39 protein-coding genes and 3 tRNA genes are annotated in these 55,049 nt (G+C 61.2%); 26 read left to right on the top strand and 16 right to left on the bottom strand.

From position 1 onward, the window contains the following. Window positions 1-221: 221 nt before the first annotated feature. Together NPS29_RS21855 and NPS29_RS21850 are read left to right on the top strand one after the other, a co-directional pair. Window positions 222-1,196, top strand: coding sequence for a hypothetical protein (locus NPS29_RS21855; protein ID WP_274135054.1), 975 nt, complete (start codon window positions 222-224; stop codon window positions 1,194-1,196). After that, entirely contained in the window at window positions 1,186-1,560 is a 375-nt protein-coding gene (locus NPS29_RS21850) for a hypothetical protein (RefSeq protein ID WP_274135052.1), read from the top strand. Before NPS29_RS21855 ends, NPS29_RS21850 begins: the two co-directional genes overlap by 11 nt. A 42-nt stretch (window positions 1,561-1,602) precedes the next feature. On the opposite strand, the gene NPS29_RS21845 is transcribed toward NPS29_RS21850, so the two are convergent. From NPS29_RS21845 to NPS29_RS21800, 10 genes are all read right to left on the bottom strand, one after another. Further along, window positions 1,603-2,214 (bottom strand): glutathione S-transferase, encoded by a 612-nt coding sequence (locus NPS29_RS21845; RefSeq protein ID WP_274135050.1) that lies wholly within the window; start codon window positions 2,212-2,214, stop codon window positions 1,603-1,605. Beyond that, window positions 2,214-5,855: an AAA family ATPase gene (locus NPS29_RS21840; RefSeq protein WP_274135048.1), complete on the bottom strand. Its 3,642-nt coding sequence runs from the start codon at window positions 5,853-5,855 to the stop codon at window positions 2,214-2,216. Before NPS29_RS21840 ends, NPS29_RS21845 begins: the two co-directional genes overlap by 1 nt. Further along, window positions 5,852-7,093: an exonuclease SbcCD subunit D C-terminal domain-containing protein gene (locus NPS29_RS21835; RefSeq protein ID WP_274135046.1), complete on the bottom strand. Its 1,242-nt coding sequence runs from the start codon at window positions 7,091-7,093 to the stop codon at window positions 5,852-5,854. Before NPS29_RS21835 ends, NPS29_RS21840 begins: the two co-directional genes overlap by 4 nt. 160 nt (window positions 7,094-7,253) lie before the next feature. Continuing rightward, window positions 7,254-8,933, bottom strand: a complete 1,680-nt coding sequence (locus NPS29_RS21830) for a BatD family protein (protein WP_274135045.1) — start codon at window positions 8,931-8,933, stop codon at window positions 7,254-7,256. Continuing rightward, entirely contained in the window at window positions 8,930-10,660 is a 1,731-nt protein-coding gene (locus NPS29_RS21825) for a vWA domain-containing protein (RefSeq protein ID WP_274135044.1), read from the bottom strand. The genes NPS29_RS21830 and NPS29_RS21825 overlap by 4 nt, the downstream gene beginning before the upstream one ends. Next, entirely contained in the window at window positions 10,657-11,724 is a 1,068-nt protein-coding gene (locus NPS29_RS21820) for a vWA domain-containing protein (RefSeq protein WP_274135043.1), read from the bottom strand. Before NPS29_RS21820 ends, NPS29_RS21825 begins: the two co-directional genes overlap by 4 nt. Continuing rightward, the gene (locus NPS29_RS21815) at window positions 11,717-12,211 is read right to left on the bottom strand and encodes a DUF4381 domain-containing protein (protein WP_274135041.1); all 495 of its coding nucleotides are present in this window, start codon (window positions 12,209-12,211) and stop codon (window positions 11,717-11,719) included. Before NPS29_RS21815 ends, NPS29_RS21820 begins: the two co-directional genes overlap by 8 nt. Then, window positions 12,208-13,152: a DUF58 domain-containing protein gene (locus tag NPS29_RS21810; protein ID WP_274135039.1), complete on the bottom strand. Its 945-nt coding sequence runs from the start codon at window positions 13,150-13,152 to the stop codon at window positions 12,208-12,210. Before NPS29_RS21810 ends, NPS29_RS21815 begins: the two co-directional genes overlap by 4 nt. 4 nt (window positions 13,153-13,156) lie before the next feature. Continuing rightward, window positions 13,157-14,116 carry an AAA family ATPase gene (locus NPS29_RS21805; RefSeq protein WP_037013687.1) on the bottom strand — a complete coding sequence of 320 codons (960 nt, stop codon included), beginning with the start codon at window positions 14,114-14,116 and terminating at the stop codon, window positions 13,157-13,159. A 211-nt stretch (window positions 14,117-14,327) separates the two neighbouring features. Beyond that, window positions 14,328-14,687 (bottom strand): hypothetical protein, encoded by a 360-nt coding sequence (locus NPS29_RS21800; RefSeq protein WP_274135037.1) that lies wholly within the window; start codon window positions 14,685-14,687, stop codon window positions 14,328-14,330. Between the two features lie 406 nt (window positions 14,688-15,093). On the opposite strand from NPS29_RS21800, the gene NPS29_RS21795 reads away from it, so the two are divergent. Then, window positions 15,094-19,950, top strand: a complete 4,857-nt coding sequence (locus NPS29_RS21795) for an NAD-glutamate dehydrogenase (protein WP_274135035.1) — start codon at window positions 15,094-15,096, stop codon at window positions 19,948-19,950. Window positions 19,951-20,314: 364 nt separating this feature from the next. Here NPS29_RS21795 and acnB read toward each other — a convergent pair whose 3' ends face one another. Next, a complete protein-coding gene (acnB, locus tag NPS29_RS21790) occupies window positions 20,315-22,915 on the bottom strand; it encodes a bifunctional aconitate hydratase 2/2-methylisocitrate dehydratase (RefSeq protein ID WP_274135033.1) in 2,601 nt (866 codons plus the stop codon). Window positions 22,916-23,307: 392 nt separating this feature from the next. Here acnB and NPS29_RS21785 point away from each other — a divergent pair, with 392 nt between their 5' ends. Beyond that, a complete protein-coding gene (locus NPS29_RS21785; protein WP_274135031.1) occupies window positions 23,308-23,781 on the top strand; it encodes a DUF1289 domain-containing protein in 474 nt (157 codons plus the stop codon). Window positions 23,782-23,908: 127 nt separating this feature from the next. Here the strand turns inward: NPS29_RS21785 and NPS29_RS21780 are convergent, their stop codons facing one another. Beyond that, a complete protein-coding gene (locus NPS29_RS21780; protein ID WP_274135030.1) occupies window positions 23,909-24,784 on the bottom strand; it encodes a universal stress protein in 876 nt (291 codons plus the stop codon). 184 nt (window positions 24,785-24,968) lie between these two features. On the opposite strand from NPS29_RS21780, the gene NPS29_RS21775 reads away from it, so the two are divergent. The 5 genes from NPS29_RS21775 (at window position 24,969) to NPS29_RS21755 (ending at window position 30,628) form a co-directional block, all read left to right on the top strand. After that, a complete protein-coding gene (locus NPS29_RS21775; protein WP_274135029.1) occupies window positions 24,969-25,574 on the top strand; it encodes a tRNA-(ms[2]io[6]A)-hydroxylase in 606 nt (201 codons plus the stop codon). 248 nt (window positions 25,575-25,822) lie between these two features. Continuing rightward, the gene (locus tag NPS29_RS21770) at window positions 25,823-26,296 is read left to right on the top strand and encodes a MarR family winged helix-turn-helix transcriptional regulator (RefSeq protein WP_274135028.1); all 474 of its coding nucleotides are present in this window, start codon (window positions 25,823-25,825) and stop codon (window positions 26,294-26,296) included. Next, window positions 26,293-27,789, top strand: coding sequence for an efflux transporter outer membrane subunit (locus NPS29_RS21765; protein WP_274135027.1), 1,497 nt, complete (start codon window positions 26,293-26,295; stop codon window positions 27,787-27,789). Before NPS29_RS21770 ends, NPS29_RS21765 begins: the two co-directional genes overlap by 4 nt. 10 nt (window positions 27,790-27,799) lie before the next feature. Further along, the gene (locus NPS29_RS21760; RefSeq protein WP_274135026.1) at window positions 27,800-29,032 is read left to right on the top strand and encodes an efflux RND transporter periplasmic adaptor subunit; all 1,233 of its coding nucleotides are present in this window, start codon (window positions 27,800-27,802) and stop codon (window positions 29,030-29,032) included. 63 nt (window positions 29,033-29,095) lie between these two features. After that, window positions 29,096-30,628, top strand: a complete 1,533-nt coding sequence (locus NPS29_RS21755) for a DHA2 family efflux MFS transporter permease subunit (RefSeq protein ID WP_274135025.1) — start codon at window positions 29,096-29,098, stop codon at window positions 30,626-30,628. Between the two features lie 286 nt (window positions 30,629-30,914). Here NPS29_RS21755 and lpxH read toward each other — a convergent pair whose 3' ends face one another. Both lpxH and NPS29_RS21745 read right to left on the bottom strand, forming a co-directional pair. After that, window positions 30,915-31,673 (bottom strand): UDP-2,3-diacylglucosamine diphosphatase, encoded by a 759-nt coding sequence (lpxH, locus tag NPS29_RS21750; RefSeq protein ID WP_274135024.1) that lies wholly within the window; start codon window positions 31,671-31,673, stop codon window positions 30,915-30,917. Continuing rightward, window positions 31,670-32,173, bottom strand: a complete 504-nt coding sequence (locus tag NPS29_RS21745) for a peptidylprolyl isomerase (protein ID WP_274135023.1) — start codon at window positions 32,171-32,173, stop codon at window positions 31,670-31,672. The genes lpxH and NPS29_RS21745 overlap by 4 nt, the downstream gene beginning before the upstream one ends. 273 nt (window positions 32,174-32,446) lie before the next feature. Between NPS29_RS21745 and NPS29_RS21740 the strand changes: the two genes are divergently transcribed. Together NPS29_RS21740 and cysS are read left to right on the top strand one after the other, a co-directional pair. Beyond that, complete coding sequence (locus NPS29_RS21740; RefSeq protein WP_274135022.1) at window positions 32,447-34,144, top strand: glutamine--tRNA ligase/YqeY domain fusion protein; 1,698 nt, start codon at window positions 32,447-32,449, stop codon at window positions 34,142-34,144. A 10-nt stretch (window positions 34,145-34,154) separates the two neighbouring features. After that, window positions 34,155-35,537, top strand: coding sequence for a cysteine--tRNA ligase (cysS, locus tag NPS29_RS21735; protein ID WP_274135021.1), 1,383 nt, complete (start codon window positions 34,155-34,157; stop codon window positions 35,535-35,537). 263 nt (window positions 35,538-35,800) lie between these two features. Here the strand turns inward: cysS and NPS29_RS21730 are convergent, their stop codons facing one another. Beyond that, entirely contained in the window at window positions 35,801-37,666 is a 1,866-nt protein-coding gene (locus tag NPS29_RS21730) for a sigma-54-dependent Fis family transcriptional regulator (RefSeq protein ID WP_274135019.1), read from the bottom strand. Window positions 37,667-37,992: 326 nt separating this feature from the next. On the opposite strand from NPS29_RS21730, the gene NPS29_RS21725 reads away from it, so the two are divergent. The 6 genes from NPS29_RS21725 (at window position 37,993) to NPS29_RS21700 (ending at window position 44,131) form a co-directional block, all read left to right on the top strand. Further along, the gene (locus NPS29_RS21725; RefSeq protein WP_274135018.1) at window positions 37,993-39,087 is read left to right on the top strand and encodes an ABC transporter ATP-binding protein; all 1,095 of its coding nucleotides are present in this window, start codon (window positions 37,993-37,995) and stop codon (window positions 39,085-39,087) included. Beyond that, window positions 39,087-40,214 carry an ABC transporter ATP-binding protein gene (locus NPS29_RS21720; protein ID WP_274135017.1) on the top strand — a complete coding sequence of 376 codons (1,128 nt, stop codon included), beginning with the start codon at window positions 39,087-39,089 and terminating at the stop codon, window positions 40,212-40,214. The genes NPS29_RS21725 and NPS29_RS21720 overlap by 1 nt, the downstream gene beginning before the upstream one ends. Further along, complete coding sequence (locus tag NPS29_RS21715) at window positions 40,207-41,073, top strand: carbohydrate ABC transporter permease (RefSeq protein ID WP_274135016.1); 867 nt, start codon at window positions 40,207-40,209, stop codon at window positions 41,071-41,073. The genes NPS29_RS21720 and NPS29_RS21715 overlap by 8 nt, the downstream gene beginning before the upstream one ends. A 10-nt stretch (window positions 41,074-41,083) precedes the next feature. Continuing rightward, complete coding sequence (locus tag NPS29_RS21710; protein WP_274135015.1) at window positions 41,084-41,884, top strand: carbohydrate ABC transporter permease; 801 nt, start codon at window positions 41,084-41,086, stop codon at window positions 41,882-41,884. Between the two features lie 12 nt (window positions 41,885-41,896). Continuing rightward, window positions 41,897-42,169 carry a DUF2160 domain-containing protein gene (locus NPS29_RS21705; protein WP_274135013.1) on the top strand — a complete coding sequence of 91 codons (273 nt, stop codon included), beginning with the start codon at window positions 41,897-41,899 and terminating at the stop codon, window positions 42,167-42,169. Window positions 42,170-42,325: 156 nt separating this feature from the next. Continuing rightward, window positions 42,326-44,131, top strand: a complete 1,806-nt coding sequence (locus NPS29_RS21700; RefSeq protein ID WP_274135012.1) for an ABC transporter substrate-binding protein — start codon at window positions 42,326-42,328, stop codon at window positions 44,129-44,131. Window positions 44,132-44,492: 361 nt separating this feature from the next. Here NPS29_RS21700 and folD read toward each other — a convergent pair whose 3' ends face one another. Then, window positions 44,493-45,347 (bottom strand): bifunctional methylenetetrahydrofolate dehydrogenase/methenyltetrahydrofolate cyclohydrolase FolD, encoded by an 855-nt coding sequence (gene folD / locus NPS29_RS21695; protein ID WP_274135010.1) that lies wholly within the window; start codon window positions 45,345-45,347, stop codon window positions 44,493-44,495. 309 nt (window positions 45,348-45,656) lie between these two features. Here folD and NPS29_RS21690 point away from each other — a divergent pair. The 9 genes from NPS29_RS21690 to NPS29_RS21650 all read left to right on the top strand — a co-directional run bounded on the left by NPS29_RS21690 (window position 45,657) and on the right by NPS29_RS21650 (window position 54,931). Beyond that, a tRNA-Arg gene (locus NPS29_RS21690) sits at window positions 45,657-45,733 on the top strand. A 40-nt stretch (window positions 45,734-45,773) separates the two neighbouring features. After that, window positions 45,774-45,849: transfer RNA gene (locus tag NPS29_RS21685), tRNA-His, on the top strand. A 57-nt stretch (window positions 45,850-45,906) separates the two neighbouring features. Further along, window positions 45,907-45,991: transfer RNA gene (locus NPS29_RS21680), tRNA-Leu, on the top strand. Between the two features lie 376 nt (window positions 45,992-46,367). Beyond that, window positions 46,368-47,678, top strand: a complete 1,311-nt coding sequence (gene tig / locus NPS29_RS21675; RefSeq protein WP_274135008.1) for a trigger factor — start codon at window positions 46,368-46,370, stop codon at window positions 47,676-47,678. 90 nt (window positions 47,679-47,768) lie between these two features. Continuing rightward, entirely contained in the window at window positions 47,769-48,410 is a 642-nt protein-coding gene (gene clpP, locus NPS29_RS21670; protein WP_274135006.1) for an ATP-dependent Clp endopeptidase proteolytic subunit ClpP, read from the top strand. Between the two features lie 116 nt (window positions 48,411-48,526). Then, the gene (gene clpX / locus NPS29_RS21665) at window positions 48,527-49,810 is read left to right on the top strand and encodes an ATP-dependent Clp protease ATP-binding subunit ClpX (RefSeq protein WP_081568662.1); all 1,284 of its coding nucleotides are present in this window, start codon (window positions 48,527-48,529) and stop codon (window positions 49,808-49,810) included. Between the two features lie 183 nt (window positions 49,811-49,993). Further along, window positions 49,994-52,390, top strand: coding sequence for an endopeptidase La (gene lon, locus NPS29_RS21660; protein WP_274135004.1), 2,397 nt, complete (start codon window positions 49,994-49,996; stop codon window positions 52,388-52,390). Window positions 52,391-52,543: 153 nt separating this feature from the next. Next, on the top strand, window positions 52,544-52,816 hold the full coding sequence (locus NPS29_RS21655; RefSeq protein WP_003183171.1) for an HU family DNA-binding protein: 273 nt from the start codon (window positions 52,544-52,546) through the stop codon (window positions 52,814-52,816). 240 nt (window positions 52,817-53,056) lie between these two features. Then, window positions 53,057-54,931, top strand: coding sequence for a SurA N-terminal domain-containing protein (locus NPS29_RS21650; protein WP_274135003.1), 1,875 nt, complete (start codon window positions 53,057-53,059; stop codon window positions 54,929-54,931). Window positions 54,932-55,049 lie beyond the last annotated feature (118 nt).

Here is a 55,049-nt window from a genome sequence, read left to right as displayed (position 1 = left end):
TTCCGATCTCGATCTCAAGGCCGCCCCCGCCGGCAAGCCGTGCTGCTACGGGTGTAGGTCATCCAGAAGCTCTGCGTAGGGAGTTTCCGAAAACTTCGTAGTCAGGTCGTTTTTAACAACTTGTTGAGTGACATCGCCAAACCCTGAAATTACTGTCCGGCTTCCAATGGCCCGGAAAGGACACCGCGCCGCGGCAATCCTTTCAAAGCAGGGAGCTCGAGATGTCACAACCCTACGCATTCGTGAACGACCAACTCCGGCACTACATCCACCTTCGAGATCATCATCTCGCCCTCTCCATGAGCGCTCGCTCGAAACTCGATCAGCTCAATCCCTTCCTTCGTAATGGCATGGTGAGGCCCGGAGACGTCGTGGTCGTCGGTGACGGTTCGACCAGCATGTGCACACCCGAAGAGACCCGGTTGATGGAACTGGCCTCGCAGGTTCGCGGGGCAATGATCGGCATGTCCGCACGGGAAAGTTCTGTGATGACGCATAACTTCGACCTGCTGCAAAGTTTCATGTCGTACGGCTCGATCGGTATTGGAGCCAGCACGGCGGCGTGGAGCAGGCATCTCAAGGATCTGGAAGACCTGCTCAAGCAGACCGAGGCACTGCATCAGCGCTGGCGTGCGGGCGCAATGACAAACGATCAGTTCTTTGCCCAGCGGCGTGCGCTGTTTACCCGGATGGAGACGAGCCTTAAAGGCATCGGTCGTTATGGGTCGGGTTTGAGTAATCAGGGCAAGATGAAGCAGATCCTGGGGATCTCCAGCAAAAGCTACCTGCATACAGGCGACATCAGGGGCTATGCCGGCAAGGTCAGGGGCGTGTCGAAAATGGCGAGTGCGATGAGTAAGGGTGCTTACGTCGGGATTGCGCTGGATGTTGGTGTGGGTGCGCTGGAGATCCAGAAGGCTTGTTCAACTGGGCGGGAAGAGGAATGTACCAGGGCGAAGTATGTGGAAACCGGTAAAGCGGCGGGTGGGATAGTGGGATCTTCGGCTGGCGGCGTAGTTGCAACGGCAGCCGGTCCGGCGATCTGCGTCGGAGTTGGAGTAGCCACTGGAGGGGTAGCTTTGGCGGGCTGCGTACTTGTAGCGGGGGCAGTTATGGCGTTGGGTGGGGGAACCCTGGGGTCAGTGATTGGAGAGGATTTGACCATTCTGCTATATGAGGCAGGCCATGGACGTTAACCTGATTCTGGATTGGAGCATGGCTTGTGGCATGCTTCTGTTGACTGTCGATTTGGCAGTGCTTTTGTGGGTCGTGTTCTTCAGAGTTGAGGAAATTGAAGACGCCCTCGGGAACAGCCAACTCAACATCGACGCTAAACGACTTGGGAGTAACACCGGTTTATTGGGCCGTCAATACAGGCTGGGGCTAGCAACAAGCGCGTTGCTTTTCAGCAACTTGTATATCCGCAAGGGGCTGGTGGATCCCGATGATGTGAAGAACATGCCAGCCCACCTTAAACGCTGGGCCGTGATCCCCCATGTAATGGCGGCGTTGTTGCTCCTGCTTCTGTTTGTGCTGGCGCTTGTGGCTGGGAAGATATAGCGAGGGCGATCTCCAGTCCGCCCCCGCCGGCAAGCCGTGCTGCTACAGGTTTGGGTGTTTCACCATGGCCTGTTTGAACAGCTCTGAATCCAGAAACCGTTGCAGCCACGCCTGCAAACGTGGATAGGGCGCCTGCCAGAACCACTCGGGGTCGACACCGCAAAACTGCCGCACGAACGGCGCCAGGGCGGTGTCGGCCAGGGTCAGGTGGTCGATGACCAGGTAATCCCGCGTGGCCAGCAAGCCTTCGAGCCTTGCGAGAAATACCTCGCCCTGTGCGCGGTAGTGTTCCTGGCTGAACTCGGGGTAGCGCACGGCGTATTTGTAGCGGTCCAGATCGGTCTTGAACGGGCCGTCGTTGAGTTCGATCAGTTCGGCTATCTGCCGCTGTCCGTCGATGTCGCCGGCTAAGGACCAATCCTGCGGGTCGTTCTGGGCCAAGGCCCAGCGCATGATGTCCAGGCTCTGTTCCAGCACTTGGTCGTCCAGCACCAGGACCGGCACCGTGCCCTTGGGCGAGCGCGCCAGCATCTCGGCCGGTTTGGCTTTGAGGCTGACTTCCACTGTTTCCACCGCCACGCCCGAGTAGGCCACGGCCATGCGCGCTCGCATGGCGTAAGGGCAGCGGCGGAAGGAGTAGAGCAGGGCGCTCATCAGCTGACCTCCAGGGTGCTGAGGCCATTGCCCTGGCGTTTGACCTGGATCTGCACCGGGATGCGCTCGTGCATTTCCTGCACGTGGGAGATCACCCCGACCTTGCGCCCTTGGGCCTGCAGGCCGTCCAGCGCGTCCATCGCCAGTTGCAGGGACTCGGGGTCGAGGCTGCCGAAGCCTTCGTCGATGAACAGCGATTCGATCTTCAGCGTGCTCGACGCCATGGACGCAAGGCCCAGGGCCAATGCCAGGGAAACCAGGAAGGTTTCGCCGCCGGACAGCGAATGCACCGAGCGCAGTTCGTCGCCCATTTCGGTGTCCATCACCAGCAGCCCCAACATGCTGCCGCCGCGTTTGAGGCGGTAGCGGCGAACCAGTTGCCGCAGTTGTGCGTTGGCGTGATGCACCAGCAGGTCGAGGTTGTAGGCCTGGGCGATCTTGCGGAACTTGTCGCCTTCGGCCGAGCCGATCAGCGTGGCCAGGCGCGCCCAGCGCAGGTATTCGCCATGGGCGGCCTTGATGCGTTCCTGCAACTCGCTGTTGGCGGTGCGCCGCCGTTCATCCTCGCTGATCTGCGCACGCAAGTCGGCGCACAGTTGGTCATGGGTCGCTGATTGCGACTGAGCCTCGTTGAGCGCCGAGGCCAGTTGTTCGGCATCGTTGATGTCGCTGTGTTGCGCCTGATGCTGCTGCACTTGTGCATCACGTTCCTGCACCAGCACCTTGGCCTGTTCCAGCGCTTTTTCGCTGTGTTGCAGGCGTTGGCGCAACTGGCCGACATCGTCGTCGCTTAAGGCCAGCAGCGCCTCGAGCGCCGCGTCGTCCAGCTCGCCGTGCTGGCTGCGCCAGTCACTGATCTGACGATCCAGATCGGCGACTTCCTGCTGCAATGCGTCCAGCCGCTGACGTTCGCCGTCCAGTTCGGTGGTCAGCTTGATCAGGGCGCTGTGTGCCTGTTGCAGGGCATCGGAGGTGTTCGCCTGGGCCTGACGCGCCTGTTCCACGGCCTGTTCCAGTTGCTGTTGCCAGGCGTGCGCGCTGGGTTGCTCACCGAGGATTTCCCGCAGGCGCCGTTGCACGGCCTGCTGCTGTTGCTGGCAGGCCTGTACACGTTGTTGCAATTGTTGATGCTGTTGCTGACGGCCCTGTTGGGCGAACTGCTCGCGTTCGATTTTCTGCGCGCGCTCGCTGTGCTCCTGCTGTTCGTCTTTTTGCTGATCGAGCTGCTGGGTGCGCAGGGCGATGTCGTTGTCCAGTTGCAGGAAGCTCTCGGTGGCCGATTCGCGCCACAGCGCCAGGCTTTCAGCGGGCAGCAGCGGTTCGAACTCCTGCAGCGCGGTTTCGAAACTCTGGTTGTCCAGGGAGATGTTGCGCTGCTGGTCATCGAGCAACTTCATCGCCTGCTGGCTCGCTTCGCGTGCGTCCTGTACCTGGCTTTGCAGGGCTTCGGCGTCGCGCTGCACCTTGAGCAGGCGCGTCTGGCGCTGCTCGGCATTAAGCACGTCCTGGGTCAGTTGATGCAGGCGCTCGCTGAGCCAGTCGCTGCGCAGGTGCTCGGGTTGTTCCAGCAGGCGCGGATACAGCGGGTGGGCTTCGAGGTCCGGTGTCAGTTTCTGCAACTGTTCGCCCAGTTGCTCCAACTGCGGTTTGGATTGCTTGAGCTGGTTGTTCAGTTCGGCGACTTCGGCGCGCAGTTCGGCAAGTGTTTCACTGAGCTGGGCGACCTTCAGGCGCGCTGCGCTTTCTTCGCCGTCGTCATGGCCGGAGAGCGCCTGCAACAAGGCATCGGACTGGTGATACGGGTGCTCTTCGCTGCCGCACACCGGGCAAGGCTGGTGATCGACCAATTGCTCGCGCAGTTGCTCGACGCTGGCGCTGCGGGCCAGACGCTGGCGTTGCAGCAACTCGACGGTGACCTTCAGCGCCTGCTCGGCGGCCTCGTGTTCACCCTTGAGTTGCAGGCCTTTGGCGATGCTCTGGGCACGGCGCTCGGTGGCCTGTTGCTGCTGGGCCTGCACCTGTTGCAGGCGTGTGGCGATGTCCTGATGGCGCTGCCACAGGCGGTCCAGTGAGTCGCTTGCGCTGTGTTGCTGACGGTTGTCCTGCAACAGTTGCCCGAGGCGTTCGATTTCCTGGCTGACCGCGTCGGCCTTGACCTCGGCGTCGTCGTACAGCGCCTGCAACGCGCTGCGACGCTCACTGAGGGCCTGCTCGGCGCGGGTGGACGCCTGCTCCAGCGCGGGCAATTCTTCGCGGCCTTTGTTCAGGCGCGAACTGACCAGCACGATCTGTTGCAGGCGCGGGCGATAGGCCGTCCACGACTGACTGAGGGCATCCAGCGCGGCACTGCCTTGCAGCTGTTCGGCAATGGATTGCAGGCGGGTTTCGACCAGACGCTGCTGCTCGCTCAATTGATCGAGCGCCGCCTGACCCTCTTGGCTCGCCTGTTCGGCGATGCGCGCCTGTTCGCTGATCGGTTGCAGTTCGTTGTTCAGGTGATTGAGCTGGGCGTGCTGCTCGAACGCTTCGCTCAACGCGGGCTTGGCCGCCTGCTGCTGTTCCTGCGCCTGTTGCAGGGCGCCTTGGGCCGAGGCCAGTTGCGCTTGCAGATCGCTCAGGGTCGCCTGGGTCTGTGCCTGCTGCTCGACCTGCGCCTGGATGCGCGCCGCCAATGGCGTCAGTTGCGCATCGAGGCGGGTGCGTTGGCCGAACAGGTGGCGCTGCGGAGCCAGCCGTTCCAGTTGCACGAGTTGCTGGCGCTCGCTGGCTTGCTGGTCCCACGTCTGCTGCGCGCTGGCCAGTTGCTCGTTGGCGGCCTGGTGGCTGTCGCGCAGGCGGGTCAATTCGCTGAGCCATTGCTGCTTGAGTTCAAGCTGACGCAGTTGCGCTTGGGCCAGTTTCAGTTGCTGCTGTGCATCGGCAAAGCGCTGCTCAAGCTCGGCGCGCTGCTCCGGCTCCAGCGGTGTCAGGTTGCCGGCCTGGGCGTTGAGGGTTTTCAGCGCCTCCTCGGCCTCCTTGCTCTTGCTGTAGGCGCGGCGGCCCAACTGGCTGTAGATGGCCGTGTCGGTGAGCTTTTCCAGCAGTTCGCTGCGCTCTTTGTCGTCAGCCTTGAGGAAAGCGCTGAACTCGCTCTGGGCCAGCATCACGGCGCGGGTGAACTGCTCGAAATTCAGCCCCAGCCGGGCTTCGAGCAGGTTCTTGTATTCGGTCTTGTTCTGGCTGCTGAGGATCTGTTCGCTGTCCAGGTCCGTCAGGGTCTGGCGGCTGGCCTGCAGTTTCTTGGTGGCGTTGTCGCGGGCGCGGTTGGTTTCCCAGCGGGCGCGGTAGCGGCGCTTGTCGATGCCGACGAAATCCACCTCGGCGTAACCGCTGCCGGTGCCACGGCGCAGCAGGTTGCGCGGATCGTTGGTGCTGATGTCACCGTCGATCTCCGGCACCTTCGACTGGCCGACGTTGTTCAGCCGCGGAATGGCACCGAACAGCGCCAGGCACAGGGCGTCCAGCAAGGTGCTCTTGCCCGCGCCGGTGGGGCCGGTGATGGCGAACAGGCCGGCGCTGGCCAGGGGCTCGGTGGTAAAGTCCAGCTCGAAGGGGCCGGCGAGGGACGCGAGGTTTTTCAAGCGAATGGCAAGAATCTTCATGGCTGTTCGCTCTCCAGTTGCACGTCCTGAAGCAGGGTGGCGAAGTCCTGCAATGTCTGGTCATCGACCTCGCTGCCGTAGCTGTCCAGCCAGGCGCGGCTGAACAGTTCCTGTGGGCTCAACTGGTCGAGTTCGATCAGTTCGCGGTCGTCTTCGTCATCGCGATTGCCTTTGCCTGCGTATTCCGCGGCGATGCGCACCAGGCGCACGGCCTTGTTTTCCAGCGCGGCCTCGATCTGGTTGCGCAGGTCCGGTTGCGGTTCGTCCAGCTTGACCCGCACTTCCAGCCACGGCTGGCGGTCGATGTCGGCCAGCAGGTCGATGTCCGGCAGGTCCTTGAGCTGCAACAGCAACTCGGCCAGAGGCGCCGGGCCGATGCGTTGCAGGTTGACGGCACGAGGGATCAGCAGCGGGGTGACGCTGGCCAGTTTGCCGTTCTCGCAGTCGATTTCGAGGATCTGGTGCTGGTAGCCGATCTCGGAAAACGACAGCGGGATCGGCGAGCCGCTGTAGCGGATGCGGTTTTCGCCGTTGACCTTCTGCGGTTTGTGCAGGTGGCCCAGGGCGACGTAGGTGATGGTCTCGCCGAACAGGCTGGCGGGCAGCGCCTCGGCGTTGCCGATGATCAGGCTGCGTTCCGAGTCTTCGGACACCGAGCCGCCGGCCATGTGGGCGTGGCTGATGGCGATCAGCGCCTGGCCTTTCTTGCGTTTCTGGTTGGCGGCGGCGATCAGCATTTCATGGACCTGGCCGATGCCGCGCAGATAGTTTTCGCCCAATGCGGGGCCGGTCACTTCGGCCGGGCGCAGGAATGGCAAGGCCAGGCACCAGCCCAGCACCTTGCCCTTGGGGTTGGTTAGCGGCAGCAACAGGCGCTCGACGTCGAGCACGCCGTCGTCCAGCCATAGCACCCGGCCCAGGGCGTGGGTGCGCAAACGACGCATCAGCGGGGCGGGCAGTTCGATGCGCGAGCCGGAATCGTGGTTGCCGGCGATCATCACGATGGTCAGTTGCGGGTTCTGTTCGTGGGCGCTGACGATGAAGTCGTAGAGGCGCTCCTGGGCTTTGACCGGCGGGTTGACCGTGTCGAAGATGTCACCGGCGATCAGCAGCACATCAGGCTTGCGTTCGACGAGCCTTGCCAGCAGCCATTTGAGAAAACTCTCGTGTTCGAAATCCCGCTCCTGGCCGTGAAGGTTCTGGCCCAGGTGCCAGTCGGAGGTGTGGAACAGACGCATTGGGGTACCTTGGTTCTAAAGAGGTGTTGTCTGCTCTGGCCCCTTCGCGAGCAAGCTCGCTCCCACAGGGAATGAGGTCAACTGTGGGAGCGAGCTTGCTCGCGAAGGGGCCAGAGCAGCCAACGGAAAATCATCATGTGTGCCCGCTTCGGCGCAAGCCTCATTTCGGATAAAGCGGCGGCAGGCTGTCTGCGCCGTTGGCTTCTACCGGTTTTTCGACGGCAGGCAAGGCCTTGACCGCTTTCCATAAATCTTCGCCCAGCCACAGCTTGCCGGTTTCGCTGTAGAGCGCGCCGTTGAGGCCGTCCAGTGCGTCGGACAGCGGCACGAAGCGCGCGGCCATGTCGGCCAGGGTTTCCGGCTGCTGGCGGGCCCAGGCGTCGAGGGCCTGGCGGGTTGCTTGTGGATCGTTGGCAAGGCTTGCGCGCTTGAGATCGTCCAGCACGGTACGCGGGCTTGGGCCGGTCTGCGCGGCGCGGGCGACGGCCGGTTGCGAACGGGCGCGCCACCATAATGAGAAACCCAACAGCGTGGTGAATGCCAGCAGCACGGTGCTCAACTGCCACGGCCACACCGGCGGCCCGATCAGGCTGCCACTGGCGCCGTCGCTCACCGGCATGTCCACCGCCAGCGCCGGGTTGGTGCTGACTTGCAGGGTGCGGGCGGGCAGGGCGCTGTGCTCCAGATGATCTTCCAGGGTGTTCCACCACACCAGGTCCACCGCCGGAATGTCGATGGCGCCGGGACGGTTCGGCACCAGTGCCACACGCTCTTCACGGGTGCCCACCAGCCCGCGCTCGCCGGCCTGGTTGCTCAACTGCGGTTGATCCGGATACCGCCGCAGCGCGCTGACTTCCGAAGCAGGCAGGGGCGGCAGTTGCGCGCTGGACAGGCCCTCGGCAGTAATGACCAGGGTGCGGGTCAGCGAATCGCCAATCTGCACATGGGCAGGGTCCGGGTTCCAGTCTTCGCTCAGGCTGATGCTGCGCGCAGGAAGCCATGGCGTGTTGGCCGGGTAATGGGCCGGCTGCGGCTTGACCTTAAGCGCCAGTGGCAGGGAGGTCACGCGCATCAGCTTGCCGGGCTTCGGACTGGTGGCCACCGCAGGCTGGCTGGTGGCGGCGGCCTGGGTTTCCGGAATGTCCTGGACCATGGTGGCGCTGAATTCCTGGGCCGGAATGGTCATGTCGCCGCTCTGTTGTGGGTAGAGCGCATAACGCATTTCGATCACACCATGGCGAACGCCGTTGATCTGCTTCTCGTAGGTGCGAGTGTCGCCGAGTTTCTCGATGCGCGCGTCAGGCACCTGCAGCGGCGTCAGGTTGCTGTCGTCGAACAGCGACACCGAGTGATAGATGCGCACCGTCAGCACGGCCTGGGCCTGCACGTAGACGGTGTCCTGATCCAGGCTGGCTTCCATGAACACCGGCGCCAGTTTCTGTTCCTGCGCCTGCGACTGTTCGACCTCCACCACCTGCAGGGCGATGGGCTGGCTGACCAGCTCGCCGAGCTTGAGCGATGGAATCTCGATGGAGCCGCTGTGGCGCGGCATCAGGGTGATCAGCCAGCGGGTGGTGGCGTGAACGTTGCCTTCCAGGGTGGTCAGGCTATTGAGCTGGCGCGTGTCGCGCACCTCGAAATCGGTATCCAGCGCGCTCATGTCCGGCTTGCCGAACAGGGTCGCGTCGTCGGATTCCAGGGTCAGTTCCACTGTTTCACCGGTGTTGATCCGGGTGCGGTCGACACTGGCCTGCAAGGTCGCCGCAGGCTCGTCGGCCCACGCCACGAGGGCGAACAGGCACAGCAGCCAGACGATTACCACCCTGTGCACACGACTCATTTGGCCTTTTCCTGATGTTGCTGCTGTTCGTACCAGAATTTGCGTCGCAGCAGCTCGCCGGGTTCGTCCGGGATCTGCCGCAACCATTGTTCGAGCGCTTGCCGCTGTTCGGCGTTGATCTGGGTGTCGGCCGGACGGCTGGGGGCCCGGGTGGGCTCGTCGGCGTCGGGGGATGCGTCCGGCGCCTGGGCGTTGCCCGAAAACTGCGGGGCGTTGCTTGCGTTGTTGTCTTCGCTGGCCGGGCTCTGGGCCTGCTGGTTGCTCTGCTGTTGCTCGGCCTCGCCGGTCTGCGACTTGCCGGCGTCGTCCTCGCTTTCGGTCTTGCCTTCGCTGGCGTCTTCCAGCGCGGCCTGCCTGTTCTGCTCGATGAGCTGCTCGACCAGCGCCTTGTTGGTGGCTGCTGCCGTGAAATCCGCTTGACGCTCCAACGCCTGTTCATAGGCATCGACGGCCGCTTCCAGTTCGCCGCTCCTGGCCAGCGCATTGCCCCGATTGTAATGGTCGGTCGCGGTGTTGCCCTGGGCGAAGCGCTGGGCGGCGCCGGCGTAATCCCCGGCCTCATAGAGGGCAATGCCTTGCCACTGGATGTTCTCGAAATGCCGGGCGGCCTCAGCGGGGCGATGACGTTGCAGCAGGTGCTGGCCCTGTTGGTCCGGGCGCCGCCACAGGTCATCGAAGTCGAAAGCATAGCTGTGTTGCGGAATCGCCATCAGCAGCGGCAGGCACAACACCCAGCCACGGCGCCCGGCGCAGGCGGCCAGCAGCAACAGCGGCAACAACAGCCAGTAACCCTGATCGGCCCAAGTGTCGAGCTGAACGGTGCGGCCCATGCTGCGCAGTTCGGTCGGTGCCTGGAGCAGGCCCAGTTCGCGCAGGTCGGCATCGACCAGTTGCAACTGGGTGTACTGGCCGCCCAGGCTTTCGGCGAAATCCTTGAGGCTGGTGCTTTCCAGGCGTGGCACCAGAATTCCGCCCTGGGCATCCTTGAGGAACCCGCCTTTTTCCTGAGCCACCGGCGCGCCCTCTGCGGTGCCGACGCCCAGCATCAGCCATTGCGGTGGGTGGTCGGTCATGGCCTGGCGAATGCCCTGACGCTCGGCTTCGGTCAGTGACGAGCCAATCCACAGTAACCGGCCCTGGCCCAGGTCGCCCTGCTTGAGCAGGTCACGGGCCTTGAGCACCGCAAGGTCGGCGCGCTGGCCGCTCTCGGGCATGATCGACGGCTTGATCGCGTCCAGCAGGTTCTTGCTGGTGGTCAGGTCGTCGGACAGCGGCACCAGCGTGTGGGCGCTGCCGGCGTAGACGATGATCGCGGTTTGCGAATCGCTGCGCAGTTGCAGCAGGTCCAGCAGCTTGCGCCGTGCCTGTTCAAGGCGAGTGGGCGGGCTGTCGGCGGCGAGCATTTCCGGCGTCAATTCCATCAGCACGACCAAGGGGTCCACCGGTTTCTGGCTGGTCTGTTCGACGCGCTGCCAGCTCGGCCCGATCAGGGCCAGCAGGGCCAGCAGCCAGCCTAACGCCAGCGCGACCCACGGCAACTTGCTCTCCCGACCGCTGCCGCCGCTGAGCAATACCGAGTGGAAGGCGCTGGGCAGAATCATCTGCCAGCGGCCCACGCGTTTTTGCCGGTGCCACAGGCGCCAGATCAGCCAGCCCAGCAACGGCAGCAACAACAGCCACCAAGGGCGCAGAACGTGAGGCCAGAAGGCAAAGAAGGTCGGGCTCATCGACGCCTCCGCAAGCGCTTGAAACGCTGGCGCCATTGCGGGCCCTGATGCAGCACCGGCTGGCGTGCGAGGAAGCGATAGAGCGGGTTGTGCGGCCAGCGCTCGTGAATCACCAAGAGGACGCTCAGCAGCAGGGCCATCGCCAGCGGCCAGTCGTAGAGCGCCACGGCCGGCCGGGCCTGGGTGGGCTGCTGTGCCACCGGTTCCAGGGTGTCGAGGGCCTTGCCGATGTTTTTCAGCTGCTCGCCGTCCCGGGCGCGGAAATACTGGCCACCGGTGATCTCGGCGATTTCCTTGAGCGCGGGTTCGTCCAGGTCCAGGCTCGGGTTCAGGCCCAGGATGCTGGTGGCGCCCTTGTCGGGGTCGGCGCCGATGCCGATCGGGTAGATTTTCACGCCTTCACCGGCGGCCAGCCGCGCCGCCGTGGCGGGGTCGATCTGGCCGGCGTTGTTGGCACCGTCGGTGACCAGAATCAGCACGCGACTCTGGGCCGGGCGCGAACGCAGGCGTTTGAGGGCAAGGCCAATGGCGTCGCCGATGGCGGTGTTCTTGCCGGCGATACCGATGCGCGCTTCATCCAGCCAGACCCGCACGGTCTTGCGGTCGAAGGTCAGCGGTGCTTGCAGGTAAGCCTGGCTGCCGAACAGGATCAAGCCCACGCGGTCGCCCTGGCGATGTTCGAGGAAGTCGCCCAGCAACTGTTTGACCAGGGTCAGGCGGCTGACCTCATCGCTCTGCCAGACCATGTCCGGGTAGTCCATCGAGCCGGATACGTCCACCGCCACCAGCAGGTCGCGACCGCTGGCGGCTACCGGCAGCGGCTCCCCCAGCCACTGCGGGCGAGCCGCAGCCACCAGCAGCAACAGCCACAGGGTGACGAAAGGCAACTGCCGCCGCCAGCCCGGCAGGTGGGCGCGGGCACGACGCCCGGCCAGGCCTTCCAGCTCGTTGAGAGAGCTGACCTTGAGGGCGGCCTCGCCACTGTCGGCCACCGGCAACACGAAGCGCAGCAGCCACGGCAGCGGCAGCAGGGCGAAGACCCATGGCCAGCCGAACTCAAACATGTTTGCGAATCCAGGTCTCGACCGATTGCGTCAGGCCGGTAATGGCCTTGTCGTCGAGTTTGCATTCGGGCTTGTAGGCGCCTTCCACAAGGATCATCCAGCGTGTCAGGCCGGCAGCCGGGCAGCGGTTGTCGAGAAACGCCAGCCATTTTCGGCCATTGAGGGTGTGGCTTTGGCTGTAGGGGTAGTGGTTGCGGCACAGGCGTTTGAGCAGACCGTTGATCTGTTGCAGCCAGGCGCCGGCGGGCGCGCCGTCGTAGGGTTTGGGCAGTTGCGCCAGTTCCAGCAGCGCGGCCTGGCGCAACGGGTCCAGCGGCGGCTCGGCGCTTTCGGCGCGGGCCTTTTTCGGCAGCAGCACCCGCGCCCGCCACAGGCCGTAACCCAGTACCGGCAGCAGAATCAGCAGCAGCCACCAGCCGGGCGCTGGCGGCCAGAAGCCCACAGGCTCGGGGCGGATCATCGGCTGCAACTGGTCCAGCAGGCTCATTTGGGTTTTACCGGGCGCTGTTCGTTCAGGTAGTCGCGCAACTGCTCGACCATCTCCTGCTGGGTGCTCAGGGGAATCATCAGCACCCGCAGTTTCTGCGCCAGCAACTCCCAGCGCGCCTGACGGGCTTCGCTTTGAGCGCGGTAGGTCTGGCGCAGGTCCGGGTTGAGGGTGTCCAGTTCCAGTTGCGCGCCACGGTCGGCGAAGCGCAGCAGGCCGGCGGCGGGCAGGGCGTGATCCAGCGGGTCCGACAGCGGCAACAGCAACAGGTCGCAATGCCGGGAGAGCAGGGCCAGTTGTTGCTCGGCGGAGTCCGACAGCGTGCGCTCATCGCACAGTATGAACACCAGGCTGCCGGGCCGCAGCACTTCCCGGGCGCGTCGCAGGGCCACGCCGAAGGAGTCGCGATCGTCCACCGCCTCGGTGTGCAAGGACTGGTTGACCCGCACCAGGCGGTTGAGCAGTTGCAACAGGCTCTGCTTGCTGCGCCGCGGCTTGATTTCGTAGTGCTGGTTGTCACCGAACACCAGCCCGCCGACCCGGTCGTTGTGGCCCAGCGCGGCCCAGCCGATCAGCGCGGCGGCCTGGGCGGCCAGCACCGACTTGAACATCAGCCCCGAGCCGAAGAACAGGCGGCGGCTCTGCTCGACCATGATGAAGATGGGCCGTTCGCGTTCTTCGTGAAACAGTTTGGTGTGGGGTTCCTGGGTGCGGGCCGTGACGCGCCAGTCGATGGTGCGCACGTCGTCGCCGGCCTGGTACACCCGCACCTGGTCGAAGTCCACGCCACGTCCGCGCAGCTTGGAATGGTGCAGGCCGATCAGCGGGCTGCGCCGGCCGGGGGACGAGAACAGTTGCACTTCCCGCACGCGGTGGCGCATCTCGATCAGCTCGGCGAGGCTGATGCGGATGCCCGGTTGGGAAATCAGATAGGGTTGCATGGGGTCAGGCGACGGCAACGACGTCGAGAATGCGCTGGATCACGCGGTCCTGGTCGATGCCTGCCGCTTCCGCTTCGAAGGACAGGATGATGCGATGGCGCAGCACGTCGAAGACCATCGCCTGGATGTCTTCGGGGCTGACGAAGTCGCGGCCGGCGAGCCAGGCGTGGGCCCGGGCGCAGCGGTCAAGGGAGATCGAGCCACGGGGGCTGGCGCCATAGCCGATCCACTCGGCAAGTTCGGCGTCGAACTTGGCCGGAGTGCGGGTGGCCATGACCAGTTGGACGAGGTATTCCTCCACCGCATCGGCCATGTACAAGCCGAGGATTTCCTTGCGCGCAGCGAAGATCGCCTGCTGGCTCACCCTTCGTTCGGGCTTGGTTTCGCCGTTCAGCGCTTCGCCGCGGGCCTGTTGCAGGATCTTGCGTTCGACGGTGGCGTCGGGGAAGCCGATCTTGACGTGCATCAGGAAGCGGTCGAGCTGGGCTTCGGGCAGCGGGTAGGTGCCTTCCTGCTCGATGGGGTTTTGCGTGGCCATCACCAGAAACAGCGGCGACAGATCATAGGTGCTACGGCCCACGCTGACCTGGCGCTCGGCCATGGCTTCCAGCAGCGCCGATTGCACCTTGGCCGGTGCCCGGTTGATTTCGTCCGCCAGCACCAGGTTGTGGAAGATCGGCCCCTGCTGGAACACGAAGCTGCCGGTTTCCGGGCGGTAGATCTCGGTACCGGTGATGTCGGCGGGCAGCAGGTCAGGGGTGAACTGGATGCGGTGGAACTGCGCCTCGATGCCCTCGGCCAGTTCCTTGATCGCCTTGGTCTTGGCCAGGCCCGGAGCGCCTTCGACCAGCATGTGGCCATCGGCAAGCAGCGCGATCAACAGGCGCTCGACCAGTTTCTCCTGCCCCAGAATCTGAGTGGAGAGAAAGGTTCGCAGCGCGATCAACGCTTCACGATGTTCCATCGATGACGGTTCCTGACAGGTACGCAGCGGCGCCAAGACGGCACCGAAGCTGGGGGCGTTACTTTAATCCATCCGAGGGTGCGGCGACTAATCGGCCAAGGGGTTTTTTCAGTGTTTGGCGCTGTTTACCGGGCAAAAACCAGAATTGTCTTACAGGTTACGGGTTTTCTCCCTGTGCCGGCCTGGAGCGAGTGTCACAAGGCGCAGGGAATCAGCCGATTTCGCTGACGTAGGTGCCGACATCCTTGAGGATGATCCTTAGCGTGGCGTCCAGTTCGGCCAGCTCGCCCTCAGGGGTGGTGTGGTCGATGTCGAAGCTGTGCTCGCCGCCGAAAGGCTGGGCGTCGGCCGCATCGACCTGCACGCTGAGCCGGGTGGCAGAAAGGGTGACTTTCAGATTCGATTCGACATGGATGGTGTCATCGCGAAAGGTGATGTCCACTTCATCCTCATCCGGAAAGCGCGCCAGCAGGAACAGGTCGCCGTTGTCGCCATGGCAGCAGACCAGCGCCATGTCGTCTTCTTCTTCATCGCAGGGGTTGTAGATGAAGCTGTCGGTGGTCATGTGCATGGTGTGCATCCTGTGGTTCGGTTCGGGACAAGCTTTGATTTTGCCAGCCCTGCATGAATTTAGCTCTCCATCTATAACTATTCCTGTTCGGCATGGGCCATGCCGGATGGCAACCCGATGTCCGAGTATGTCGCAGCCCTGCAAGCCACTCGGGGTTGCTCTCGTTAAGCTTCGCAGCAGATGAACGGACGTGCGGCCAGTTGCCGCACCCAGGTTCACTCGGGGGGCATTGTGACTACGCGCACACGACGAGCGTTACTACAAGGGCATGTGTGCATGAATTCATCGTTGTCACGATTTGCTGACTATCATCGATCAGACGCGAAACTGACACGCAGACACACATGAACGACCCCGAAACACGCATCTCTCCTATATAAAAGCCAAGCCAAGCGGAGTATCACAGATGGCGTTCTTCACCGCAGCCAGCAAGTCCGACTTCCAGCACCAACTGCGAGCGGCACTGGCCCAGCACATCAGCGAACAGGCACTGCCACAAGTGGCGCTGTTCGCCGATCAGTTCTTCGGCATCATCTCTCTGGACGAACTCACCCAGCGCAGGCTTTCCGACCTTGCCGGTTGCACCCTGTCTGCCTGGCGCCTGCTCGAGCGTTTCGAGCACGGCACCCCGCAGGTACGCGTGTACAACCCTGATTACGAGCGTCACGGCTGGCAATCCACCCATACCGCCGTTGAAGTGCTGCACCACGACCTGCCGTTCCTGGTGGATTCGGTGCGTACCGAGCTGAACCGCCGCGGCTACAGCATCCACACCCTGCAGACCACCGTGCTGAGCGTGCGTCGCGATGCCAAGGGCCAACTGCTCGAAGTGCTGCCAAAGGGCACCCTGGGCGAGGGCGTGCTGCAAGAATCGCTGATGTACCTGGAGATCGACCGTTGCGCCAACGCTGCCGAACTCAACGTGCTGGCACGCGAGCTGGAGCAGGTACTGGGCGAGGTGCGGGTTGCAGTAGAAGACTTCCTGCCGATGAAAGCCAAGGTCAATGACCTGCTGGCGAGCATCGATGCCACTGAATATGCCGTCGATCCGGACGAGAAGGCCGAGGTCAAGGTGTTCCTCGAGTGGCTGGTGAACAACCATTTCACCTTCCTGGGCTACGAAGAATTCACCGTCGATGGCGACGGCGAAGGTGGCCAGCTGACCTACGATCCGGCCTCGTTCCTGGGCCTGACCAAACTGCTGCGCGCAGGCCTCACCCCTGAAGACCTGCACATCGAAGGCTATGCGGTGAACTACCTGCATGAGCCGACCCTGCTGTCCTTTGCCAAGGCCGCGCACCCAAGCCGCGTGCACCGTCCGGCGTACCCTGACTACGTGTCGATCCGCATGATCGACGCCAGCGGCAAGGTCATCAAGGAATGCCGTTTCATGGGCCTGTACACCTCTTCGGTGTATGGCGAAAGCGTGCGCAACATCCCGTACATCCGCCGCAAGGTCGCCGAAGTCGAGCGCCGTTCCGGTTTCGACGCCAAGGCGCACCTGGGCAAGGAACTGGCCCAGGTCGTTGAAGTGCTGCCGCGCGACGACCTGTTCCAGACCCCGGTGGACGAGCTGTTCACCACCGTCATGTCCATCGTGCAGATCCAGGAGCGCAACAAGATCCGCGTGTTCCTGCGCAAGGATCCGTACGGGCGTTTCTGCTACTGCCTGGCCTATGTGCCGCGTGACATCTACTCCACCGAAGTGCGCCAGAAGATCCAGCAGGTATTGATGGAGCGCCTGAAGGCCAGCGACTGCGAGTTCTGGACCTTCTTCTCCGAGTCGGTGCTGGCGCGCGTGCAGTTGATTCTTCGCGTTGACCCCAAAGTCACCCTGGACATCGACCCGCAACAACTGGAAAACGAAGTCATCCAGGCCTGCCGTTCGTGGAACGACGACTACGCAAGCCTGGTTGTCGAAAGCTTCGGCGAAGCCCAGGGCACCAACGTGCTGGCCGACTTCCCGAAAGGCTTTCCGGCAGGCTACCGCGAGCGTTTCGCCGCGCACTCGGCCGTGGTCGACATGCAGCATGTGCTGAATCTGTCCGAAGCCAAGCCGCTGGTCATGAGCTTCTATCAGCCGCTGTCGGGCGACAAGGCGCAGCTGCACTGCAAGCTGTACCACGCCGACACCCCGCTGGCGCTGTCCGACGTGCTGCCGATCCTGGAAAACCTCGGCCTGCGCGTGCTGGGCGAATTCCCGTATCGCCTGCGTCACACCAATGGTCGCGAGTTCTGGATTCATGACTTCGCCTTCACCTACGCCGAAGGCCTGAACCTGGATCTGCAGCAGCTCAACGACACGTTCCAGGATGCGTTCGTGCACATCGTGCGCGGCGACGCCGAGAACGATGCGTTCAACCGCCTGGTCCTGACCGCCGGCCTGCCGTGGCGCGACGTGGCGCTGCTGCGTGCCTACGCCCGTTACCTCAAGCAGATTCGTCTGGGCTTCGACCTGGGCTACATCGCCAGCACACTGAACAACCACGCCGACATCGCCCGTGAGCTGACCCGTCTGTTCAAGACCCGCTTCTACCTGGCGCGCAAGCTGTCCGGTGGCGATCTGGACGACATGCAACAGCGTCTGGAAACCGCGATTCTCTCGGCGCTGGACGATGTCCAGGTGCTCAACGAAGACCGCATCCTGCGTCGTTACCTTGACCTGATCAAGGCGACCATGCGCACCAACTTCTACCAGACCGACGCCAACGGCCAGAACAAGAGCTACTTCAGCTTCAAGTTCAACCCACGCCTGATCCCCGAGCTGCCCAAGCCGGTGCCGAAGTTCGAAATCTTCGTCTATTCGCCGCGCGTCGAAGGCGTGCACCTGCGTTTCGGCAATGTCGCCCGCGGTGGCCTGCGCTGGTCGGACCGCGAAGAAGACTTCCGTACCGAAGTGCTGGGCCTGGTAAAAGCCCAGCAGGTGAAGAACTCGGTCATCGTGCCTGTGGGTGCCAAAGGTGGCTTCCTGCCACGTCGCCTGCCGACCACCGGCACCCGCGACGAGATTCAGGCCGAAGCGATCGCCTGCTACCGCATCTTCATTTCCGGCCTGCTGGACATCACCGACAACCTGAAAGAAGGCGCGCTGGTACCGCCGGCCAACGTCGTACGTCATGACGACGATGACCCGTACCTGGTGGTGGCAGCGGACAAGGGCACCGCGACCTTCTCCGACATCGCCAACGGCATCGCCATCGACTATGGCTTCTGGCTGGGCGACGCGTTCGCCTCCGGTGGCTCGGCCGGTTACGACCACAAGAAGATGGGCATCACCGCCAAGGGCGCGTGGGTCGGCGTGCAGCGCCACTTCCGCGAGCGCGGCATCAATGTCCAGCAGGACAGCATCAGCGTGATCGGCGTCGGCGACATGGCCGGTGACGTATTCGGCAACGGCCTGTTGATGTCCGACAAGCTGCAACTGGTGGCCGCGTTCAACCACCTGCACATCTTCATCGATCCGAATCCGGACCCGGCGACCAGCTTCGCCGAGCGTCAGCGCCTGTTCGACCTGCCGCGTTCGGCCTGGACCGACTACGACGCCAGCATCATGTCCGAAGGCGGCGGTATCTTCCCGCGCAGCCTGAAGAGCATCACCATCACCCCGCAGATGAAAGAGCGCTTTGACATCAGCGCTGACAAACTGACCCCGACCGAGCTGATGCACGCATTGCTCAAGGCGCCGGTGGATCTGCTGTGGAACGGCGGTATCGGCACCTACGTCAAGGCCAGCTCCGAGAGCCACGCCGATGTGGGCGACAAGGCCAACGACGCCCTGCGCGTCAATGGCAACCAGCTGCGCTGCAAGGTGGTGGGCGAGGGCGGCAACCTGGGCATGACCCAACTGGGTCGCGTCGAGTTCGGCCTGCTGGGCGGCGCCACCAACACCGACTTCATCGACAACGCCGGTGGCGTGGACTGCTCCGACCACGAAGTGAACATCAAGATCCTGCTCAACGAAGTGGTGCAGGCCGGCGACATGACCGAGAAGCAGCGCAACCTGCTGCTCGAAAGCATGACCGACGAAGTGGGCAATCTGGTACTCGGCAACAACTACAAGCAGACGCAAGCCCTGTCGCTGGCGGCCCGTCGTGCCTACGAGCGGATTGCCGAATACAAGCGCCTGATGAACGACCTGGAGTCCCGTGGCAAGCTGGACCGCGCCATCGAGTTCCTCCCGGCCGAGGACCAGCTGTCCGAGCGCATCGCCGAGCAGAAAGGCCTGTCCCGCGCCGAACTGTCGGTGCTGATCTCCTACAGCAAGATCGACCTCAAGGAAGCGCTGCTCGAATCCCGCGTGCCGGACGACGACTACCTGGCCCGCGACATGGAAACCGCCTTCCCGCCGTCCCTGGGCGCGAAGTTCTCCGAATCCATGCGTCGCCACCGTCTGAAGCGGGAAATCGTCAGCACCCAGATCGCCAACGACCTGGTCAACCACATGGGCATCACCTTCGTGCAGCGGCTCAAGGAGTCGACCGGCATGAGCGCTGCCAACGTGGCCGGTGCCTACGTGATCGTGCGTGACATCTTCCACCTGCCGCACTGGTTCCGTCAGATCGAGGCTTTGGACTACAAGGTTTCCGCTGAAATCCAGTTGGCATTGATGGATGAGCTGATGCGCCTGGGTCGCCGTGCCACCCGCTGGTTCCTGCGCAGCCGTCGCAACGAACTGGACGCTGCCCGTGACGTCGCCCACTTCGGTCCGCACCTGGCGGCACTGGGGCTGAAGCTCGACGAACTGCTGGAAGGCCCGCCACGTGAAGTCTGGCAGGCGCGTTATCAGGAATACGTCGAGGCTGGCGTACCTGAGCTGTTGGCCCGCATGGTCGCTGGCACCACGCACCTGTACACGCTGCTGCCGATCATCGAGGCGTCCGACGTGACTGGCCAGAATGCCGCCGACGTGGCCAAGGTCTACTTCGCACTGGGCAGCTCGCTGGACATCACCTGGTATCTGCAACAGATCAGCGCCCTGCCAGTGGAAAACAACTGGCAGGCCCTGGCCCGCGAAGCCTTCCGCGACGATGTCGACTGGCAACAGCGCGCCATCACCGTGTCCGTCCTGCAAATGCCGAACGGTCCGGAAAACGTGGAAGAGCGCCTGAGCCTGTGGCTGGAGCAGCATTCGGCGATGGTCGAGCGCTGGCACGCGATGCTGGTTGAACTGCGTGCAGCGAGTGGTAATGACTACGCGATGTATGCGGTGGCGAACCGGGAGCTGCTGGATCTGGCCATGAGTGGGCAGACTGCGGTGGTTTGATGGTTTAGTGGTTGGTTGAACGAAAAGCCCCGCATTTTGAGATGCGGGGTTTTTTTTGTGCCTGGCTTGAGGGCGCTACATGGATGCCCTTCGGGCGCATCGCGAGCAAGCTCACTCCTACATTTTTTGCAACGTGCCGCGGTCTGACAGGCCCCGTTGTCTGCCTTGTGCTTTCGCTTGAGATCCAGAGCCATGCACCAAGGCTCACCACTCGGTCCCACAGGCCATGGTACGTTGCAAAAAATGTAGGAGTGAGCTTGCTCGCGATAGGCCCGAAGGGCATCCATGTAGCGCCCTCGAGTGAACCCAATCCCATAAAAAAACCCCGCCAGAAGCGGGGTTTTTTTGACGCCTTACTACGATCTTACGCTTGAACAACCGGGATGTTGGCGTTCGCTGCGGATTCACGGAACTCGGCGATCTGGTCGAAGCTCAGGTAGCGGTAGACATCGGCAGACATGCTGTCGATCTTGCTCGCGTATTCCATGTACTCCTCGACGGTCGGCAGGCGACCCAGGATCGATGCCACGGACGCCAGCTCAGCCGAAGCCAGGTAGACGTTCGCGCCGTCGCCCAGACGGTTCGGGAAGTTACGGGTCGAGGTCGATACCACGGTCGCGTTCGGGTTCACACGTGCCTGGTTACCCATGCACAGCGAGCAGCCCGGCATTTCCATGCGTGCGCCAGCCTTGCCGTAGATGCCGTAGTAGCCTTCTTCGGTCAGTTGGTGCGCGTCCATCTTGGTCGGCGGCGACAGCCACAGACGGGTTGGCAGCTGGCCTTTGACCTGGTCGAGCAACTTGCCGGCAGCGCGGAAGTGACCGATGTTGGTCATGCACGAGCCGATGAACACTTCGTCGATCTTCTCGCCAGCGACGCTGGACAGCAGACGGGCGTCGTCCGGGTCGTTCGGCGCGCAGAGCACAGGCTCCTTGACGTCGGCCAGGTCGATCTCGATGACTTCGGCGTATTCAGCGTCCTTGTCGGCTTCCAGCAGCTCGGGATTGGCAATCCAGGCTTCCATCGCCTTGGCGCGACGCTCCAGGGTGCGTGGGTCGCCGTAGCCTTCCGCAATCATCCAGCGCAGCAGGGTGATGTTGGAGTTCAGGTATTCGGCGATCGACTCTTTGGACAGCTTGATGGTGCAACCGGCGGCCGAACGTTCTGCCGAGGCGTCGGACAGTTCGAAGGCTTGTTCGACGGTCAGGCTTTCCAGACCTTCGATCTCCAGGATGCGACCCGAGAAGGCGTTCTTCTTGCCTTTCTTCTCGACGGTCAGCAGGCCTTTCTGGATCGCGTAGTAAGGGATGGCGTGAACCAGGTCACGCAGGGTGACGCCCGGTTGCAGCTTGCCCTTGAAACGGACCAGGATCGATTCCGGCATGTCCAGCGGCATGACGCCGGTGGCAGCGGCGAACGCGACCAGACCGGAACCGGCCGGGAACGAGATGCCGATCGGGAAACGGGTGTGCGAGTCACCACCGGTACCGACGGTGTCCGGCAGCAGCATGCGGTTCAGCCAGCTGTGGATGATGCCGTCGCCCGGACGCAGCGAAACGCCGCCACGGGTCATGATGAAGTCAGGCAGGGTGTGGTGGGTCTTGACGTCGATCGGCTTTGGATAAGCGGCGGTGTGGCAGAAGGACTGCATTACCAGATCAGCGGAGAAGCCCAGGCACGCCAGGTCTTTCAGTTCGTCACGGGTCATGGGACCTGTGGTGTCCTGGGAACCGACGGTGGTCATCTTCGGTTCGCAGTAGGTGCCCGGACGGATACCGTCGGTGCCGCACGCCTTGCCGACCATTTTCTGCGCCAGGGTGAAACCCTTGGTGCTGGCAGCAGGAACTTCAGGCAGCTTGAACAGGGTCGAAGGCGGCAGGCCCAGCTCGGCGCGTGCCTTGCTGGTCAGGCCACGGCCGACGATCAGCGGGATACGGCCACCGGCGCGGACTTCGTCCAGCAGCACAGGGGTCTTCAGTTCGAAAGTGGTGATCACTTCGTCGCTGTCGTGCTTGGTGACTTTGCCTTCGTATGGGTAAACGTCGATCACGTCGCCCATGTTGATGTTCGAGACATCGAATTCGATTGGCAGGGCGCCGGCGTCTTCCATGGTGTTGTAGAAGATCGGGGCGATCTTGCTGCCGAAGCAGAAACCACCTGCGCGCTTGTTCGGCACGTAAGGGATGTCGTCGCCGAAGAACCACAGCACCGAGTTGGTGGCCGATTTACGCGAGGAACCGGTACCGACCACGTCACCGACGTAGGCGATAGGGAAACCCTGGCCGCGCATTTCTTCGATCTGCTTCATCGGGCCGATGGAGCCTTGCACGTCAGGCACGATGCCGTCGCGGGCCATTTTCAGCATGGCCAGGGCGTGCAGCGGGATGTCAGGGCGCGACCAGGCGTCTGGCGCAGGGGACAGGTCGTCGGTGTTGGTTTCGCCGGTGACCTTGAACACGCGCAGGCTGATCTTGTCGGCCAGGGTAGGGCGCTTCTGGAACCATTCGCCGTCAGCCCAGGACTGCAGCACGCCTTGGGCGTGAGCGTTGCCGTTCTTGGCTTTTTCTGCGACGTCGTGGAAGGCGTCGAACATCAGCAGGGTGTGCTTCAGTTGTTCGGCGGCAACCGGTGCCAGCTCGGCATCGTCCAGCAGGTCGACCATGGTCACGATGTTGTAGCCGCCCTGCATGGTGCCGAGCAGTTCTACGGCGCGTTTGCGATCCAGCAGAGGGGAAGAGACTTCGCCCTTGGCCAGAGCGGAAAGGAAACCGGCCTTGACGTAAGCAGCTTCGTCAACTCCCGGTGGAACGCGATTGGTGATCAGGTCAAGCAGGACAGCTTCTTCGCCAGCCGGTGGGTTTTTCAGCAGCTCGACCAGGCCTGCGGTTTGTTCGGCGTTAAGCGGCTGGGGCACGATACCCTGGGCGGCACGCTCTTCGATGTGTTTACGGTAGGCTTCAAGCACAGTATTACCCTCATCAGTGGTCCCAAATGGGTGTCCGGGACGCTCATCCAGAAAAGGTCCGCAGCCGTGCATGTCAAAACTTTTTGAGTTTTTCGGCAGGCAGCTGACGATTTCCAACAGAAGCTGTTTTCAAAGTTTTACGCCTGCATGAGCGGTTCTGAGGAGGGGACGCAGGCGTGGCCTGCGTCGTGAACCGTACTGCCGGGTAGACCTACTGTGCTCGTGACGCTTTGAAAACAGCTTCCAACGGACATTGGCGCCTTAAAAGGCCCGATGATTCTACGGCAAAAAATGGCAGAAGGTAAGTTAGCCCCTACATCTTCAGGGGTGTACCCCGTTAGACAAAGGGCTAACATGCAGGCCTGTTTCGTCCGCTGCCGTGTTTTTCCGCCATGCCCAACCACATCATCAAGACGCCCTGCGTAGGGCTTTGCTCCACTGTCTACGGCGACCTGGTGTGCCGGGGCTGCAAGCGCTTCCATCACGAAGTCATTCACTGGAACGACTATAACGAGGACGAAAAGCGCGCGGTCTGGCTGCGTCTTGAGCAATTGCTGGTGCAGGTGATGACCGCCAAGGTCGAGGTCTTCGATGCAGGCAAGCTGCGCCAGCAACTGGAGCAGCGCAAGATCCGCTTCGTGCCGCAGCAGTCGGAATATTGCTGGGCCTATCAGTTGATCGCCCGTGGCGCGCGGATGATCAACGACCTGGAGGCCTACGGCATGGTGCTGATGCCGGAGTTTCGCGATTGGGGGCTGCCGGAATTGCGCGATGCCATCGATCGGGAATTCTTCCTGCTGTCCGAAGCCCATTACGAGCGCTACATCGCACCGGGGTTTCTCAAGGACGCCATCGGCGGAGCCTGATCCGCAATGCTTGCGTAGCAGCACGGCTTGCCGGCGGGGCGGTGTGTCAGGCAACCCTTTCGGCACAGACACACCGCTCCCGCCGGCAAGCCGTGCTGCTACGGGTACGATGCGGGGCAAGTTGTGTTCAGGCGCGGGCCAGGTGCTCTTCCAGGTGCGCCAGCGATTCTTCGCTCTTGAGCACCAGCACATCACTTTCCAACGAATCGAGGACCACTTCGGCGGTGTTGCCGATCAGCGCGCCGGAAATCCCGGTGCGGCCAACGGTGCCGATCACCGTCACCGCCGCCTGCAAATGATGGGCAGTGAACGGAATCAGCACATCGGCCGGCCCCTCGGCTATGTGCAGGTGAGCGTCGTCGATGCTGAATTCGGTCTGGAAGGCCCTGCACTGCTCGCGGTACTTGCCCTCGATGGTTGAAGACAGCTGATACACAGGGTCCGCCGCCGAGAGCATGGGGGAGGGGTGGGCAGTGATGACGTGCAACTCGCCCTTGGCCACGTCGGCGATGCTGTAGCCGTGCTTGATGATGCTGTAGTGCAGGGCAGTGTGCTCGCCATCGGGATTGCCGACGTCCACCGCCGCCAGGATAGCGCCGCCTTTCCAGGGGCGGTCGGTCTTGACCATCAGCACCGGGCAGGGGCAATAGCGCAACAGTTTCCAGTCGGCAGGCGTCAACAAGGCGCGTTTAAGGGTGCTGTCGGGGAAGTGCTGTTTGATGACCAGGTCCGAGCCTTCCGCTTGCTGGACCTTGACGATGGTCTGGTGAACGCTTTCGTGCCAGTCCTGTTCGGCGGTGACGTTGAAGTCCTCGGCCTGCAGGTCGTGCTTGAGGGTGGTCAGCAGCTCGCTGTGGTCACTTTTCTTGTCACAGATCAACAGATGCAGACTGGCCCCGGTTGCGTGGGCGATCAGGCAGGCGCGTCGCATGGCCAGGCTTTCGACCTTGTCGGTTTCGGCACTGGGTTCGATGGCCACCAGAATCCTGCGAATCGATTGCATGAGCTGATCTCCCTTGAATGACGGCACGCTTGTTTCGACCTGACGGGGCGCTGACTGTTCGCTGTATTGACTATAGTTGCCCGCCGCCAATCGAGCTGCACGGGTTTTGCCGCATCTGAGGCTGGTTCTGGGCGTCCAGCCCCGTATAATGCTGCGCCTTGCCCATACCGCCAGTTGTGACCTTATGCAGATGTATCCAGAAATCGACGCTTTCCTGCTGTGCCCCACCCCGGATAGCTGGGTGCAGGCGGCCATGCGCAATCTGGATATCCTGCTGATCGACCACGCGAACAACGAGAAGAAGGCCGCAGGCGCGGCATTCCAGTTCATGTTCCAGTACAACGACAAGTTCGAGCTGCAGGCCAAGATGTCGCGTCTGGCCCGTGAGGAGCTGCGTCATTTCGAGCAGGTCATCAGCATCATCAAGAAGCGTGGCATTCCCATGGCCAACATCAGTTCGGCCCGCTATGCAGGTTCGTTGCGCAAACTGGTGCGCAATCACAACCCTTACCGCCTGACCGATGCGCTGATCGTCGGTGCCATCGTCGAGGCGCGCTCCTGCGAACGGTTCAGGGCGCTGGTTCCACACCTGGACGAGGACCTGGCCAAGTTCTACGCCAGCCTGCTCAAGTCCGAGGCGCGGCATTTCCAGGATTACCTCAAGCTCGCCTATCTCTATGGCGATGAAGCGGATGTCGACGCCAAGATCGAAGAAGTCCGCCTGGCCGAGCGCGAGCTGATCGAAAGCCCCGATGAGGACTTCCGCTTTCATAGCGGTGTGCCTGCCTGAGGTTTCCTATTTCTGTAGCAGCACGGCTTGCCGGCGGGAGCGGTGTGTCTGTGACGAAATGATCGTCTGACACGCCGCCCCTGCCGGCAAGCCGTGCTGCTACGGGCGTACATCTCTCCCTTCCTTGCATCTGGCGAACCACGTTCGTCCGGAACTCTGCATCTTAAAAATTGTTTCATTGTGTGTTTGCTGCCTAGGCAGTAATATCTGATCCATTCACTGCCTAGGCAGATAATTGGTGACTATCAATGGCTCATTTCACTCCCGAGACGTTCCAGACCAGCCTGCTTGGCATGCTGATCGGCCGCGCTGACTTGTTGAAGAACCGCATTCTGGACAAGCACCTCGAACCCCACGGCCTGACTGCGCAGCAGTTCAAGGTGCTGGTGATCGTGGCGCTGTATGACGCAGAAACCCCGGCCGACCTGTGCCGGGCGCTGTGCCTGGACAGCGGTTCGATGACGCGCATGCTCGACAGGCTGGAACAGAAAGACCTGCTGGTGCGCACCCGTTCCGAGGCGGACCGCCGTCAGGTGCGGTTGGTGCTGACCGACTCGGGCAAGGAAATTGCCGATCTGCTGTCCGAGATAGGTGCCAAGGCGATGAACGAGATGGTCGGTGTCCTGGAAGACAGCGAGCTGGCCATGCTGGAGAAGCTGCTCACCAAGGTACTGGTGGCTGCAGCCGATCCGATCACTATTGCCCGGATTGCCGCACGATGAACATTGCCCTCAAGCACGGCACGGCGTTGCGAACGTCGTTGAGCCTGGTATTTGTTGCACTGGTACTGGCCGGTTGCGCCAACTCCAAAGGCCTGAACACCGAAGGCGTCGGGATCGATGCCAACAGCCTGCAGGCTTCGCAAAGCCTCAAAGGCGTCACCCTGTCGCCGGCCGCCTGGCCACGACGCGACTGGTGGACCAGCCTGGGCGATCCGCAACTCGACGGCATGATTGTCGAGGCCCTGCGCGACAGCCCGGACATGCAGATCGCCGCCGCGCGCACCCACCAGGCCACGGCTGCGGCCTATGGCGCCGATGCCGCGCGTATGCCGACCGTCGATGCCAGCGCCAGCGTAAGCCGCTCGCGCCTGGCCAAGGATCAGGATCCGCTGGGGCAGGGCGGTCGCTACAGCACCCTGCGTAGCCTGGGCGCCAGCTTCAATTACACATTCGACCTGTGGGGCGGGCAGCGTGCTGCCTGGGAAGCCGCGTTGGGCCAGGCCCGTGCCAGCGAAATCGACCAGCGCGCCGCGCAGTTGACCCTCGCCGCCGATGTCGCCCGCGCCTACAGTGATCTGGGCCAGGCCTACATCGTCCGCGATCTGGCCGCCGAAGACCTCAAGCGTACCCGTCAGTTGCTGGAACTGGGCGCCCGCCGCTTCAAGTCCGGCATCGACAGCGAATACCAGTACCAGCAGACCCAGAGCCTGGAAGCCGGTTCGCGCGAGTCGCTGGTGGATGCGGAAAAACGCCTGCGTTCGGCCAAGATCACCCTGGCCGTGCTGATGGGCAAAGGCCCGGACCGTGGTGAAGAACTGGCAAGGCCTGCGGTGCTGAAACCTGCGGTGGTGCAGCTGCCATCCGTGGTGCCTGCCGAGTTGCTCGGTCGTCGCCCGGACCTGGTGGCTGCGCGCTGGCGGGTCGAGGCGGCCAGCAAGGACATCGTCGCCAGCAAGACCAACTTCTATCCGAACCTGAACCTCAGTGCATCGGCTGGAGTCGAGTCTCTGCTGGGCGACGCGATGTTCGGTTCGGCCAGCCGCTTCTTCAATGTGGCGCCGACCGTCTCGTTGCCGATCTTCGATGGCGGTCGCCGTCGCGCCGATCTGGATGCGCGGGATGCCGACTACGACCTCGCGGTCGCGCAGTACAACAAGAGTCTGGTGCGTGCCCTGGGCGATGTCAGCGACAACATCGGCCAGCTGCATTCGATCAGCGGTCAGATCGACGCGCGCCAGCAAGCCACCGACGTGATTCAGAAGTCCTACGACACGGTGGTCACGCGCTATTCATCGGGGATCGGCAACTACCTCGATGTGCTGAGCGTCGAGCAGCAACTGCTGCAATCGCAACGCCAACTGGCTGATCTCAACGCGGAACGAATCGATCTTTCGATCCAGTTGATGCAGGCCCTGGGGGGAGGCTTCGAAGAGAGCAAGCCCGGCGAAAACGCCGCCCCAGCTGTCCCGTCAACTGCTTCGCTGACTCATTAAGGTACTCGTCATGGCCACTGCCACTAGCGAAAACAACGCAACAAACGAAGCTTCGGCGCAAAAGGCTGCGCCAGGCCAGCCGCAGAAGAACCCGCGCAAGCGCAAGATCCTGATGTTCGGCCTGCTGATCGTCGTGATTCTGGGCGGTCTTGGCGTCTGGGGCTGGTACGAAGTCTACGGCCAATGGAACGAAAGCACGGACGATGCCTACGTCAACGGCAACGTGGTGGAAATCACCCCGCAAGTGACCGGCACCGTGGTGAGCATTGGCGCCGATGATGGCGATCTGGTCCGTGAAGGCCAGGTGCTGGTGCAGTTCGACCCTAACGACGCCGAAGTCGCGCTGCAAAGCGCCGAGGCCAATCTGGGCAAGGTGGTGCGTCAGGTTCGCGGTCTGTACAGCAGCGTGGACGGCATCAAGGCACAACTGGCGGCCCAGCGCGCCGAAGTGCAGAAGGCCCAGGACAACTACAACCGTCGGCGCAACCTGGCGGCGGGCGGGGCGATTTCCCAGGAAGAACTGTCCCACGCCAAGGATGACCTGACCAGCGCGCAGAACGCCCTGAACAACATCCAGCAGCAATTGGTCACCAGCACGGCATTGATCGATGACACTCAGGTGTCGTCGCACCCGGATGTGAAGGCCGCCGCCGCGCAACTGCGCCAGGCGTACCTGAACAGCGCGCGCAGCACCCTGATCGCGCCGGTCACCGGCTATGTCGCCAAGCGCACCGTGCAACTGGGCCAGCGCGTTCAGCCTGGCACCGCGCTGATGGCGGTGATTCCGCTGGATCAGCTGTGGATCGACGCCAACTTCAAGGAAACCCAGTTGGGCAAGATGCGCATCGGCCAGCCGGTGGACATCGAGGCTGACCTGTATGGCAGCGACGTGAAGTTCAGCGGCACCGTCGACAGCGTCGGCGCCGGCACCGGCAGCGCGTTCGCCCTGCTGCCTGCGCAGAACGCCACGGGTAACTGGATCAAGATCGTGCAGCGGGTGCCGGTGCGGATTCACATCAACGCTGACGAGTTGGCGAAGAATCCGCTGCGCATCGGCCTGTCCACCGTGGTCGATGTGAACCTGCACGACCAGAGCGGCCCGGTGCTGGCGCAACAGCCGCCCAAGCAGGCGTCGTTCACCACTGATGTGTACAGCAAACAACTGGCCGATGCCGACACGCTGATTGCGCGCCTGATCCACGAGAACAGCGCCCAGGCCACCGGCAAGACCGTACAGCGTTAAGTCGCCTGTCCCCCTGCGCCGGCCTTCGGGCTGGCGCATCTTTCGAGTGTCAAAGGATTCGCGATGAGTAACAACGCTCCCGCTTCTTTTACGCCGCCAAGCCTGTTGTTGACCACCATCGGCCTGTCGCTGGCGACTTTCATGCAGGTGCTCGACACCACCATTGCCAACGTCGCGCTGCCGACGATTTCCGGCAACCTGGGCGTGAGTTCCGAGCAGGGCACCTGGGTCATCACCTCGTTTGCGGTGAGTAACGCCATCGCCTTGCCGTTGACCGGCTGGCTGAGCCGCCGCTTTGGTGAGGTGAAGCTGTTCATATGGGCCACGGTGCTGTTCGTGCTGGCCTCGTTCCTCTGCGGTATTTCTACCTCGATGCCGGAACTGGTGGGCTTTCGTGTGCTGCAAGGCGTGGTCGCAGGCCCCTTGTACCCGATGACCCAGACGCTGCTGATTGCCGTCTATCCCCCGGCGAAAAGGGGGATGGCACTGGCACTGCTGGCGATGGTGACGGTTGTGGCGCCGATTGCGGGGCCGATTCTCGGCGGCTGGATCACCGACAGTTACACCTGGCCGTGGATTTTCTTCATCAACGTGCCGATCGGTCTGTTCGCAGCCTTCGTGGTGCGCACGCAAATGGCCGCAAGGCCGGTGACCACCAGCCGCCAACCGATGGACTACGTGGGGCTGATAACGCTGATCATTGGCGTGGGCGCCTTGCAGATCGTGCTCGACAAGGGCAACGACCTGGACTGGTTCTCGTCGAACTTCATCATCATCGGCACGGTGATTTCGGTGATTGGTCTGGCGGCGTTCATCATCTGGGAGATGACCGACGAGCATCCGGTGGTCAACCTGCGCCTGTTCAGTTTCCGTAACTTCAGGGTCGGGACGATCTGTCTGGTGCTGGGCTACGCCGGGTTCTTCGGCATCAACCTGATCCTGCCGCAGTGGTTGCAGACGCAGATGGGCTACACGCCGACCTACGCGGGGCTGGCGGTGGCGCCGATCGGGATCCTGCCGGTATTGATGTCGCCGTTCGTCGGTAAATATGCCAACAAGGTCGATCTGCGGCTGCTTGCTGGGCTTGCGTTTCTGGCCATCGGCACGAGTTGTTTCATGCGTTCGAACTTCACCAGTCAGGTGGATTTTGAGCACATTGCGCTGGTGCAGTTGTTCATGGGAGCGGGCGTTGCGCTGTTCTTCATGCCGACCTTGAGCATCCTGCTGTCGGACCTGCCGCCGTCGCAAATCGCCGACGGCTCGGGACTGGCGACCTTCCTGCGTAACCTCGGGGGCAGTTTCGCGGCCTCGTTGACCACCTGGATCTGGATCCGCCGGGCCAACGTGCACCACGCGTACCTGAGCGAAAACGTCAACACCTATGAGTCCACGACGCGCCAGGCCCTGGACACTCTGGGCGGGGCGAGCAATCAGGCCTATGCCCGGCTCGACAGCATGGTGACCAGCCAGGCCTACATGATGTCCACCGTGGATTATTTCTACATGCTGGGCTGGATGTTCCTGGTGCTGATCCTGATCGTCTGGCTGGCCAAGCCGCCATTTGCCGCCAAGGCAGGGCCCGGGGCAGGGCATTGATGAACCATTGTAGGAGCGCTTACACCGCGCAATACTCGCCAGCCGCCGATCTTCTGTAGGAGTGAGCTTGCTCGCGATAGCGTTTCGTCACTCACCCTCGATGCGACAGATCCACCGCCATCGCGAGCAAGCTCACTCCTACAGGGTGTTGCGTACGCCGCGGAAGGTTGGACTGGCCGTGATCACTGTAGGAGCGCGCTTGCCCCGCGACGGCGGTGTGTCAGACACATCGTTGTCGCAGGCCTGACGCTGTCGCGGGCAAGCGCGCTCCTGCAGTGACGTGTGGTCAATCGGGTGTATGTCCGATTGCCACCGGTTGCTCGGGCACAAACCCGAACGAGCCGAGTTGGAAGCCGTGCTCGTCGACCTGCAACGCCCAGCCTTCGCGGTCCCAATCCCCCAATACAATTCGTTGCGCAGTGTCGTCGCCGATCTGCAGCTTGTGAATCGCCGGGCGGTGGGTGTGGCCGTGGATCAGGGTTTTCACGCCGTGCTCGGACATGATCCGTGGCACTTCTTCAGGCGTGACATCCACGATGTCGTTGGCTTTCATGCGGGTCTGCGCGCGGCTTTCGCTGCGCAACTTGCGCGCCAGCTTGTGCCGGGTGCTCAGGGGCAGGTGGCGCAGTACCCATAAAGTCAGTGGGTTGCGCAGGTAACGGCGCAAACGCATGTAGGCTTCGTCGCGGGTGCACAGGCTGTCGCCGTGCATCAACAACACCGGCTCACCGTTGAACTCGACCACGCTCGGGTCTTTCAACAGGGTGACGCCTGCGGCCTTGCAAAAGGCCTTGCCGATCAGAAAATCGCGATTGCCGTGCATCAGGAACACCTGTGTGCCGCTGTCGCTCAAGGCGCGCAAGGCTTCGCAGATCGAGCGCTGGAAGGGCGACATCGCGTCATCGCCGATCCAGGCTTCGAAAAAATCCCCGAGGATATACAGCGACTGGGCGGCGCGCGCCCGGTCACTCAGCAGATCCAGAAACGCCCGGGTAATGTCCGGGCGTCCTTCTTCCAGATGCAGATCGGAGATCAGCAGTATCACTCAACGATCTCTGCTTTCTCGATGATCACGTCGTCAGCCGGTACGTCCTGGTGGCCAGCCTTGGAGGTGGTGGCAACGCCCTTGATCTTGTCGACCACGTCCGAGCCTTCGACCACTTCACCGAACACGGCGTAGCCCCAGCCCTGGACGGTCTTGCCGCTGTGGTTCAGGAAGCTGTTGTCGGCGACGTTGATGAAGAACTGCGCGGAGGCCGAATGCGGCTCCATGGTGCGGGCCATGGCAACCGAGTACTTCTTGTTCGGCAGGCCGTTGTCGGCTTCGTTCTGGATGCTTGGGCGCTTGTCTTTCTTCTCTTTCATGCCTGGCTCGAAACCGCCGCCCTGGATCATGAAGTTGCCGATGACGCGGTGGAATACGGTGTTGCTGTAGTGGCCAGCGTTAACGTACTCGATGAAGTTGGCGACAGTAATCGGCGCTTTTTCTGCATTCAGTTGCAGGACGATGTCACCGTGGTTGGTGGAAAGTTTTACTTTGGACATGTTCAAGGTCACTCTTTTGGAATTCGTGGTTTGACGTGCCAATCGCCGCATGCAGCACAAAAAGTGCCGGCGATTTCACCCGGACGCGCAGTCTACAGAGGCTAGCGGAACAAGCAAAAGCTGCCATTGCCTGTAACACTCGCTCACCAATGGGTATCGCGCAGTGCAGTTTTCTCACAGCACGCTGTCAGGGGCTTGACAGGTTCGGCTATGATAAGCGCTTTGATTTATTCGGCCTACCCTGGCCGCGACTGTCAGGTTTTCAAGGATCCTATGAGCAAGCCCACTCAAGACGCTGCTGCCAACACCAAGGCAGGCCCTGCTATCCCTACCAACTTCCTGCGCCCGATCGTGCAGGCAGACCTGGATTCGGGCAAGCACACCAAGATCGTGACCCGTTTCCCGCCGGAGCCCAACGGCTACCTGCACATCGGTCATGCCAAGTCGATCTGCGTCAACTTTGGTCTGGCTCAGGAATTCGGCGGCGTCACGCACCTGCGTTTCGACGACACCAACCCGGCCAAGGAAGACCAGGAATACATCGACGCCATCGAAAGCGACGTCAAATGGCTGGGCTTCGAGTGGTCCGGCGAAGTGCGTTACGCGTCGCAGTATTTCGACCAGCTGTTCGACTGGGCTGTCGAGCTGATCAAGTCCGGCAAGGCCTACGTTGACGACCTGACCCCGGAACAGGCCCGCGAATACCGCGGCACCCTGACCGAGCCTGGCAAGAACAGCCCGTTCCGTGACCGTTCGGTCGAGGAAAACCTGGACCTGTTCAACCGCATGAAGGCCGGCGAGTTCGAAGATGGCGCCCGCGTTCTGCGCGCCAAGATCGACATGGCCTCGCCGAACATGAACCTGCGCGACCCGATCCTGTACCGCATTCGCCACGCCCATCACCACCAGACCGGCGACAAGTGGTGCATCTACCCGATCTACGACTTCACCCACGGTCAGTCGGACGCCATCGAAGGCATCACCCACTCGATCTGCACCCTGGAATTCGAAAGCCACCGTCCGCTGTACGACTGGTTCCTCGATAACCTGCCGGTGCCGTGCAAGCCGCGCCAGTACGAGTTCTCGCGCCTGAACCTGAACTACACCATCACCAGCAAGCGCAAGCTCAAGCAACTGGTCGATGAAAAGCACGTCAACGGCTGGGACGATCCGCGCATGTCGACGCTGTCGGGCTTCCGCCGTCGCGGCTACACCCCGGCCTCGATCCGCAACTTCTGCGAAATGATCGGCACCAACCGTTCCGACGGCGTGGTCGATTTCGGCATGCTCGAATTCAGCATCCGTCAGGACCTGGACGCCAACGCCCCGCGCGCCATGTGCGTGCTGCGCCCGCTCAAGGTAGTGATCACCAACTACCCCGAAGACAAGGTCGACCACCTCGAACTGCCGCGTCATCCGCAGCACGAGCAACTGGGCGTGCGCAAGTTGCCGTTCTCCCGTGAAATCTACATCGACCGCGATGACTTCATGGAAGAGCCGCCAAAAGGCTACAAGCGTCTGGAGCCGGGTGGCGAAGTGCGCCTGCGTGGCAGCTACGTGATCCGTGCCGACGAAGCGATCAAAGACGCCGACGGCAATATCGTCGAACTGCGCTGCTCCTATGACCCGGACACCTTGGGCAAGAACCCTGAAGGCCGCAAGGTCAAGGGCGTGGTGCACTGGGTTCCGGCTGCTGAAAGCATCGAATGCGAAGTGCGTTTGTATGACCGCCTGTTCCTCTCCGCGAACCCGGAGAAGGCAGAAGAGGGCAAGACCTTCCTGGACAACATCAACCCGGGGTCCTTGCAGGTCCTGACCGGTTGTCGGGCCGAACCGTCGTTGGCTGAAGCTGCGCCGGAAGACCGTTTCCAGTTCGAACGCGAAGGTTATTTCTGCGCGGACATCAAGGACTCGAAACCAGGTCGCCCGGTGTTCAACCGGACTGTGACGCTCCGCGATTCGTGGAGCTAAGGTAAGTAACGTGCTCTCTATCTACAACACGCTCACCAAGAGCAAAGAAACCTTCAAGCCGCTGGATGGCAACAAGGTGCGCATGTACGTTTGCGGCATGACCGTGTACGACTACTGCCACCTGGGCCATGGCCGCAGCATGGTGGCCTTCGACCTGGTCACCCGCTGGCTGCGTTTCAGCGGCTACGACCTGACCTACGTGCGCAACATCACCGACATCGACGACAAGATCATCAACCGCGCCCGTGAAAACGGCGAAGCGTTCGATACCTTGACCGCGCGCATGATCGACGCGATGCACGAGGACGAAGCGCGCCTGAACATCCTCAAGCCGGACCTTGAGCCGCGTGCCACGGATCACATCCCTGGCATGCTGAGCATGATCCAGACCCTGATCGACAAGGGCTTCGCCTACGCGCCGGGAAATGGCGACGTGTATTACCGCGTCGCCAAGTTCATGGGTTACGGCAAGCTGTCGCGCAAGAAGATCGAAGATTTGCGCATCGGTGCGCGGATCGAGGTCGACGAAGCCAAAGAAGATCCGCTGGATTTCGTGCTGTGGAAAGGCGTAAAGCCCGGCGAGCCGAGCTGGGAATCGCCGTGGGGCGCGGGGCGTCCGGGCTGGCACATCGAGTGCTCGGTGATGTCCACCTGCTGCCTGGGCGAGACCTTCGACATTCATGGTGGCGGTTCCGACCTGGAATTCCCGCACCACGAAAACGAAATCGCCCAGAGCGAGGCGGCCACCGGCAAGACCTACGCCAACGCCTGGATGCATTGCGGCATGATTCGCATCAATGGCGAGAAGATGTCCAAGTCCTTGAACAACTTCTTCACCATCCGCGACGTGCTGGCTAAATACCATCCGGAAGTGGTGCGTTATCTGCTGGTGTCGAGCCACTACCGCAGCGCGATCAACTATTCCGAAGACAGCCTGAAAGAGTCCAAGGGCGCGCTGGAGCGTTTCTACCACGCACTCAAGGGCCTGCCATTGTCCGAGCCGGTTGGCGGCGAAGCTTACGTCGAGCGTTTCTCGGCGGCGATGGACGATGACTTTGGTACGCCGGAAGCCTGTGCGGTGCTGTTCGAGATGGTCCGTGAGATCAACCGCCTGCGTGACAGCGATGTCGAGGCAGCGGCGGGGCTGGCGGCGCGCTTGAAGCAACTGGCCAGCGTGCTGGGTGTGTTGCAGCTCGAAGCCGATGATTTCCTGCGTGCTGGTGCGGAAGGTCGTGTGGATGCGGCAGAAGTGGAAGCGCTGATCGCGGCGCGTCTGCAGGCCCGCACCGACAAGAACTGGGCCGAATCGGACCGCATCCGCGACCAGCTCACCGCCATGGGCGTGGTGCTGGAAGACAGCAAGGGCGCAACTACCTGGCGTTTGGCGGATTGATCGCTAGCGCCTGATCTATCGCTATCGCGAGCAAGCTCACTCCTACAGGTTCAATGCGACCCCCTGTAGGAGTGAGCTTGCTCGCGATGACGGTGTCCCAGATGCATCTTTATCGCAGGTCCGACGCCATCGCGGGCAAGCGCGCTCCTACAGGATTGATGGCCGACGCGAGATCGTCGTCCGCCACCGATCCGCTGTAGGAGCGCGCTTGCTCTGGGCCGCAGTCGGACGACGGCGTCGACTCCGGCAACACAAATCCACAATCAGAAACCCTGTTCGCGCAGCCGCTTGTACAAGGTATTGCGACTCACTCCCAGCCTCTTGGCCAACTGCGAAATATTCCCCCCGGCGGCCTGTAGAAGCTCGTTCAACTCTTCCGGCGTATCCAGAACAGCCTTGCGATTGAAGGCCATCTCCGGTTCGCTGCCCGCACTTTCCATCTCCAGATCCGCAAGCTCCAGATCGGCGAAGAAGTCCTCCGGCAGATGCTCGGTGTCAATCGGCAAATCATCCGCCAGCGCCAGCGCCACTTGAATCACGTTGCTCAACTGCCTCAGGTTCCCCGGCCATGGATGACGCTCGAACAACGCCAGCACCCCAGGCTCGAAGCCGGCGTTCTGCTGCGGTTCACGGTGTTGCTCCCAGATCGCCCGCACCAACTGCGCCTTGTCCGTGCGTTCGCGCAGCGGTGGCAATTCCAGGTTCAAGCCGCTGATGCGGTAGTACAGATCCTGACGAAACAACCCGCTCTGCACCTGTTCGCGCAACGAGCAGTGCGTGGCGGAGATGACCCGGATATCCACCGGATACTGCTCGCTGCTGCCCAGTGGCTGCACGCAGCGCTCTTGCAGCACCCGCAGCAGACGCGCCTGAACTGCAAGCGGCATGTCGCCGATTTCGTCGAGGAACAGCGTGCCTTTGTCGGCCTTGCGAATCAGGCCGACGCTGCCTTTATGGTGGGCGCCGGTGAACGCTCCCTTTTCGTAGCCGAACAATTCGGCTTCCACCAGCTCCGACGGGATCGCCGCACAGTTCACCGCGATCAGCGGCTGGTCGGCGCGGGAGCTGGCCTGGTGCAGGGTCTTGACGAACACTTCCTTGCCGGCGCCGGTCTCGCCAAGAATCAACAGCGGGACGTTCTTCTCCAACAGCCGCTGGGCCTGACGCGCAGCCTTGGCCACTTTCTCATCGCCGAAGCTCAGGGCGGCTAGACCTTGGGTGTCCGCAACCTCTGCCTTGGCAGGCGTCGGCACGCTGCGCAGCTTGAGCACCGGCGCTTTCGGCCGCCGCAACAGGCCGTGGAAACGGTTATGCCCGGCGGCCTGTAGCGCGAAGGGCTGGCCTTCCTGCTGGTCGAGCAAATGGGCAATCGGCGCCTTGAACAGGTCCTCGATATTGGCTCGCAGCAGGCTCACGCCCAACAGATTGTCGGCGCGGCGGTTGGCACACAGGATGCGCCCGCTCTCGTCAAACACCAGCAAACCGGCCCACTGGCTGTCGAGGTTGTTCAGGCCCGTGTTGAAGGTCAGCTGGAAATAGCCGTGCTGGAACTGGTCGAGGATCAGCCGGTTCTCGATGGTCTGGCTCATCATCTTGACCATCCCCAAGGTGTGGGACGGCGGCAGGAAGCTGTCACTGGACACATCGAGCACCGCGATCATCCGCCGTGAGGCATCGAAGATCGGCGCTGCCGAGCCGGTCATGAAGCGGTTGGCCTTCAGGAAGTGTTCATCGTGCTCAATGTGAACAGCTTGTTCGCAGGCCAGCGCCGTGCCGATGGCATTGGTGCCCACCCCTTGCTCCAGCCAACTGGCCCCGGCGACGAAGCCACGTTGCTGATCGGGTTCGACGAAGCGCTTGGTGCCCCAGGAATTGAGCACCTGGCCTTGCTGGTCGGCCAGCAGGATCAGGCAGTTGGAGTTGCTCAGGATGTTCTCGTAGAACGGCAGGACCTGCTGGTGGGTGGTCTGCACCAGCGAGTGGTGGCGCGCCAGCAGTTGGGAGACCTGCTGTTCAGGCAGTCGGTCGAACGCCGGCCGGGACTGATGATCCAGGCCGAATTCGCGGCAGCGGGCCCAGGAGTCCCGAATGATGGTGTCGTGAGCGGTGGATGCGCCTGTAGCGGCCATGGTCGAGCTCCGTCCTGTTGCTTTTATTGTTTTTGGGGTACGGCTGGGGCCAAGCATCCGTGCTCGAAACGTTCACCCATTGTTGTTCAGATGTGTTCAAAGTCAATGTTCATTTTGTTCAGGTGTTCAGCCTTTCCTGTTCACTTATGTTCATCAACGAATGTGCTATGACTCGCCAATTTGTCTCGATCGCTCTAGTTGGCGGGTTGTGGCGCAGGGTTCGCAAGCGAAGGCCGGTTGGCACGATTGTCGCTATCCAACAAACGGTCGCTGAACATTACGACCAACTGCAACACCCCGAACAAGACAAATAAAAAGGGCACGCCATGTCTCTCACGCTTGAGCACGTCAGCCGAGCCGTCGACGGTCAGAACTGGATCATTGATGCGTCGCTTAGCTTTGAACCCGGCTCATTCAACGTATTGCTGGGGCGCACCTTATCAGGCAAGACCAGCCTGATGCGCTTGATGGCCGGTCTGGACAAGCCAGACAGCGGCCGAGTACTGATGAATGGCAAAGATGTCACCCAGGTAGCGGTGCGCCATCGCAACGTCTCCATGGTTTACCAGCAGTTCATCAACTACCCGAGCATGACCGTTTTCGACAACATCGCCTCGCCGCTGCGCCAGGCCAGGATGTCCAAGGACGAAATCGACAGCCGTGTGCGGGAAACCGCGAAGATGCTGCGTATCGAAAAATTCCTCAGCCGCTACCCCCTCGAACTCTCCGGCGGCCAGCAGCAGCGCACGGCCATGGCCCGGGCGCTGGTCAAGGACGCCGAGCTGATCCTGTTCGACGAGCCGCTGGTGAACCTCGACTACAAATTGCGTGAAGAGCTGCGCCAGGAAATGCGCCAGCTGTTCGAGACCCGCAACACCATCGCGGTCTACGCCACCACCGAGCCCAACGAGGCATTGGCCCTGGGCGGGACCACGACGATTCTTCACGAAGGCCGGCTGATCCAGAGCGGAAGGACCCCCGAGGTCTATCACCAGCCGAAGACCGTGCTGGCCGCCGAGCTGTTCTCCGAGCCGCCGATCAACCTGATGCCGGGCCGCATCGACGGCAATGAAGTGAGCTTCGCCAACTTCGTGCATTTCCCGCTCAACGTCGATTTGCGCAACATCGGCGACGGTGAGTACAAGTTCGGCGTACGCCCCAGCCACCTGAGCCTGGTGCCGTCCAATGACGACGATCTGGAACTGGCGGTGACCGTGGAGCTGGCGGAAATCAGCGGCTCGGAAACCTTCCTGCACGTGCGCAACGAGCATTTCTCGCTGGTGCTGCACCTGCCGGGCGTCCACGAATACGACGTCGATACGCCGATTCGCGTGTACATCCCGACTCACAAACTGTTCGTATTCGATCAGCAGGGCGGCCTTATCCAGGCGCCGGGCCTGCGCATGGCGAGGGTTGCCTGATGGCCGAGATCCGCTTGCAACAACTCGCGCACAGCTACAGCGCCAACCCCGCAGGGCCTGAAGACTATGCCATTCGCGAGATGACCCACATCTGGGAGCAGGGCGGGGCCTATGCCTTGCTCGGCCCGTCCGGCTGCGGCAAGTCGACCCTGCTCAATATCATTTCCGGCCTGCTCAGCCCGTCCGAAGGCAAGGTGATGTTCGACACCACGGTGGTCAACGACATGTCCCCAGAGCAGCGCAACATCGCCCAGGTGTTCCAGTTCCCGGTGGTCTACGACACCATGACGGTGTACGACAACCTCGCTTTTCCCCTGCGAAATCAGGGTATGGCCGAAGCGAAGATTCAGGCCAAGGTGCAGGAAATTGCCGACGTACTGGACCTGCAACCGTTGCTGAAAAAGAAAGCCAAGGGCCTCACCGCCGACGAGAAACAGAAGGTCTCCATGGGCCGCGGGCTGGTGCGCGATGACGTTTCGGCGATCCTGTTCGACGAACCGCTGACCGTGATCGACCCGCACCTGAAGTGGAAACTGCGGCGCAAGCTCAAGCAGATCCACGAGCAATTCAACATCACCATGGTCTACGTCACCCACGATCAACTGGAGGCTTCGACCTTCGCCGACAAGATCGCGGTGATGTACGGCGGCCAGATCGTGCAGTTCGGCACCCCGCGCGAGCTGTTCGAAAAACCCCATCACACTTTTGTCGGCTACTTCATCGGCAGTCCGGGGATGAACCTGATCGAGGTCAAGCCCGAAGCAGGCGGTGTGGGCTTCGGCGGCATTCACCTGCCGCTGTCGCAAGCCTTGCAGCAACGTCTGGCTGAAACCAGGTGGACCACGCTGAAAGTCGGCATCCGGCCCGAGTTCGTGCACGTCTGGGACGGTCCGTTCGACGATGCCATGTGCGCCGACGTGACCTACGTCGAGGATCTGGGCACCTACAAGATTCTTACCCTGAACCTGGCTGGCCAGTCATTGAAGGTCCGCCTGCAGGAAGACAAGCCGGTGCCGCAAGGCCAGGCATGGATCAGCTTCCCGGCCCAGTGGCTGATGCTCTACGCCGATGAATTTCTGCTGGAAGCCGCCGAGCACGTGCCGGCCAGCGAGGTGCCCCATGAGTAAGGTGCAGAACAACAAGGCCTGGTGGCTGGTGCTGCCGGTGTTCCTGCTGGTGGCGTTCAGCGCCATCATCCCGATGATGACCGTGGTCAACTATTCGGTGCAGGACATTTTCGATCAGTCCAGCCGCTACTTCGTCGGCGCTGACTGGTTCAAGCAGGTGCTGCAGGACCCGCGCCTGCACGACTCGCTGCTGCGTCAGTTCATCTATTCGGCGTGCGTGTTGCTGATCGAGATCCCGCTGGGCATCGCCATCGCCCTGACCATGCCGACCAAGGGCCGCTGGTCCTCGGTGTGCCTGATCGTGATGACCATTCCGCTGCTGATCCCCTTCAACGTGGTCGGCACCATCTGGCAGATCTTCGGCCGTGGCGACATCGGCCTGCTGGGCTGGTTTCTCAACAACGTGCTGCACATCAGCTACAACTACGCGGCCAATGCCTCGGATGCCTGGGTGACGGTGCTGATCATCGACGTCTGGCACTGGACCTCACTGGTGGCGCTGCTGTGCTACTCGGGCCTGCGTGCCATTCCGGATGTGTACTACCAGGCGGCGCGTATTGATCGGGCCTCCAACTGGGCGGTTTTCCGACACATCCAGTTGCCGAAGATGAAGAGCGTGCTGCTGATCGCCGTCATGCTGCGCTTCATGGACAGCTTCATGATCTACACCGAGCCGTTCGTGCTCACCGGTGGCGGGCCGGGCAACTCCACGACTTTCCTCAGCCAGACCCTGACCACCATGGCGCTGGGGCAATTCGACCTGGGCCCGGCGGCGGCGTTCTCGCTGGTGTACTTCCTGATCATTCTGTTGGTGTCGTGGGTGTTCTACACCGCCATGACCCACGGCGAAAAAGACTGAGGAGCGGCCCATGAATCTTCGTAAAGTCGTGCCGTTGTGGATCTACCTGCTGTTCCTGCTGGTGCCGATCTACTGGCTGGTGAACATGTCCTTCAAGACCAACACCGAAATCCTCGGCGGTCTGACGCTGTTTCCGCAAGATTTCACTCTCGCGAACTACAAGGTGATCTTCACCGACGAGAGCTGGTACAGCGGCTACATCAACTCGCTGTACTACGTTTGCCTGAATACCCTGATATCGCTGAGCGTGGCGCTGCCTGCCGCTTATGCGTTTTCACGCTATCGTTTCCTCGGTGACAAGCACCTGTTCTTCTGGCTGCTGACCAACCGCATGGCGCCACCTGCGGTGTTCCTGCTGCCGTTTTTCCAGTTGTACTCGTCCATCGGCCTGTTCGACACCCACATTGCCGTCGCGTTGGCGCACTGCCTGTTCAACGTGCCATTGGCGGTGTGGATTCTGGAAGGCTTCATGTCCGGTGTTCCGAAGGAGATCGACGAAACGGCCTACATCGACGGGTATAGCTTTCCCAAGTTCTTCGGGAAGATTTTCATCCCGCTGATCGGCTCGGGAATCGGTGTGACGGCGTTTTTCTGCTTCATGTTCTCGTGGGTCGAACTGTTGCTGGCGCGGACCCTGACCTCGGTCAACGCCAAGCCGATCGCGGCGGTGATGACCCGCACGGTGTCGGCATCGGGGATCGACTGGGGCGTGCTGGCGGCAGCGGGGGTGTTGACCATCCTGCCGGGCATGCTGGTGATCTGGTTCGTTCGCAATCACGTGGTCAAGGGTTTTGCCCTTGGTCGTGTCTGAGGAGTCGAAAAAATGGAGTGGATGTCCTGGACACTGCCGACCGCAATCTTCTTCGGTTCCATCGCTGCCATCCTGGTGGCGATGACCGTCTGGGAGCTGCGCTCGGCGAGCATCGAACGTCGCGGTTTCCTGCCGATTGCCACCACCCGTGGCGACCGGCTGTTCATCGGTCTTCTCGGCAGCGCCTACCTGCATCTGCTGGTCATTGGCGCGACCGACTGGAGCATCTGGGTCGCCTCGGGGCTGTCCCTGGTCTGGCTGTTGGTGGTGATGCGTTGGGGTTGAAAGGAAATGAATGAACACTTGTAGGAGCGCGCTTGCCCGCGATTGCGGAGTGTCAGTCGACATGTTGTTCGCAGGCAGATCGCATTCGCGGGCAAGCGCGCTCCTACAACGCAAAGGCAAAGCGGGAATACATAAGAATCAACACTGGAGGTGTCTATGTTCAATAAGAAAAACAAGCTGCGACATAGTGTGACGGTAGCGACGATGGTAATGCTCAGCGGCTTGAGCGTGTCGGCCTGGGCGGATCAGTACGAAGACGCGGCCAAGAAATGGGCGGCCAGCGAGTTCAAGCCGACGACCCTGTCCGACGCTGACCAGCTCAAGGAACTGGAGTGGTTCATCAAGGCCGCCGAGCCGTTCCGTGGCATGGACATCAAGGTGGTTTCCGAAACCTTGACCACCCACGAATACGAGTCGAAAACCCTGGCCAAGGCCTTCACCGAAATCACCGGCATCAAAGTGACCCACGACCTGCTGCAGGAAGGTGACGTCATCGAGAAGCTGCAAACCGCAATGCAGTCGGACAAGAGCATCTACGACGGCTGGGTCAACGACTCCGACCTTATCGGTACCCATTTCCGCTACGGCAAGGCGCTGTCTCTGACAGACCTGATGGCAAGCCCGGAAGGCGCGAAAGTCACTTCTCCTACATTGGATATCAAGGACTTCATCGGCACCTCCTTCACCACCTCGCCTGAGGTGAAGGACGCATCGGGCAAGGTCATCACCCCGGCCAAGCTGTACCAGCTGCCTGACCAGCAGTTCGCCAACCTGTACTGGTTCCGCGCCGACTGGTTCGAACGCGCTGACCTCAAAGAGAAGTTCAAGGCCAAGTACGGCTACGAGTTGGGCGTTCCGGTGAACTGGTCGGCCTATGAAGACATCGCCAAATTCTTCAGCGAAGACGTGAAGGAAATCGATGGCAAGAAAGTCTATGGCCACATGGACTACGGCAAGAAAGACCCGTCCCTGGGCTGGCGCTTCACCGACGCCTGGTTCTCCATGGCCGGTAGCGGCGACAAGGGCCTGCCCAACGGTTTGCCAGTGGACGAGTGGGGTATTCGCGTTGAAGCCTGCCATCCGGTCGGCTCCAGCATCACCCGTGGTGGCGACACCAACGGCCCGGCTGCCGTTTACGCGACTCAGAAATACATCGACTGGCTGAAAGCCTACGCGCCACCAGAGGCGGCGGGCATGACCTTCTCCGAGTCCGGTCCGGTGCCTTCGCAGGGTAACGTTGCGCAACAGATTTTCTGGTACACCGCATTCACCGCTGACATGACCAAGCCTGGCCTGCCGGTGATGAACGCCGATGGCACGCCGAAATGGCGGATGGCGCCGTCGCCGAAAGGGCCGTACTGGAAAGAAGGCATGAAGCTGGGCTACCAGGACGTGGGTTCGTGGACCTTCCTCAAGTCTTCCGACGAGAAAAAACGTCTGGCGGCCTGGCTCTATGCCCAGTTCGTGACGTCCAAGTCAGTGTCGCTGAAGAAAACCATCGTCGGCCTGACGCCGATTCGCGAGTCGGACATCAACTCCAAGGAGATGACCGCCCTGGCGCCGAAACTCGGTGGTCTGGTGGAGTTCTACCGCAGCCCGGCCCGCGTGCAGTGGTCGCCGACTGGCACCAACGTTCCGGACTACCCGAAACTGGCGCAGCTGTGGTGGAGCCACGTGGCTGAGGCGGTCACCGGCGAGAAATCCGCGCAAGCGGCGCTGGACGGCCTGGCCAAGGATCAGGACGCGATCATGACCCGGATCGAGCGCTCCAAGGTTCAGGATGCGAGCGGTTGCGCACCGAAGATGAACCCGGAAACCTCGGCTGAAGAGTGGTACACCAAGGCCGAGAAGAGCAACGGCGCCTTCCTGGCCCCACAACGCAAACTAGCCAACGAGAAACCGAAGGGCGAAACCATCGCCTACGCGGACCTGTTGAAGAGCTGGGAAGCTGCGAAGAAGTAACCTGTGATGGCATAAAAAACGGCACCTTCGGGTGCCGTTTTTTGTACGCCGATACCACGTGCCACTCCGGCCCTGTAGGAGTGAGCTTGCTCGCGATCGCGGTGGCATATCCTGAATCACGTTTGGCTGACCCACCGCAATCGCGGGCAAGCGCGCTCCTACGTAGGATAAGTACACCGCAGATCATTCGCCTGGCACAAACCTGTGTAGGAGCGCGCTTGCCCGCGACGGCGTCGTGTCAGTCGGCATTGGGGTGACTGATCACCCGCAATCGCGAGCAAGCTCACTCCTACAGGGGCGAGTTACGACTCAAAAAAAACGGCACCCGTAAGTGCCGTTTTTTATTGCCGTGCCGGTTCGATCAACCGTGCAGCGTTTCCGCCGCATACAAGGTGTTCTCCAGCAGGCACGCGCGGGTCATCGGGCCGACGCCGCCTGGAACCGGGGTGATCCAGCCAGCGCGGGGCAGGGCGGTCTCGTAGACCACGTCACCTACCAGCTTGCCGTCGTCCTGGCGGTTGATGCCCACGTCGATGACGATGGCGCCTTCCTTGATCCACTCGCCCTTGACCAGTCCAGGCTTGCCGGCAGCTACCACCACCAGGTCCGCACGGCCGACGTGGCCAGCCAGATCCTGAGTGAAGCGATGGGTCACGGTCACGGTGCAACCGGCCAGCAGCAGCTCCATGGCCATCGGACGACCGACGATGTTGGATGCACCCACCACCACCGCATCCTTGCCATACAGATCGACGCCGGTGCTTTCCAGCAGGGTCATGATGCCTTTCGGGGTGCAGGGACGCAGCAGCGGAATGCGCTGGGCCAGGCGGCCGACGTTATAAGGATGGAAACCGTCGACGTCCTTGTCCGGACGAATGCGCTCCAGCAGCGGCGAGGAGTCCAGATGCTCGGGCAGTGGCAATTGCAGCAGGATGCCGTCAATGGCCGGATCGTCGTTCAGACGGTCAATCAGATCGGTCAGTTCTGTCTGGGTGGTTTCGCTGGGCAGGTCGTAGGCTTGCGAAATGAAGCCGACCTCTTCGCAGTCTTTGCGTTTGTGCGAGACGTAAACCTGAGAGGCGGGGTCGCTGCCGACCAGAATCACCGCAAGCCCGGGCGTGCGCAGCCCTTGTTCGCGACGCTCGGCGACTCGTTGGGCGATCTGCTGGCGCAGGTTGGCTGCGATCGCTTTACCGTCTATTAGTTTTGCAGTCATTACGCGTGATTAACCATCGGAAGGGAGGGAAAAAGAGCGCGCATTCTCGCATGACCTGACGCATGGGCAAAGGCGGTTGGTCTGCTTAATAAGCTAAGCCCTTTAATTAACTGAATTTTTTTCAAAAAAGTGTTGACGACCTTCAGGGTCGTCTATAAGATTCGTCGCACTTGTCGGGCACAACCCCACACAGGACAAGCCGCTAGCGGTGAGTCAGGTCGAAAGGTTGATTAAGTCAGGTAGAGTTCAGATCTGCTCAGCGTGATTGAAGACTCTTTATTTGTAGTCGAAAGAGTACAAATAAACCAAGCGCCCGTAGCTCAGCTGGATAGAGCATCCGCCTTCTAAGCGGATGGTCGCAGGTTCGAGTCCTGCCGGGTGCGCCAATCAGGCAGCTTTGGCACAAGTAGGTTACAACGCAATATGGTGGGCGTAGCTCAGTTGGTAGAGCACAGGATTGTGACTCCTGTTGTCGTGGGTTCGATCCCCATCGTCCACCCCATATTCGAAAAGGCGCCAGATGCATAATCTGGCGCCTTTGCTTTAAGCGCTTCAAAACGCGGACGTGGTGGAATTGGTAGACACACTGGATTTAGGTTCCAGCGCCGCGAGGCGTAAGAGTTCGAGTCTCTTCGTCCGCACCAGCTACAAATCTTGAGAAGCGCCAACTGCCTTCCCAAGGCTCGAAAAGCCGCCTTAGTGCGGCTTTTTTTGTTTCAGCGTATTGGTTTCATGCCGAAACCCGCCGCTATCCCGGTCGGCGGCGGGCGTCTGCACAGTGTTTCCAGGGACTGGATCGATATTCGGTCGCGCCTCGCTTCCTTTATATAGAGGCCGCGCAAGGTGCGTTCCAGACCGCTTGCGACGCTGCAAGTCTTCGTCCTTTCGTTCCTGGCAGCATTGCCCTGTATTTACCCTCTTTGAGTAGGGTGACTTCTTGAGTTTGACCCACTAGAATGCTTGCCCTTGATTCTAGGGTCGGACAACGGCCGGCTAACGTCTGTGCAACGAGGAATATCCATGCAAGTTTCTGTTGAAAACACTACTGCTCTCGAGCGCCGCATGAGCATCACCGTGCCGGCTGAGCGTATCGAAAGCCAGGTCAACAAGCGTCTGCAGCAGACTGCCCAGAAGGCCAAGATCCCAGGCTTCCGCCCAGGCAAAGTGCCAATGAGCGTGATCCGTCAGCGTTACGAAGCTGACGCTCGTCAGGAAGCGGTAGGCGATGTCATCCAGTCTTCCTTCTACGAAGCGGTAGTCGAGCAGAAGCTGAACCCGGCTGGCGCACCTTCCGTCGAGCCAAAAACCATCGAGAAAGGCAAGGACCTCGAGTACGTCGCTACTTTCGAAGTCTTCCCTGAATTCTCCGTTGCCGGCTTCGAGTCCATTTCCGTCGAGCGCCTGTCCGCTGACGTAGCTGATGCCGATCTGGACAACATGCTGGAAATCCTGCGCAAGCAGAACGTTCGTTTTGAAGCCGCCGACCGCGCTGCTGCAAACGAAGACCAGCTGAACATCGACTTCGTCGGCAAGATCGACGGCGAAGCCTTCGCTGGCGGCTCGGCTACTGGCACTCAGCTGGTACTGGGCTCGGGCCGCATGATCCCTGGCTTCGAAGACGGCCTGGTTGGCGCCAAGGCTGGTGAAGAGCGCGTTCTGAACCTGACCTTCCCAGAGGACTATCAGAACCTGGAACTGGCTGGCAAGACCGCCGAGTTCACCGTCACGGTCAACACCGTGTCGGCACCGACCCTGCCTGAGCTGAACGAAGCGTTCTTCAACCAGTTCGGCATCAAGGAAGCGACCCTGGAAGGTTTCCGCACCGAAGTTCGCAAGAACATGGAGCGCGAGCTGCGTCAGGCCATCAAGTCCAAGGTCAAGAACCAGGTAATGGACGGCCTGCTGGCTGCCAACCCGATCGAAGTGCCAAAAGCCCTGCTGGAAAACGAAGTGAACCGTCTGCGCGTTCAGGCCGTTCAACAGTTCGGTGGCAACATCAAGCCTGACCAACTGCCGGCCGAGCTGTTCGAAGAGCAAGCCAAGCGTCGTGTCGAGCTGGGCCTGATCGTTGCTGAAGTGGTCAAGCAGTTCGACCTCAAGCCTGACGAAGCTCGCGTTCGCGAACTGATCCAGGAAATGGCTTCCGCCTACCAGGAGCCTGAGCAGGTCGTGGCCTGGTACTACAAAAACGAACAGCAGATGAACGAAGTGCGTTCGGTTGTGCTGGAAGAGCAAGTTGTGGATACTGTTTTGCAGAAAGCGAGCGTGACCGACAAAGCGGTCTCGTACGAAGAAGCAGTCAAGCCGGTAGAAGCTCCAAAAGCCGACTGATTTCCTCTCTCGTTCGAAAACACCATAAGCCAGCCTTCGTGCTGGCTTATGCGTATTCAAGACATGACTATTTGGGAGTGAATGCGAGACATGTCCCGCAATTCTTATATTCAGCAGAACTCTGACATCCAGGCCGCTGGCGGCCTGGTCCCGATGGTTATCGAGCAGTCCGCCCGTGGCGAACGCGCCTATGACATCTACTCCCGCCTGCTCAAGGAACGCGTGATCTTCCTGGTAGGTCCGGTTGAAGACTACATGGCCAACCTGATCTCGGCGCAATTGCTGTTCCTGGAAGCCGAGAACCCGGACAAGGATATCCATCTCTACATCAACTCCCCAGGTGGTTCGGTGACCGCTGGCATGGCGATCTACGACACCATGCAGTTCATCAAGCCCGACGTGTCGACCACCGTCATGGGGCAGGCCTGCAGCATGGGCGCGTTCCTGCTGGCAGGTGGTGCGAAGGGCAAGCGTTTTGCCCTGCCCAACTCCCGCGTGATGATTCACCAGCCACTGGGCGGTTTCCAGGGCCAGGCGTCGGACATCGACATTCACGCCAAGGAAATTCTGTACATTCGCCAGCGCCTGAACGAACTGCTGGCGCACCACACCGGTCAATCGCTTGAAGCCATCGAGCGTGACACCAACCGCGACAACTTCATGAGCGCCGAGCGCGCTGCTGAATACGGTCTGGTGGACTCGGTGCTCGACAAGCGTCAAATGATCAAATGATTGCTTGATAGGCAGTAAATCCCGGGTGGCGTGCACGTGCGTGCCACCTGCGGACTTGAAAAAGCCCGCAATTGCCTTCATCTTGTGTTGCAAGCCTACCGGATTGGATCGATCGAATGACTGACACCCGCAACGGCGAGGACAACGGCAAACTGCTTTATTGCTCCTTCTGCGGCAAAAGCCAGCATGAAGTGCGCAAATTGATTGCCGGCCCCTCGGTATTTATCTGTGACGAGTGCGTCGACCTGTGCAATGACATCATCCGCGAGGAGGTGCAGGAAGCACAGGCAGAAAGCAGCGCGCATAAATTGCCATCGCCTAAAGAAATCAGCGGCATCCTTGACCAGTACGTCATCGGTCAGGAGCGTGCCAAGAAGGTTCTCGCAGTAGCGGTGTACAACCACTACAAGCGCCTGAACCAGCGCGACAAGAAAAATGACGACGTTGAACTGGGCAAGAGCAACATCCTCCTGATCGGGCCTACCGGCTCGGGCAAGACCCTGCTCGCGGAAACGCTGGCACGTTTGCTCAACGTACCGTTCACCATCGCCGACGCCACCACCCTGACCGAAGCCGGTTATGTGGGTGAGGACGTGGAAAACATCATCCAGAAGCTGTTGCAGAAATGCGATTACGATGTCGAGAAGGCCCAGATGGGTATTGTCTACATCGACGAAATCGACAAGATTTCGCGCAAATCCGACAACCCTTCGATTACCCGCGACGTGTCCGGCGAAGGCGTGCAACAGGCCTTGCTGAAACTGATCGAGGGTACCGTGGCTTCGGTTCCGCCGCAGGGCGGTCGCAAGCATCCACAGCAGGAATTCCTGCAAGTGGACACGCGCAACATCCTGTTCATCTGCGGCGGTGCGTTCTCGGGCCTTGAAAAGGTCATCCAGAACCGCTCCACCAAAGGCGGCATCGGTTTCAACGCCGAAGTGCGCAGCAAGGAAGAGGGCAAGAAGGTTGGCGAATCCCTGCGTGAAGTCGAGCCTGACGATCTGGTCAAGTTCGGTTTGATCCCGGAATTCGTGGGCCGTCTGCCAGTACTGGCAACGCTCGACGAGCTGGACGAAGCTGCGCTGATGCAGATTCTGACCGAGCCGAAGAACGCGCTGACCAAGCAGTACGCCAAGTTGTTCGAAATGGAAGGCGTGGACCTCGAGTTCCGCACCGATGCGCTGAAATCGGTTGCCCGTCGCGCGCTGGAGCGCAAGACCGGTGCCCGTGGCCTGCGTTCCATCCTCGAGGGCGTGTTGCTCGACACCATGTATGAAATCCCGTCGCAGACCGACGTGAGCAAAGTGGTGATCGACGAAAGCGTGATCGAAGGGACTTCCAAGCCGCTGTTGATCTACGAAAACAGCGAGCCACCTGCCAAGGCGGCTCCCGACGCGTAACCCTCTGGGCTGCGCACCGGGCGACTGGAACAGAAAAGGGGCCCTCGGGCCCCTTTTTGCATTCGGGCCTCTCTTTCTCATTAACTAAAAGCGAAGCTTGTTTTTTTGGGGCAGTGCCCCCATCTTGGTTTTCAGCTTATTTCTATCTGTCCATGGCCTTATGGCCGCCGTAGAGGCGAAATCATGAAGACGACCATTGAATTGCCTCTTTTGCCATTGCGTGATGTCGTGGTGTATCCGCATATGGTTATCCCACTGTTCGTGGGGCGCGAGAAGTCCATCGAGGCCCTTGAGGCCGCGATGACCGGCGACAAGCAGATCCTGCTTCTGGCGCAAAGAAACCCCGCAGACGATGATCCCGGTGAGGACGCTCTTTATAGCGTGGGTACCGTTGCAACCGTATTGCAGCTGCTGAAACTGCCGGATGGCACCGTCAAGGTGCTGGTCGAAGGCGAGCAGCGTGGTTCCGTCGAGCGCTTCATGGAAGTGGACGGCCATTGCCGTGCCGAAGTCGCGCTGATCGACGAAGCCGATGCCCCTGACCGCGAATCCGAAGTGTTCGTGCGCAGCCTGCTGGCGCAGTTCGAACAATATGTACAGCTGGGCAAGAAGGTCCCGGCTGAAGTCCTGTCCTCGCTGAACAGCATCGATGAGCCTGGGCGTCTGGTCGACACCATGGCCGCGCACATGGCGCTGAAGATCGAGCAGAAGCAGGAAATCCTCGAGATCATCGATCTGCCAGCCCGTGTCGAGCACGTACTGGCGCTGCTGGATGCCGAAATCGACCTGCTGCAGGTGGAGAAGCGCATCCGTGGTCGCGTGAAGAAACAAATGGAGCGCAGCCAGCGCGAGTACTACCTGAATGAGCAGATGAAGGCCATTCAGAAAGAACTCGGCGACAGCGACGAAGGCCATAACGAAATCGAAGAGCTGAAAAAGCGCATCGATGCCGCTGGCCTGCCTAAGGACGCCATGACCAAGGCCACTGCCGAGCTGAACAAGCTCAAGCAGATGTCGCCAATGTCTGCCGAGGCGACCGTGGTGCGCTCGTACATCGACTGGCTGGTCCAGGTGCCGTGGAAGGCCCAGAGCAAGGTACGTCTGGACCTGGCGCGCGCCGAAGACATCCTCGATGCCGACCACTACGGTCTGGAAGAAGTCAAAGAAAGGATCCTCGAATACCTTGCCGTGCAGAAGCGCGTGAAGAAGATTCGTGGCCCTGTGCTGTGCCTGGTCGGTCCTCCTGGTGTGGGTAAAACCTCGCTGGCCGAGTCGATTGCCCACGCCACTAACCGCAAATTCGTACGCATGGCCCTGGGCGGCGTGCGTGACGAGGCTGAAATCCGTGGTCACCGTCGTACCTACATCGGTTCGATGCCAGGTCGCCTGATCCAGAAGATGACCAAGGTGGGCGTACGCAACCCGCTGTTCCTGCTCGATGAAATCGACAAGATGGGCAGCGACATGCGCGGCGATCCGGCCTCGGCACTGCTTGAGGTGCTCGACCCCGAGCAGAACCACAACTTCAATGATCACTATCTGGAAGTCGACTACGACCTGTCCGATGTGATGTTCCTCTGCACCGCCAACTCGATGAATATTCCGGCGGCCCTGCTGGACCGTATGGAAGTGATCCGTCTGCCGGGCTACACCGAGGACGAGAAGATCAACATCGCCACCAAGTACCTCTCGCCCAAGCAGATCGCTGCCAACGGCCTGAAGAAAGGTGAAATCGAGTTCGAAGAAGAGGCCATACGCGACATTATCCGGTACTACACGCGTGAAGCGGGTGTGCGCAGCCTGGAGCGTCAGATTGCCAAGGTCTGCCGCAAGGCGGTCAAGGAGCACGCCGGCGAGAAGCGTTTCACCGTCGTGGTCACGGCCGCGATGCTGGAAAATTTCCTGGGCGTGCGCAAATTCCGCTACGGCCTGGCCGAACAGCAGGACCAGATCGGTCAGGTGACGGGCCTTGCATGGACTCAGGTGGGTGGCGAATTGCTGACCATCGAAGCCGCCGTGGTTCCGGGCAAGGGCCAACTGATCAAGACCGGTTCCCTGGGTGACGTGATGGTCGAATCCATCACTGCCGCGTTGACCGTGGTGCGCAGCCGCGCCAAGAGCCTGGGCATCCCCCTGGACTTCCACGAGAAGCGCGACACCCACATCCATATGCCGGAAGGGGCAACGCCCAAAGACGGCCCCAGCGCGGGCGTAGGCATGTGCACGGCGCTGGTATCGGCGCTGACACAGATCCCGGTACGCGCCGATGTGGCAATGACCGGCGAAATTACCCTGCGCGGGCAAGTTCTGGCGATCGGCGGTTTGAAGGAAAAATTGCTGGCGGCTCACCGCGGCGGAATTAAAACGGTGATCATTCCGGAAGAAAACGTACGTGATCTGAAGGAAATCCCCGATAATATCAAGGCCGACCTGCAAATCAAACCTGTTAAATGGATTGACGAAGTCCTGCAAATTGCGCTGCAATACGCGCCGGAGCCCTTGCCGGATGTGGCTCCGGAGATGGTTGCGAAGGATGAAAAACGCGAGTCTGACTCTAAGGAAAGAATTAGCACGCATTAGTCTGGGGGGCTTCCTTGACAGCTTTTTAGAGCCCTTGTTATAAAGCGGCTCTTTGAAGCCCATGCAGTCAATGCAGCGGGGCCACACAGCGTTCGTTTAGTGACATCAAAAAACTTAGAAAATATACTCAATATAGATATAAGGGGACTTAGAGTGAACAAGTCGGAACTGATTGATGCTATCGCCGCATCCGCTGACATCCCGAAAGCTGCTGCTGGCCGTGCGCTGGACGCAGTAATCGAATCCGTCACTGGCGCTCTTAAGGCTGGCGACTCTGTTGTACTGGTTGGTTTCGGCACTTTCTCCGTAACTGATCGTCCTGCCCGTACTGGCCGCAACCCGCAGACCGGCAAGACTCTGGAAATCCCAGCGGCCAAGAAGCCAGGCTTCAAAGCCGGTAAAGCTCTGAAAGAAGCGGTCAACTAAGTTTCTTTTTTACCTTTGCCCAGCCAGGACAGCGTTACCTCTGTCCTGGTCGCGAAGCGGCAAGTGCGGTTGGTCAAGCGCTGGCCTGTCACCCCAGGGGACGCACATTCGAACCCTGTCCGCTTAGCACGTTACGGGAAGGCGCATCCTCGGATGCGCCTTTCTTCTATCCGGAATACACCCACGCTCCGCTCCGTGTGTCGCAGCTTGGTGAGTTGAGTACAACCCTCTGGGGGACGCATGCTGCAGAATATCAGGGACAATTCACAAGGCTGGATTGCCAAGACCATCATCGGCGTTGTCATGGCGCTGATGGCACTGACCGGCTTCGATGCCATTTTCAGGGCCACCAGCCACAGCCAGGATGCCGCCAAGGTCAATGGTGATGAAATCACCCAGACCGAACTGGGCCAGGCCGTAGAGATGCAACGCCGCCAGCTCATGCAACAGCTGGGCAAGGATTTCGATCCTGCCATGCTCAACGAGAAGATGCTGCGTGACTCGGCCCTCAAAGGCCTGATTGATCGCAAGCTGCTGCTGCAAGGCGCAGCCGACGCCAAGTTCAGCTTCTCGGAAGCCGCGCTGGACCAGCAGATCCTGCTCACGCCTGAATTCCAGGTCGACGGCAAGTTCAACGCCGACCGTTTCGATCAGGTGGTTCGTCAGCTCGGTTACAGCCGGATGCAATTTCGCCAGATCCTCGGTCAGGAAATGCTGATCGGCCAGATCCGTGCGGGCATTGCCGGCAGTGCCTTCATCACCGATGCCCAGGTTGATGCGTTCGCCCGTCTGGAAAAACAGACCCGCGACTTCGCCACCCTGACGCTGCCTGCCGATCCGTCCAACGTGAAAGTCACCGACGACGAAATCAAGGCCCACTACGATCAGCACGCCAAGGAATTCCTGAGCCCTGAGCAAGTGGTGCTGGACTACATCGAACTGAAGAAATCCTCGTTCTTCGACAAGGTTTCGGTGAAGGATGCAGACCTGCAAGCCGCTTACCAGAAAGAAATCGCCAACCTGGCCGAGCAGCGTCGCGCTGCGCACATCCTGATCGAAGTCAACGACAAGACCACCGATGCCCAGGCCAAGGCGAAGATCGAAGAGATCCAGCAGCGCCTGGCCAAGGGTGAAGACTTCGCGGCCCTGGCCAAGGAGTTCTCCCAGGATCCGGGCTCGTCGGCCAAGGGCGGTGACTTGGGCTACGCAGGCAAGGGCGTCTACGACCCGGCCTTCGAAGACGCGCTGTATGCGTTGAACAAGGACCAGGTATCGACCCCGGTCAAGAGCCAGTTCGGCTGGCACCTGATCAAGCTGCTGGGCGTCGAGGCGCCGGTGGTACCGACCTTCGCCAGCCTGAAAGACAAGCTGACCCACGACCTCAAGTCGCAGCAGGTCGAGCAGAGCTACGTGGATGCCAGCAAGAAGCTGCAGGACGCCGCGTATGAAGCCTCCGACCTGGCTCAGCCTGCCCAGGACCTGGGCCTGAAGGTCCAGACCACCCCGGCGTTCGGTCGTGAAGGCGGCGAAGGCATCGCGGCCAACCGTGCCGTGATCCAGGCGGCGTTCAGTCCGGAAGTGATGGAAGAGGGCTCCAACAGCTCGGCCATCGAGCTGGATCCTGAAACCACCATCGTGGTGCGCGTCAAAGAGCATCGCCAGCCTGAGCAATTGCCTCTGGAAGCGGTCTCTGATGCGATTCGTGCGCAACTGACCAAGGACCATGCAAGCGAGGCCATCAAGGCCAAGGGCGACACGCTGCTGGCTGGCTTGCGCGATGGCAAGGTGCCGTACACCGCCACCCAGCAGGAAGGTCAGAACTGGAAAGTCGTGGAAGCGGCATCGCGCGGCCAGGAGGGTGTCGACCCTCAGGTGCTGCAGGCGCTGTTCCGCATGACCAAGCCGCAAGGCAAGGACAAACCGGTCTACGGCAGCCTCACCGCCGCCGACGGCAGCTTCGTGATCGTGCGCCTCAACGGCGTGAATCAGGCAGCTCCGGCGACCGACGCCGAGAAGACCCAGTACCGTCGCTTCCTGGCATCCCGCGAGGGCCGTCAGGACTTCGAATCGTTCCAGGCACAGCTGCAATCGGCAGCGAAGATCGAGAAATACTGATCCTCGCAACACGCTGAAACAAAAAGCCCCGGCTCGAAAGAGTCGGGGCTTTTTGTTGGGTGGCGAAAATTGCGTAGCAGCACGGCTTGCCGGCGGGGGCGTACTCAAGATCGCCCCC

The sequence above is a fragment of the Pseudomonas putida genome (assembly GCF_028682175.1).
GTDB classification, from domain to species: Bacteria; Pseudomonadota; Gammaproteobacteria; order Pseudomonadales; family Pseudomonadaceae; genus Aquipseudomonas; species Aquipseudomonas putida_AD.
Note: the sequence above shows the minus strand (reverse complement) of the source record. Positions and strands in the feature narration are given on the sequence as shown.

Bases quoted from the DNA above. Each gene is read 5' to 3' on its own strand.
- NPS29_RS21855 (WP_274135054.1), top strand. From the start codon at position 222: ATGTCACAACCCTACGCATTCGTGAACGACCAACTCCGGCACTACATC.
- NPS29_RS21850 (WP_274135052.1), top strand. From the start codon at position 1,186: ATGGACGTTAACCTGATTCTGGATTGGAGCATGGCTTGTGGCATGCTT.
- NPS29_RS21845 (WP_274135050.1), bottom strand. From the start codon at position 2,214: ATGAGCGCCCTGCTCTACTCCTTCCGCCGCTGCCCTTACGCCATGCGA.
- NPS29_RS21840 (WP_274135048.1), bottom strand. From the start codon at position 5,855: ATGAAGATTCTTGCCATTCGCTTGAAAAACCTCGCGTCCCTCGCCGGC.
- NPS29_RS21835 (WP_274135046.1), bottom strand. From the start codon at position 7,093: ATGCGTCTGTTCCACACCTCCGACTGGCACCTGGGCCAGAACCTTCAC.
- NPS29_RS21830 (WP_274135045.1), bottom strand. From the start codon at position 8,933: ATGAGTCGTGTGCACAGGGTGGTAATCGTCTGGCTGCTGTGCCTGTTC.
- NPS29_RS21825 (WP_274135044.1), bottom strand. From the start codon at position 10,660: ATGAGCCCGACCTTCTTTGCCTTCTGGCCTCACGTTCTGCGCCCTTGG.
- NPS29_RS21820 (WP_274135043.1), bottom strand. From the start codon at position 11,724: ATGTTTGAGTTCGGCTGGCCATGGGTCTTCGCCCTGCTGCCGCTGCCG.
- NPS29_RS21815 (WP_274135041.1), bottom strand. From the start codon at position 12,211: ATGAGCCTGCTGGACCAGTTGCAGCCGATGATCCGCCCCGAGCCTGTG.
- NPS29_RS21810 (WP_274135039.1), bottom strand. From the start codon at position 13,152: ATGCAACCCTATCTGATTTCCCAACCGGGCATCCGCATCAGCCTCGCC.
- NPS29_RS21805 (WP_037013687.1), bottom strand. From the start codon at position 14,116: ATGGAACATCGTGAAGCGTTGATCGCGCTGCGAACCTTTCTCTCCACT.
- NPS29_RS21800 (WP_274135037.1), bottom strand. From the start codon at position 14,687: ATGCACATGACCACCGACAGCTTCATCTACAACCCCTGCGATGAAGAA.
- NPS29_RS21795 (WP_274135035.1), top strand. From the start codon at position 15,094: ATGGCGTTCTTCACCGCAGCCAGCAAGTCCGACTTCCAGCACCAACTG.
- NPS29_RS21785 (WP_274135031.1), top strand. From the start codon at position 23,308: ATGCCCAACCACATCATCAAGACGCCCTGCGTAGGGCTTTGCTCCACT.
- NPS29_RS21780 (WP_274135030.1), bottom strand. From the start codon at position 24,784: ATGCAATCGATTCGCAGGATTCTGGTGGCCATCGAACCCAGTGCCGAA.
- NPS29_RS21775 (WP_274135029.1), top strand. From the start codon at position 24,969: ATGCAGATGTATCCAGAAATCGACGCTTTCCTGCTGTGCCCCACCCCG.
- NPS29_RS21770 (WP_274135028.1), top strand. From the start codon at position 25,823: ATGGCTCATTTCACTCCCGAGACGTTCCAGACCAGCCTGCTTGGCATG.
- NPS29_RS21765 (WP_274135027.1), top strand. From the start codon at position 26,293: ATGAACATTGCCCTCAAGCACGGCACGGCGTTGCGAACGTCGTTGAGC.
- NPS29_RS21760 (WP_274135026.1), top strand. From the start codon at position 27,800: ATGGCCACTGCCACTAGCGAAAACAACGCAACAAACGAAGCTTCGGCG.
- NPS29_RS21755 (WP_274135025.1), top strand. From the start codon at position 29,096: ATGAGTAACAACGCTCCCGCTTCTTTTACGCCGCCAAGCCTGTTGTTG.
- NPS29_RS21745 (WP_274135023.1), bottom strand. From the start codon at position 32,173: ATGTCCAAAGTAAAACTTTCCACCAACCACGGTGACATCGTCCTGCAA.
- NPS29_RS21740 (WP_274135022.1), top strand. From the start codon at position 32,447: ATGAGCAAGCCCACTCAAGACGCTGCTGCCAACACCAAGGCAGGCCCT.
- NPS29_RS21730 (WP_274135019.1), bottom strand. From the start codon at position 37,666: ATGGCCGCTACAGGCGCATCCACCGCTCACGACACCATCATTCGGGAC.
- NPS29_RS21725 (WP_274135018.1), top strand. From the start codon at position 37,993: ATGTCTCTCACGCTTGAGCACGTCAGCCGAGCCGTCGACGGTCAGAAC.
- NPS29_RS21720 (WP_274135017.1), top strand. From the start codon at position 39,087: ATGGCCGAGATCCGCTTGCAACAACTCGCGCACAGCTACAGCGCCAAC.
- NPS29_RS21715 (WP_274135016.1), top strand. From the start codon at position 40,207: ATGAGTAAGGTGCAGAACAACAAGGCCTGGTGGCTGGTGCTGCCGGTG.
- NPS29_RS21710 (WP_274135015.1), top strand. From the start codon at position 41,084: ATGAATCTTCGTAAAGTCGTGCCGTTGTGGATCTACCTGCTGTTCCTG.
- NPS29_RS21705 (WP_274135013.1), top strand. From the start codon at position 41,897: ATGGAGTGGATGTCCTGGACACTGCCGACCGCAATCTTCTTCGGTTCC.
- NPS29_RS21700 (WP_274135012.1), top strand. From the start codon at position 42,326: ATGTTCAATAAGAAAAACAAGCTGCGACATAGTGTGACGGTAGCGACG.
- folD (WP_274135010.1), bottom strand. From the start codon at position 45,347: ATGACTGCAAAACTAATAGACGGTAAAGCGATCGCAGCCAACCTGCGC.
- tig (WP_274135008.1), top strand. From the start codon at position 46,368: ATGCAAGTTTCTGTTGAAAACACTACTGCTCTCGAGCGCCGCATGAGC.
- clpP (WP_274135006.1), top strand. From the start codon at position 47,769: ATGTCCCGCAATTCTTATATTCAGCAGAACTCTGACATCCAGGCCGCT.
- clpX (WP_081568662.1), top strand. From the start codon at position 48,527: ATGACTGACACCCGCAACGGCGAGGACAACGGCAAACTGCTTTATTGC.
- lon (WP_274135004.1), top strand. From the start codon at position 49,994: ATGAAGACGACCATTGAATTGCCTCTTTTGCCATTGCGTGATGTCGTG.
- NPS29_RS21650 (WP_274135003.1), top strand. From the start codon at position 53,057: ATGCTGCAGAATATCAGGGACAATTCACAAGGCTGGATTGCCAAGACC.